Here is a 54,426-nt window from a genome sequence, read left to right on the forward strand (position 1 = left end):
CATATCTGGCGTTGACTTTTGGCACGCTGTTGAGTTCTCAAGGAACGGAAGCTTCCTTCAGACCGTTTCACCGGCCCTCCGGGCTTTCCCTTCGTGTTTCCAACCCTACCAGATCCGCTGTGCGTTTCCGGCCCCTGATTGGATCGGGGTTTGTTTCCCGCCTTTCGGCGTGTCCACTACGTTAGCCCATTTCCCGGGCGACTCATAATCGAGTCCATCGAATTGGATTTTGGCGCACCAAAATACAGCCCGATGACCGGGAAGACGTAGGTAGTGGGAGGCCGCCCGGTGCGGTAGGGGCTGATGTGAACCATCCCCACCGTTTTGGCGGCTTGGACTACGTTACGCACGAGCGGCGACCGAGTCAAGCTCGGCCGCCGCTCAAACGTAGATTTCCAGCCGTGTCAAGCGAGTTCGACCGCTCCGAGGTTCTTCTTGCCCCGGCGCAGCACCAGCCAACGACCGTGGATCAGATCGGAGTCGGCGGGAACCGCGTCCTCGCTGGTCACCTTGGTGTTGTTGAGGTACGCGCCGCCCTCCTTGATGGTGCGGCGGGCGGCGGACTTGCTCGGGACCAGCTCGATCAGGGCCAACAGGTCGGCCACCGGGGCCAGTTCACTGACCTGCGCCTTCGGGAGTTCGCTGAGCGCGGCGGCCAGGGTGGCCTCATCCAGGTCGGCGAGTTCGCCCTGGCCGAAAAGTGCCTTGGAAGCGGCGATCACGGCGGCGCACTGGTCGGCGCCGTGCACCAGCGTCGTCAGCTCCTCGGCGAGGGCGCGCTGGGCCGCGCGGGCCTGCGGGCGTTCCTCGGTCGAGCGCTCCAGCTCCTCGATCTCCGCCCGCGAGGCGAAGCTGAAGATGCGCAGGAAGGTGGCGATGTCACGGTCGTCGGCGTTCAGCCAGAACTGGTAGAAGGCGTACGGCGTGGTCATCTCCGCGTCGAGCCAGATGGCGCCGCCCTCGGTCTTGCCGAACTTGGTGCCGTCCGCCTTGGTGATCAGCGGGGTGGCCAGCGCGTGCACCGAGGCGCCCTCGACGCGGTGGATGAGGTCGATGCCCGCCGTGAGGTTGCCCCACTGGTCGCTGCCGCCGGTCTGGAGCGTGCAGCCGTACCGCCGGTACAGCTCCAGGAAGTCCATGCCCTGGAGGATCTGGTAGCTGAACTCCGTGTAGCTGATGCCCTGGTCGGAGTTGAGGCGGCGGGCCACGGCCTCCTTGCTGATCATCTTGTTCACCCGGAAGTGCTTGCCGATGTCGCGCAGGAACTCGATGGCCGACAGGCCCGACGTCCAGTCCAGGTTGTTCACCATGGTCGCGGCGTTGGGCCCCTCGAAGGAGAGGTAGGGCTCGATCTGGGCGCGTACCCGCTCGACCCACTCCGCGACGACCTCGGGCGCGTTCAGCGTGCGCTCGGCCGACGGCTTGGGGTCGCCGATCAGACCGGTGGCGCCGCCGACCAGTCCGAGCGGGCGGTGGCCGGCGAGCTGAAGGCGGCGGATGGTCAGGATCTGGACCAGGTTGCCGAGGTGCAGGCTGGGCGCGGTCGGGTCGAAGCCGCAATAGACCGTGACAGGGCCGTCCGCGAACGCCTTGCGCAGTGCGTCCTCGTCAGTGGAAACGGCGATCAGCCCTCGCCACCGCAGCTCGTCGACGATGTCCGTCACGGGTCTCGTGTCTCCCTCTTGTGGGTGCTGGGGGTCGGATACGGCTTCGCGTACCCGGTGCGTGAAGCGTGTCCGAGGGTACGCGGTTCCGGCCAGTCGTTTATCGACGCTTGCGCGGGGCGTGGGCGCGGTAGGGGCTGACGGTGGGGTCGCCGTCGATCCAGTAGCGCCAGGGGTGGTCGGCGCCCGCGCCGCCGACGCCGGTGCGCGGGCCGGTGCGGACGAGGGCGGGCGGGGGCGGGGTCCCGGTGAGGACGCGCAGCGGTCCGCCGGGGCCGCAGGCGTCGGCTCCGTTGAGCGAGCGGTCGACGGACAGTGCGGTGGCGAGCCGGGCGGGGCCCTGGGCGAGGTCGCTGTCCTTGCGGGAGGTGGGGCGGTGGGCGCGGGCGAGGTCGGCGCCGGTGGTGATCTCGCCGCCGCGCAGCAGGACTCCGCTGGGGGTGCCTTCGGGGCCGCAGACCAGGTTGAGGCAGAACCACATGCCGTAGGTGAAGTAGACGTAGGTGTGTCCGGGCGGGCCGAACATCACGGCGTTGCGGTCGGTGCGGCCCCGGTAGGCGTGGGAGCCGGGGTCGTTGGGGCCGTCGTACGCCTCGACTTCGGTGAGGCGCAGGGTGACCGGTCCTTGGTCGGTGGTGCGGACCAGGGTGCGGCCGAGCAGGTCGGGGGCGATGTCCAGGACCGGCCGGTCGAAGAACGCCCGGTCGAGCGGGACCTGTTCGGGTGGCGTGATCACGGTTCAGGAGCGTAGTGGAACCGGACGGGGCGTCCCGGCGTTCGTAGAGTTCGCACAGCGTGAGCCAGTGGATGCGGTCAGGGAGAGTGCGTATGGGGTTCAGGAAGATGATGGCGAGTCTCGGGGCCGGCGGGGCGTCGGTGGAGACGGAGCTGCACCAGGCCGATGTGGTGCCCGGCGGGGTGGTCGAGGGTTCGGTGCGGGTGCAGGGCGGTTCGGTCGAGCAGCGGATACAGGGGCTGACGGTCGGGTTGCAGGCGCGCGTCGAGGTGGAGCGCAGGGACGCGCAGGGCAATGAGACGGAGTCCTTGCAGAACATCGAGTTCCATACGCAGCAGATCGCCGGCGAGTTCATGGTGCGGGCGGGGGCGGTGCACGATGTGCCGTTCTCGTTGGAGGTGCCGTGGGAGACGCCGGTGACGATGTTCATGGGGCGGCAGCTCACGGGGATGAACGTGGGGGTGACGACGGAGTTGCAGATCGCCCGCGCGGTGGACAAGGGGGATCTGGACCCGGTGAACGTCCACCCGCTGCCCGCGCAGGAGGCGCTGCTCGACGCGTTCGGGCGGCTGGGGTTCGCCTTCAAGAGCGCGGATCTGGAGAAGGGGACGATGCGGAACACGCGGCAGCGGCTGCCGTTCTACCAGGAGATCGAGTTCCGTACGCCGGAGCAGTACCGAGGGCTCAAGGAGGTCGAGCTGACGTTCGTCGCGGACGGCGAGGAGATGGATGTCGTCCTGGAGATGGACAAGAAGCCGGGGCTGTTCGGCGGCGGCAGTGACACGTACCGCTCCTTCACGATGAGCATGCACTCCTTCGAGGAGACGGACTGGGCGGCCTATCTGCACCAGTGGCTCGCCGAGGTGGGCGGCAAGCGGAACTGGTTCTGACGGGGGCCCTAGGCTCGGGGCGGAATCAATCGTGTGCGATCAGGAGGTGTCGAGGTGACCGAGCAAGCGCGACGGCCGCTCCCCCATGACTTCCACCCGCAGGTGCCGGAGTTCACCGTGGTGAGCGACGACGTGGAACCGGGCGGGGTACTCAAGGACGATCAGGTGTACGCGGCGGGCAATGTCTCGCCGCAGCTTCGGTGGGAGGGGTTCCCGGCCGGGACGAAGAGCTTCGCCGTCACGTGCTACGACCCGGACGCGCCGACCGGCAGCGGTTTCTGGCACTGGGTGCTGTTCGACATCCCCGCGTCGGTGACGGAGCTGCCGCGCGGTGCGGGTTCCAGTGCTTTCCCGGGGCTGCCCGCGGGCGCGACGCACGCGCGGAACGACTACGGGACGCGGGATTTCGGTGGCGCGGCGCCGCCGCCCGGTGACGGGTCGCACCGGTATGTGTTCACGGTCTACGCGGTGGACACCGAGAAGCTGGGCCCGGACGCGGACGCCTCGCCCGCGTTCGTCGGGTTCAATCTGCGCTTCCACACGCTGGGCAGGGCGCAGTTGATCGGTGAGTACGAGGTGCGGGCCGGAGGCTGAGCCCGCCGGGTCTGTCGCGCTGAGCGCTCGGGATATTACGTTGCGCTCCGCCGTTCCCCGTCGCACAGTGGTGCGTGCCTGACGACGTGACCACCGTCCTCAGGCTGTCGGCACCGCGGTGGCGGGGGCGGCCGGGCGTCTGCGTCCGCCGTCTGCCGGAGTTCGGTCTGCGGGCCGGGCGTCCACGCCGACGGACGCGCTCCGGGTGCCCGTTCGACACGGGGGACGGCACCCGGAGCGCAGACCTTTCCCCGGGACGAGCCCCCGGCCGAGCCCGGAGGGACGCGGGGACGTGCCCCGGCGCGGAATCCGGGATGAACAGGACCTTTCCACCTGTCGATCTTCCGGTTGCGGCCGTGAAATTGCGTTGTCGGCGGCCGTGTCCCGGGGCCACAGTGGATCCACTTCGCCATGGGGGCGGGGCAGGGCCCGGGAGGTGGGCGGGATGCGTGAGACGCTGGTGCTGAATGCGAGCTTCGAGCCGCTGTCGACGGTGTCGCTGCGGCGTGCTGTCGTGCTGGTGATGCAGGACAAGGCCGTCGTGGAGCAGGCGCATCCCGGGCTGCGCATCCGTGCCGCCGCGGTGGAGGTTCCGGTGCCGCAGGTGATCAGGCTCTGCCGGTACGTGCGGGTGCCGTTCCGACAACGGGCCCCGTGGTCGCGGCGCGGTGTGCTGGTACGTGACCGGCACCGGTGCGCGTACTGCGGGCGCAGGGCCACCACGGTCGACCACGTGCAGCCGAAGTCGCGCGGGGGCGGTGACACCTGGCTGAACACGGTGGCCGCGTGCGGCGAGGACAATCAGCGCAAGGCGGACCGTACTCCCGAGCAGGCGGGGATGCGGCTGCTGGTCCGGCCGTTCGAGCCGACGCCGGCGGACACGCTGCTTTTGGCGCTGGGGGTGCGGGACGGGTTCGGGCTGCCGGAGTGGCTGCCCGTTCCGGCGTCGGCCTGAGCGCCCCTTCGCGTGCGGGGAATCGAGGTCGTGGGGCCGTGAGGTCCCGACGGGGCGGGGCCCTTCCCTTCGGGGAGGGGCCCTATTTCAGCAGGAGTTGGACGATCGCGGCGGTGCCGACGACCACGATGAGTCCGCGCAGGGCGGCGGGCGGGAGGCGGCGGCCGACGCGGGCGCCGATCAGGCCGCCGATGACGGCGCCGCCCGCGATGAGGCCGACGGCGGTCCAGTTCATGTGGGCGACGATGATGAAGAAGAGGGCCGCCACGCCGTTGACGACGGCGGCGAGGACGTTCTTCATGCCGTTGACGCGTTGCAGGGACTCGTTGAGCACCAGGCCCATCAGGGAGAGGTACAGCACGCCCTGGGCGGCGCCGAAGTAGCCGCCGTACATGCTGGCGAGCAGCATGCCGACGACGAGGGCGGTGCCGCCGTGGGCGGGGGCCTGGGTGCCGGTACGGTCGCGGCGGGCCTGGACGGCGCGGGCCAGGCGGGGTTGCAGCACGACCAGGACGAGCGCGATGGCGATGAGGACGGGGACGATCGCCTTGAACGCCGTGGACGGCAGGGTGACGAGCAGGACGGCGCCGATGAGTCCGCCGACGAGGGCGACGGCGCCGAGCCGCAGCAGGCGCGGTCGCTGGCCCTGGAGTTCACCGCGGTAGCCGATGGCGCCGGTGATCGAACCGGGCACAAGGCCCAGTGAGTTGGACACGTTGGCCGTGACGGGCGGCAGTCCGACGGCGAGCAGGACGGGGAAGGTGATCAGCGTCCCCGAGCCGACGATGGTGTTGATGGTGCCCGCGCCGATTCCGGCCGCGAACACGGCGAGGGCTTCCGGCAGAGTCATGCGTCGTCTCCATGATCTTCGCGCGTCCTCCCCGCCGTCGAGGTCGAGGGGTGCGCGGCGATCATGTCATAGGGGGCTGCGGCGGGCTTCCGGGCCGGGGCGGTCCTCGTCAGTGCTGGTCAGTGCTGGTCAGCGCTCGTCAGTCCTTGTCGAAGGGCGGGGACTCGCGGCGCGGGGCGGGCGCGGTGGCGGGCTCGCGTGAGCCGTTGCCGGGAGCGCCGGGGGCGCCCGGGAGGTTGACGATGCCGCCGAGGCCCTTGAGCGCGTCGTTCAGCTCGCTGGGGATGATCCACAGCTTGTTGGCGTCGCCCTCGGCTATCTTCGGCAGCATCTGGAGGTACTGGTAGGCGAGGAGCTTCTGGTCGGGGTCGCCCGCGTGGATCGACTCGAAGACCGTGCGGATCGCCTGGGCCTCACCTTCGGCGCGCAGCGCGGCGGCCTTGGCGTCACCTTCCGCGCGCAGGATCGAGGACTGCTTCTCGCCCTCCGCGGTGAGGATCTGGGACTGCCGGATGCCCTCCGCGGTGAGGATCGCGGCGCGCTTGTCACGGTCGGCGCGCATCTGCTTCTCCATCGAGTCCTGGATGGAGGTGGGCGGTTCGATCGCCTTCAGCTCGACGCGGTTGACGCGGATGCCCCACTTGCCGGTGGCCTCGTCCAGGACGCCGCGCAGTGCCGCGTTGATCTCCTCGCGGGAGGTCAGGGTCCGCTCCAGGTCCATGCCGCCGATGATGTTGCGGAGCGTGGTGACGGTGAGCTGCTCGATGGCCTGGATGTAGCTGGCGACCTCGTACGTCGCGGCGCGGGCGTCGGTCACCTGGTAGTAGATGACGGTGTCGATGTTGACCACCAGGTTGTCCTGGGTGATCACCGGCTGCGGCGGGAACGGCACGACCTGCTCGCGCAGGTCGATGCGGTTGCGGATGGTGTCGATGAACGGCACCACGATGTTGAGGCCGGCGCTGAGGGTCCGGGTGTAGCGGCCGAAGCGCTCGACGATGGCGGCGCTGGCCTGCGGAATCACCTGGACCGTCTTGATCAGCGCGATGAAGACGAGCACCACCAGGATGATCAGGACGATGATGATGGGCTGCATGTCCACTCCCCGCGCGGGTCGGCTGCGGGAGTACGACGTACTCCGGCATGATCAATTCTGGCAGAACGGCCGCCTGTCGCGGGCGGGTTCGGTGATTTCCCGGCCCTCGTCGGCGACGTTCGGATGTCGGGTGTTCGGATGTCGGGTGTTCGGATGTCGGGTGTTCGGATGTCGGGTGTTCGGATGTCGGGTGTTCGGATGTCGGGTGTTCGGATGTCGGGTGTTCAGGTGTCCGAAGGCCGGGTGTTCAGATGACGACGGCGGTCGCTCCGTCGATCTCCACCACGTCCACCTGCTGCCCCGGGTCGTAGACCCGGCCGTGCTCCAGGGCGCGGGCCGACCAGACCTCTCCGCCGAGTTTGATCCGTCCGTTGGCACCGCCGTCGACACGTTCCAGGACGACGGCCTGCTTGCCCTTGAGGGCGTCGACACCGCTGCGCTGTTCCGGGCGTTGCCGGTTGCGGTACGCGATGGGCCGTACGAAGACCAGCAGCGCGACCGAGACGACGACGAAGACGATCACCTGGGCGACGATCCCGCCGCCCATTCCGGCCGTGACCGACCCGGCCACCGCTCCGACCGCGAACATCCCGAATTCGGGCATCGCCGTGATCACCAGCGGTATCCCGAGACCCACTGCCGCTATCAGCCACCACACCCATGCGTCCACGTCGCCAATCGTAGGCGTGCGGAGGGCAGTTGCGGCAGTACGCAATGGAAACCCGGACGAAAACCCTTCAGGACAGCGGCAGTCCGGCGGCCGTCCAGCGGTCGCCGCGGCGCTCGACGACCAGCGGGAGGCCGAAGCAGCGGGACAGGTTGCGGGAGGTGAGTTCGAGGTCGATCGGTCCCGCGGCGACGACCTTGCCCTGCTGGATCATCAGGACGTGGGTGAAGCCGGGGGCGATCTCCTCGACGTGGTGGGTGACCATGATCATCGAAGGGGCGATGGGGTCGCGGGCCAGCCGGCCGAGGCGGCGGACCAGGTCCTCGCGTCCGCCGAGGTCGAGACCGGCGGCGGGCTCGTCGAGCAGCAGCAGCTCGGGGTCGGTCATCATCGCGCGGGCGATCAGGGTGCGCTTGCGCTCGCCCTCGGACAGGGTGCCGAACTTGCGGCCGAGGTACTCGCTCATCCCGAGCCGGTCGAGGAACGCGCGGGCGCGGTCCTCGTCGACCTGCTCGTACCCCTCGTTCCAGGTGGCGGTCATGCCGTACGCGGCGGTGAGGACGGTCTCCAGGACCGTCTGCCTGCGCGGCATCTTCTCGGCCATGGCGGCGCCCGCCATGCCGATCCGCGGCCGGAGTTCGAACACGTCCACGTTGCCGAGCTTGTCGCCGAGGATCTGGACGGTGCCGGTGGTGGGGAAGAGATAGCTGGACGCGACATTGAGCAGGGTGGTCTTGCCCGCCCCGTTGGGTCCGAGGATGACCCAGCGTTCCCCCTCGGCGACCGACCACGACACGTGGTCCACCAGAGCCCGTCCGTCGCGGACCACGGATACGTCCACCAGCTCCAGCACATCGCTCATGAGCGCGTTGTCTCCCATTGCAGTCTCGGCTGTCTGCCGTGTGCGCGGGTAGGCACCGGCAGAAGGATCCCCCGGGGAAAACTTACGCCACCGCGCGACGGGTCCGTTCCATAGGCTGGGGGCATGCTTGATGAACCTCGCTCAGGGCGGCTGACCGCGTGGGGAAATGCCCTGCTTGCCGGACTTGCCGCCCCCGATGACGTCGCACAGGAGATCACGGCGGACGACGCCGTGCACCGGATCTCGGGGCTGCCGGGTGAGCATGTCCCGGTGGGGCTGACGCTGGGGCTCGGCAGGCTGCGCGCGCTGGGCGTGACGGGGCTGCGGCTCGCGCTGCCGGTGGCCGGGCATCCGCTGGGGCTGAGCGGGCCGCCGGAGTTCAACGCGCGGGCGCTGGCCGCGGGCGAGGCGGTGGTCACCGTCGGCGGCGCGGCGCTCGGTCTGGTGCCCGAGGTCCGCGAGGCGGGCCCGGCCGGCGATGTGCACGTCGAGGTCGAGTGGCGGTGCCTGCCGGTACGGGACGCGCCGCCCGCCGATGTACCGTCGCTGAGCGAGGCCGAGCGGGAGCTGGCCGAGGCGCTGCGGGACGCCACGAACGCGCTGGCGCGGCTGGACGTGGCGGGCGCGGGTCCGTCCGCGCACGCGGCGCTCGAGGCGTACCGGGCGCGCGCCGAGCGCGGCGGCGAGGTGCTCGCGCCGGGGTATCCGCCGCGCGCGGTGCGGGTGCTGGCGCTGGCGCAGCGGGTCGCGGCGCTGGTGGAGATCGCCTCCGACGGGCACGGCGCGGCGGTGAGCGCGTCGCAGATCGCGGCGCGGGCGGAGCTGCTGCGGCCGGTGGAGCGTACGGCGCGCAGGGCGCAGGTGGCGGCGTACAACGCGTATGTCGAGGAGGCGGAGCGGCGCAGGACCTGACATCCCACGCGGGGCGCGGCACGGGACCTGACGTCCCCGCGCGGGGCGCGGCGCGGGACCTGACATCCCACGGCGCGGCGGCGCGTGGGGAGGCCCCGCGGCTACGGGGAGGGATCCCGTGCCGCGGGGCCTTCGGCGAGGCGGGCCGGAAGTCCGCGTCGTCCGTGGTTACTTGTTGACGGCGACGTTGCCGAACGCCGGGTTCAGCAGGCCGATCACGTTCACCGAGTTGCCGCTGAGGTTGACCGGGATGTGCACCGGAACCTGCACCAGGTTGCCGGAGCCCACGCCCGGGGACTTCACGGCGGTGCCGCACGCGTCGGCGCCGCTGGCGGCGGAGGCCACACCGGTACCGGCGACGGCCAGGCCGCCCGCCACGAGGGTGACGGTCGCGGCCTTCTTGAGGTTCATCACTTCGAACTTCCTCTTTGCTGGGGGCACCTCCCAGCCGTGGCTGGGGGTGCACCGCGGCAATCCGCCGCGGTACGCCCTGCAGAACGGGTCAGCGTGGATCAGGTTGCGCCGTTCGGACGACATACACCCGACAGTATGAATCTCACTCCGCCGAACGGATGCCCGCACGGACAGGTGGACGGTGGCCCGCACGGGCACGCGGTGGTCGGCCCGCACGGCCACGTGGTGGTCGGCCCGCACGGACAGGTGGACACGGTGGCGCCGCGAGCGGTCCCGTCAGTTCCCCACGCCGTTGCGCACCGCCCACAGCGCGGCCTGGGTGCGGTCGGCGAGGTCGAGCTTCATCAGGATGTTGGAGACGTGGGTCTTGACCGTCTTCTCGGAGAGCACCAGCGCGCGGGCGATCTCCCGGTTCGAGCGGCCGTCGGCGATCAGGCCGAGGACTTCGCGCTCCCGCTCGGTCAGCGCGTTGCCCCGGCCCTGGCCGGTGCCGCCCTGCTCCTGGGAGAGCAGCGCGCCCGCGACCTCGGGCTGGAGCAGGACGTGCCCGGCGTGCACGGAGCGGATGGCGTCGGCGAGCGCGACCGGGTCCACGTCCTTGTAGACGTATCCGGCGGCGCCCGCCCGCAGCGCGGGCACGACGGTGCGCTGTTCGGTGAAGCTGGTCACGATCAGCACCCGTGCCGGGTTCTCGGCGTCGCGCAGCAGCCGCAGCGCCTCGATGCCGTCGACACCGGGCATCTTGACGTCCATGAGGATCACGTCGGGCCGCAGTTCCTGGGCGCGGGCCACGCCTTCCTCGCCGTCGCCCGCCTCGCCGACCACCTCGATGTCGCCCTGCACCTCGAGGAAGGTGCGCAGCCCCCTGCGGACGACCTGGTGGTCGTCGACCAGCAGCACGCGGATGGTGTTCTCAGCCACCGGGCACCTCCATCTCGATGACGGTGCCCTTGCCGGGCTCCGATTGCACGGTGAGCCGGCCGCCGACGCCGCCGGCCCGGTCCCGCATGGAGACCAGTCCGAGGTGCCGTCCGGCCCGGCGGACCGCGGTGGGGTCGAAGCCGCGGCCGTCGTCGCGGATCCGCAGCAGCGCGCCCTTGCCGTGGCCTTCCAGGATGACGTCCACGGCGTCGGCGTGCGCGTGCCGCAGGGCGTTGTGCATCGCTTCCTGGGCGACCCGCAGCAGCGCCTCCTCCTGCGCGGCGGGCAGCGCCCGCACCCGGACGGCGTGGAAGGTGACGTCGGCGGAGTGGACGCGGTCCAGGACGTCGGCCTGGGTGCGCAGGGTGGCGACGAGGCCGTCCTCGTCCAGGGCGGCCGGGCGCAGTTCCACCACGACGGCGCGCAGTTCGTCGGCGGCCTCGGCGGCGAGCGCCGCGACCTGCTTCAGCTCGCCCTTGGCGCGCGCCGGGTCGCAGTCGACCAGCGCGGCGGCGGCCTGGGCGGTCAGCCGCAGCGAGAAGAGTTTCTGCGAGACGGCGTCGTGCAGTTCGTGCGCGATCCTGGCCCGCTCCCCCGCCAGCGTCAGCTCGCGGCTGCGCTCGTAGAGCCGGGCGTTGGTCAGGGCGATCGCGGCGTGGTCGGCGAGGATCCGCAGCAGGTCCTCGTCGTCCTCGGTGAAGCCGCAGGTGCCGTCGGCGCCGCGGGTCCCGCCGGGGCCGCACTTCTTGTTGGCGAGGAAGAGCGCGCCGAGGATCTCGTCGCCGTCGACCACCGGCATGCCGATGAAGTCGCGCATGTCGGGGTGGTGCTTGGGCCAGCCCTGGAAGTCCTCGAAGGTGCGGACGTCGGCGAGCCGCAGCGGGGTCGCCTCGTGCAGGATCGCGGCGAGGATGCCGTGCTGCCGGGGCAGCGGGCCGATGGCCTTCCACTCCTCGTCGCTGACGCCGTCGACCACGAACTGCGCGAAGCCGCCGTGGTCGTCGGGCACGCCCAGGGCCGCGTATTCGGCGTCGAGCAGCTCGCGGGCGGACGCGACGATCGTCTGGAGGACGTCGCGCACCTCCACCTGGCGGCTCATCGCCAGGACCGCGGCGCTGACCGCTTCGATTCCGCCTCGTGGCGGCCGGATGGGCATGTCTCCACCGTACCGGCGCCGGGTGACGGTCCGTATGCGCCGCCGGACCGACCGTCCTCGGTCGTGTGGCCTAGTTCCAAGTGACCGTGAGGCGTGCGGCGGCCGGCCGAGGCGTGTGCGGCCGGGGCGTTCCTACGGTGAGGGCACGAGGTGGTCCGGCGGACGGCCGGGCCCCGGTGCGGAGGGCTGGATCATGCCGGTAGCGATCATCACGGGAGCGTCGCGCGGACTGGGGCGGGCGCTGGCCGCCGAGCTGGCGGGGCGCGGCTGGGACCTCGTACTGGACGGGCGGAACGCGGACGCGCTGCGGTCGGCCGCGGCGGACCTGGAACGGTACGGCCCGGATCACGCCGGGGGCGCGGCGGTACGGCCACGGGTGCGGGCGGTGCCGGGCGACGTGACCGCGGCGGGGCACCGGGCGGAGCTGGTGGCGGCGGCGCGCGAGCTGGGCGGGGTGGACCTGCTGGTGAACAACGCGAGCGCGCTGGGCGCTGAGCCGCTGGTGCCGCTGGCCGAGCTGCCGGTGGCGGGGCTGCGGGAGGCGCTGGAGACGAATGTGACGGCGCCCTTCGCGCTGGTGCGGGAGGCGCTGCCGCTGCTGCGGGCTGCGGGCGGCGCGGTGCTGAACGTCAGCTCGGACGCGGCGGTGGAGGCGTATCCGACCTGGGGCGGGTACGGGGCGAGCAAGGCGGCGCTCGACCATTTGTCGGCGGTGCTGGCCGAGGAGGAGCCGGGGCTGCGGGTGTGGTGGGTGGACCCGGGCGATCTGCGGACCGGGCTGTACGCGGCGGCCGTGCCCGACGACGCGGACTTCGCCGCCCGGCCGCTGCCGGAGTCGGTGGTCCCGGCCTTCCTGCGGCTGCTCGACGAGGCCGCGCCCAGCGGGCGCTACACCGCCCCGGTCCTGCTGGAGGCGCGATGAGTTCGGTACGGGAGGGCGCGCAGGCGGCGCGGTCCGCGAAGGACCCCGGGCGGGGGTCCGCGAAGGACCCCTATATAAAGAGGACAGGAGCGGACAATAAGGACATCGGGCAGGGCAGGGGCCCGGCCGGGGCTCCGCGGGCCGGGCTGGCGGGGCTGCGCGTCCCGGACTCGCTGCTCGCGACGGCCCCGGCCGCCCGCCGGGACGCGGTACGGCTGCTGGTCGGCGAGCAGCGCACCGGCGCGGTCACCCACCACGGCTTCCGCGACCTGCCGAAGCTGCTGCGGGCCGGTGACGTCCTGGTGGTGAACACCTCGCGGACGCTGCCCGCGGCCGTGGACGGGCGGCTCGACGGACGGCCGGTGGTGGTGCACTGGTCCACCCGCCGGGACGACGGCCGCTGGGTGGTGGAGGTCCGCGACCCGGACGGGCACGGCTCGACGGTCCGCAGGGCCGGCGGCCCCGCGGGCGCGGTGGTCGAGTTGCGCGCCGGGGCCCGGCTGGTGCTGGAGGAGCCGCTCGACCCGGCCGGGGACCGGCTGTGGGTGGCCGCGCCCTCGCTGCCGGACCCGGTCGCGTACATGCGGCGGTACGGGCGGCCGATCCGGTACGGCTACACCGACCGGGACCAGCCGCTGGCGGCGTACCAGACGGTGTTCTCCGCCCGGTCGACGGACGGCCTCGGCTCCGCGGAGATGCCGAGCGCCGGGCGGCCCTTCACCACGGCGCTGGTGACGGAGCTGGTCTGCCGGGGCGTGCAGGTCGCGCCGATCACGCTGCACACCGGGGTGGCGTCGGTCGAGGCGCACGAGCCGCCGTACGCCGAGCCGTACACCGTGTCGGCGGCGACGGCCTGGCAGGTGAACGCGGCGCGCGCGGCGGGCGGCCGGGTGGTGGCGGTGGGGACGACGGCGGTACGGGCGCTGGAGTCGGTGGCGGACGAGCGCGGTGTGGTGCGGCCGGGCGGCGGCTGGACGGAGCTGGTGGTCACCCCGGAGCGCGGGGTGCGCGCGGTGGACGGGCTGCTGACCGGACTGCACGAGCCGGAGGCCACGCACCTGTTGATGCTGCGGGCGCTGTCGGGCGACCGGCTGCTGGAGCGGGTCTACGCCGAGGCGCTGCGCGGCGGTTACCTCTGGCACGAATTCGGCGACGTCAATCTCCTGCTGCCATAAACGTCACATAAAGCACCCCCTCCGTCACCTTGGGCGACGGAGGGGGCGACGGCGTGTGAGGTGACCTATAGGACGTACGTCACATACTAAGTCGCCTAGTGGAAAGGGCGCCTCACGCCACTGTCCGGGGGAATGCCGATTCCGATTTGTCCCTCGACCGTCTACGAAAGGAGTTCGTAGGAAGGCTCGTTGACCTCCGTTTTCCGACCCTCTAAGAATTCTCGGGTCCGCAAACGGAAGAGGTTAATTCCTATGCAGCTCCCCACGATCCCGAAGATCGGCCGGCTTACCAAGACCCACAAGATCACGGCGGCCGGCGCCGTCGCCGCGACCGCTGTCGTCCTGGCCGTCACCGGTCTCCAGGGGACCGGCGGGACTGCCTCCGCCGCGGTCGGTGACCCCACCGGCTTCCAGGTCTCCACCGGCGACCAGGTCAAGAGCATCGAAGCGCAGGCCGGCATCGCCTCGGAGCGCGCGATCACCGAGGCCGCGGCGAAGAAGAAGGCCGCGGACGAGGCGGCCAAGAAGAAGGCGGCCGACGAGGCCGCCGCGAAGAAGAAGGCCGCGGCCGACGCCGCGGCGCGGAAGAAGGCGGCAGCGGACGCCGCCGCCAAGAAGGCCGCCGCCGACGCGGCCGCCAAGAAGAAGGCCGCGGCCGACGCCGCCGCGCAGCGCGCCAAGGACACGGCCGCCGCGAACCGTTCCACGACGCGTACCGCCGTGCAGGCCGCCCCGCAGGCCAGCACCGCCGCCACGACCACGTACACCAACGACCTGGACGGCTGGATCAAGCAGTCGCTGGCGATCATGGCCCAGAAGGGCATCCCCGGCAGCTACGACGGCATCTACCGCAACATCATGCGCGAGTCGAGCGGCAACCCGCAGGCGATCAACCTGTACGACTCCAACGCCGCCGCCGGCATTCCGTCCAAGGGCCTGCTCCAGGTCATCGACCCGACCTTCCAGGCGTACCACGTCGACGGAACCTCGTGGGACATCTACGACCCGGTCGCGAACATCACCGCCGCCTGCAACTACGCCGCGGCGAACTACGGCTCCATGGACAACGTGAACTCCGCGTACTGATCCGCGCGTTCGGCTCCCACAGCCGCAGCGCGAAAGGGCGGCGGGACCTTTCGGTCCCGCCGCCCTTTCGGCGTATTCGGATTCGCTACTTCCGTTTCACTACTTCCGCATGACTTCCGGCTCGTGGCGGCGCAGCAGCCGCGAGACCACGATGCCGCACACGACGCCGAGCAGCACCAGGACGACCATGTCGATCGTCCACTGGCTCGCGGTGTGCTTCCACAGCGCGTCGGGGTTGCCCGGGTCCCACGGCATGATCACGTTGAGATTCGCCGTCGTGCCGAGCGCGGCCACCGCCCACCTGGCGGGCATCAGCCAGGCGAACTGCTCGATGCCGGGCGAGTCGTAGAGCTGGAAGAGCACGCCGGTGAACACCACCTGGACGATGGCGAACATGACCAGCAGCGGCATCGTCTTCTCCGCGGTCTTCACCAGCGAGGAGATGATCAGGCCGAACATCATCGAGGTGAAGCCGAGGCCGATGATGGCCAGGGTCATCTCGACCGCGGGCTGGCTCTTCATGATGACGCCCTCGGTGGGCATCGCGCGCGGCGCGAACCCGATGCCGCAGATGACGGCGCCCTGCACCGCGGTGATCAGGCCGAGCACGATGACCTTGGACATCAGATACGCCGAACGCGACAGGCCGGTGGCCCGTTCCCGTTCGTAGATGACCCGTTCCTTGATCAGCTCGCGGACGGAGTTGGCGGCGCCGGAGAAGCAGGCGCCCACCGCGAGGATCAGCAGGATCGTGCCCGCGTCCTTGTTGACGCCGTGCGCCTTGACCGGTCCTGGGCCCAGGCCGCTGGCCGCCGGGATGACGATGCTGACCACACCGAGCACCGCGGGCAGGATGAACATCAGGGCGATGAAGCCCCGGTCGGAGGCGATCACCGACATGTAGCGGCGGATCAGGGTGACGAGCTGCGGCAGCCACGCCTGCGGCTTGGGCGGCCTGGCCACCTGGTGCGGGATGACCGGCGCCTGCTGCGGGGCCGCCTGGTCCAGGTCCGCGGCGTACATCTGGTAGTGCTGCGAGCCGTGCCAGCGGCCCGACCAGTCGTAGTCGCGGTAGTTCTCGAAGGCGGAGAAGACATCGGCCCAGGTTTCGTAGCCGAAGAAGTTCAGCGCCTCGTCCGGCGGGCCGAAGTAGGCGACCGAGCCGCCGGGGGCCATCACCAGCAGCTTGTCGCAGAGCGCCAGTTCGGCGACGGAGTGGGTGACGACCAGTACCGTACGGCCGTCGTCGGCCAGGCCGCGCAGCAGCTTCATGACGTCGCGGTCCATGCCCGGGTCGAGGCCGGAGGTCGGCTCGTCCAGGAATATCAGCGAGGGTTTGGTGAGCAGTTCGAGGGCGACCGAGACGCGCTTGCGCTGGCCGCCGGAGAGCGAGGTGATGCGCTTGTCGGCGTGGATGTCGAGCTTCAGCTCGCGCAGTACCTCGTTGATCCGCGCCTCGCGCTCCGCGGACGCGGTGTCACCGGGGAAGCGGAGCTTGGCCGCGTACCGCAGTGCCGTCCTGACCTGGAGTTCCTTGTGCAGGATGTCGTCCTGCGGGACCAGGCCGATGCGCTGCCGCAGCTCGGCGAACTGCTTGTACAGATTGCGGTTGTCGTACAGCACCTCGCCCTGGTCGGCGGGGCGGTAGCCGGTGAGCGCGCGCAGCAGCGTGGACTTGCCGGAGCCGGACGGGCCGATCACGCCGATCAGCGACTTCTCCGGTACGCCGAAGGAGACGTCCTTGAGGATCTGCTTGGTCACCTTGCCGTGCGGCACGGTGACGGTCAGGCGGCGGGCGGAGAAGGAGACCTCGCCGGTGTCGACGAACTCCTCGAGGCGGTCGCCGACCAGCCGGAAGGTGGAGTGGCCGACGCCGACGATGTCGTTGGGGCCGAGCAGATGGCGCTGGATCGGCTGGCCGTTGACATACGTGCCGTTGTGGCTGCCGAGGTCGACGATCTCGTAGCGGCCGTCGGGGTGCGCGCGGAACTCCGCGTGGTACCGGGAGACCTGGAGGTCGGAGACGACCAGTTCGTTCTCCAGCGCGCGGCCGATCTTCATGACCCGGCCGAGGGCGAGCTGGTGGAAGGTGGTGGGGCTGCGGACGCCCTGCGGGTGTCCGCCCGCGGGCTGCTGGGGCTGCGCGCGCGGGGCGGGCGGCTGCTGGACCGGCGGCTGACCCCAGCCGCCCTGGCCGCCCTGGCCCTGCTGGGGAGGCTGCGGCTGCCGCGCGTACTGCTGCGGCGGCACCTGCGCGGGCGGCTGTCCCCAGCCGCCGGGCTGCTGCTGACGCGGCGGGGCGGCGGGCGCCTGCGCGTGCATCTGCGCCTGCGGCTGGGCCTGGGCGGGCGGCTGGGCGTGCTGCGGGGTCGGGGCCTGCGGGGCCCCGGCCTGTCCGACGGGTGCCGCGGGGGCCGCGGCCCGCGCCTGCGGGTAGCGCTGCTGCGGCGTCGCGTGCGCGGTCTCCGCGCTGTACACATCGGCGCCGGCCTGCGCGCCCGCGGTGAAATTCAGCCGGGGTCCGTCCGTGGCGTTGCCGAGGTGGACGGTCGAACCGGCCCCCACCTCGGTCTGCTGGACCCGCTGCCCCTGTACATAGGTGCCGTTGGTGCTGCCGAGGTCCTCGATCACCCAACCGCGTTCCGCACGGCGGATGGTGGCGTGCCGCCACGACACCCTGGCGTCGTCGAGTACCAGATCCCCCGACGGATCGCGCCCCAGGCTGTACGAGCGGGACGCGTCCAGCGTCCAGGTCCGTCCGTTCAATTCGAGTACGAGTTCAGGCACCCCAAGCCCCATGTGTTGTCCCCCGAGTAGTCCCCCATGGGGGGAGTCTAGAGATAGCGAAGTTCGGGAGGAACTATTGCAGGCTCCTGTCTCGTAACAGAAAACAAGCCCGATGTACGTGTTCCGCAACGGACGTTGACGCGGCACCCGTCCGCGCCCGAGAGTGGGGCGCATTGGGTGCATGGGGGGACGAACGGCCTCGGGGGTCGGGATGAGTGCACGGACCACGCCCTGGACGAGCGTCATGCTCGCCGCTGTGGCGTCGGTGAGTTGGGCGTTCCTGGCGATGGCGGGCACCGCCGCTCTCGCCTTACATCTATTGGGCGCGGACACCGCCGGATCACTGGGGCCGATGACGGCAGCCGTGGTCGCGATGGCGGTGGGCGGCAAGGTGCGGCCGGGCGGTGACGTCGGCGCGTTCGGACTGAGCGGATCGCAGACCCAGGGCGCGATCGGTATCGCGCCGCTGGGTGTGGCACTCGTCGGCGCGCTGCTGCTGTCGTGGGTGTTCCTGCGCTCGCTGCGCAGGGCCGGTCCGACGGTCGGTGTCGGCGAACTGGCGGCGCGGGTCGTGACGACCGCCGTGCTGTTCCTGGCGGTCCTCGGCGGTCTCGCCTGGGCGGGGCAGGACACGGTGGCCATCGACGGCGCCGCGCTCGGCCCGTCCAAGGGCACCACGGACGACCTGCTGAGCAAGCTGCCCGGCGTGGGCAAGATCAGCGGCGGCCTCACCGACGGGTTGCAGGGGCTGATCCAGACCAAGGCGTCGATCACCTTCCAGGTCGCCACCGGGCGGACCCTGGCGGGCGGCCTGGTGTGGGTGCTCGGCGTGCTGCTGATCGCGCTGCTCGCCTCGCGCAGGACACCGCTGCCGGCCGGATGGGAGGGCGTGCACCGCGCGGTGCGGCCCGCCGTGTCCGCGCTGACCGTCGTCATGGTGGTCGCGGTGCTCGCGGGTGACGCGGCGGCCTGTTACGCGGCGCTGACCGGCGACGAGCCGGGCCGGATCATGGGCGCGGCGCTGATCGGCGCGCCCAACGGCGTATGGCTCGCGGTACCGCTCGGCCTGTTCGTGCCGTGGAAGGGGCAGGCGTCGGGGCCGCTGACGTCGTTCCTGCCCGATCCCGTCGACAAGCTGCTGGCGGGCGGTTCCGGCAGGACGATCACACCGGGCGCGCTGGCCGAACTCGACGGCCGGGTCTGGCTGCTGCCGGTCGCCATCGCGGTGATGATGCTGCTCGCGGGCGCGCTCACCGCCACCCGCACTCCGCTCGACGGCGCCGCCAAGGGCGGTTTCGTCGGACGGTGCGCGGTGCGGCTCGGCCTGGTCACGGCCGTGGCGCTGCCGCTGCTGTCGCATCTGAGCAAGGTGAAGGTCAACGCGAATCTGTCGGTCTTCGGCTTCGACGCCGTCGGCGCCGGGGTCGACCTGCACGGCAGCCTCCCGCTGGGACTGCTGCTCGGCGCCGTCTGGGGCGCGGGCATGGGCGCGGTGGGCGCGCTGCTCGCGCTGGCCACCGGGGCGGCGGGACAGCAGGTCGCGGCGCTGGCCCGGCCGGGCGGGGGCGCGCTTCCCGATACGGGGGACGGCGCCTACGACAGCGGCGGTCCGGCGCCGGGCACCGAGGAGGGCGTGCACGTGTCCGGCTCCGCCGGGGGCGACGACGCGGGCCGTACGTATCCGGAGCTGGCCTATCGGGCGGGACCGTATCTGCCGAGCCCGGTCTACCGTCCGGAGGACGGTGAGGAGCCCAACCCGTACGCCGGGGGCGGCGGCGAGCCCAATCCCTACGCGGGCGGCGGTGCCGAGCCCAATCCTTACGCAGGGGGCGGCGGCGAGCCCAGTCCTTACGCCGGGCCGCGGCCCGGTGACGAGCCGAATCCGTACAAGGCCCCGCAGGCTGGCGGGGTGGACGCCGCGCCGACCATCGCGGGGCCGCCGCCGCCCGGTTTCCGTCGGCCGCGAGGCGGCTCCGGCGGGGCCGGGGCTTCGGGTCGGCCGGAGGAGAAGTGGCCGGAGCCGCCGCCTCCCCCGCCGCCTGCCGCGCCGCGCGGGCCCCGCTGAGCCGGCGTCCGCCGCGGGTGCGGGGATCTGCGGGCCCCGCACCCCTCGGGCTCACGGCCCGACAGCGAACATCGTCTGCCCCATGAGGGCGGTGTTCACAGCTCGCCACCGCGAGCGCTGGTCGCGCAGTTCCCCGCGCCCCTGAAAAACCTGGTCCCGCGCAGCCGCACCGCGCCGCCTGAAAAACCTGGTCCCGCGCAGTCGCACCGCGCCGCACCTCCGCTCCTGAAGGCGAGGCCCGCGCCCCCCGGAAAACCTGGTCCCGCGCAGCCGCGCCGCGCCGCATCTCCGCTCCTGAAGGCGAGGCCCGCGGTCTTGGGGGCGGTCCGCCAACCGAGACGGCCGATCATCGGGCCGGGCGGGGCGGCTACGGTGGGAGCACCATGAACGACGTCTCGCAGACCGCGCCTGTCGCCGCCGTTCCGCCGGCGGACGCGCCCACCATTCTGGTCAAGATCTTCGGCAAGGACCGTCCCGGCATCACCGCGGGGCTCTTCGACACGCTCGCCGCCTTCCGGGTGGACGTGGTGGACATCGAGCAGGTCGTCACGCGGGGCCGGATAGTGCTGTGCGCCCTGGTGACGGCGCCCTCCCCCGGCCTCGAAGGCGAACTGCGCTCCACCGTGCACAGTTGGGCCGAGTCCATCGGCATGGAGGCGGAGATCATCTCCGGCACCGGCGACAACCGGCCGCGCGGCGAGGGCCGTTCGCATGTCACCGTGCTCGGCCGCCCGCTGACCGCCGAGTCGACCGCGGCCACCGCCGCCCTGATCACCAACGCGGGCGGCAACATCGACCGCATCTTCCGGCTGGCCAAGTACCCGGTGACGGCGGTGGAGTTCGCCGTCTCCGGCGCCGAGCCCGGTGTGCTGCGCTCGGTGCTCTCGGTCGAGGCGGCGGCGCTCGGCATCGACGTGGCCGTGGTCCCCGCCGGTCTCCAGCGCAGGGCGCAGCGGCTGGTCGTGATGGACGTGGACTCCACCGTCATCCAGGACGAGGTGATCGAGCTCTTCGCCGCGCACGCGGGCTGCGAGGCCGAGGTCGCCGCGGTGACGGCCGCCGCGATGCGCGGCGAGCTGGACTTCGAACAGTCGCTGCACGCGCGGGTGGCGCTGCTGGCCGGTCTCGACGCGTCCGTGGTCGACAAGGTCCGCTCCGAGGTGCGGCTCACGCCCGGCGCGCGCACCCTGATCCGTACGCTCAAGCGGCTCGGCTACCAGGTCGGCGTGGTCTCCGGCGGCTTCACCCAGGTCACCGACGACCTGAAGGTGCGGCTCGGCCTGGACTTCGCGGCGGCCAACACCCTCGAAGTGGTGGACGGCCGCTTCACCGGCAAGGTCGTCGGCCCGATCGTGGACCGGGCGGGCAAGGCGCGCCTGCTGCGCAGCTTCGCCGAGCAGGCCGGGGTGCCGCTCAGCCAGACCGTCGCGATCGGCGACGGCGCGAACGACCTGGACATGCTGAACGCGGCCGGGCTCGGCGTCGCCTTCAACGCCAAGCCCGTCGTACGCCAGGCGGCCGACACCGCCGTGACCGTACCTTTCCTCGACACCGTGCTGTATCTGCTGGGCATCACCCGCGAGGAGATCGAGGCCGCCGACGCGCTGGACGGCGTACCGACGCTCTGACCGCGACAATTCCCGCGCCGGGCCGGGCGCCGATACGTATCCGTACGCACGCGCACCGGTTCGCGCCGTCCCGTAGTGGCTACGGCGCTCGTACCGGCCGCGCGGGCCTCGTACCGGTCAGTCGTGCGGCGCCCAGAAGGCGGTCAGGCGGCCGACGCCGTGTTCGACGGACTTCCAGGAGCCCGAGAAGGTGACGACGGCGAAGGCGGCGGTGGGGAAGCCGCGGGTCATCCGGGCCGCGGTGTCGCCTTCGGCGGTACCCGCGAGCGCGTCGGCGAGGGCGTGCATGCCGGGGTTGTGGCCGATCAGCAGCAGCGAGCCGACCTCGTCCGAGGTCTCGGTGAGCAGCGCGAGCAGATCGCCGAGCGAGGCTTCGTAGAGCCGCTCCTCGTAGACGGTCTTGGGGCGGTGCGGCATTTCGTGGGCGGCGAGCTTCCAGGTCTCGCGGGTGCGGACCGAGGTGGAGCACAGCGCCACGTCGGGGGTGATGCCGTCGTCGGCGAAACGGAGGCCCGCCGCAGCGGCGTCCAGCCGGCCGCGGTCGGCCAGTGGCCGCTCGTGGTCGGCGACCGACGGCCAGTCGGCCTTGGCGTGGCGGAGAAGGACGATCGTGCGGGTCGAATCGACGGTCATGTCCTTCAGCTTTCCAGAAAACCCGCTGTCAGGCGCGGAATGGCGCATCTCCACCGCCGCGGGGGCCGCCGGGGGCGCAGGTCAGAGGCCGTACGGGGGGCGGCGGGGCGGGGGCGGCGGAAGGTCAGGGGTGAGGCTCACAGCAAGCGCTGGACGAGGTCCGGCAGCGAGGAGGCGATGTGGCCGAGCAGGTCGCCGGAGGAGGCCGCGGTCGAGGCGTCCGCGGTGCCGCCGCTGAGGAGGGCGAGCAGCGCGGCGAAGGCGAGCGCGGGCAGGGCGACGGCCCACCACGGCAGGCTCGTCTGCACGTTCCCGGACGACGCGTTCGCGGACGACGCGTTCCCGGACGACGCGTTTCCGCGTCCGGGCTTCTCGGCCCCGGCGGACCCCGCGGCCGTGGCGGACTCGACGGTGGGCCGGGACTGCCGGGACTGCCGGGAGTAGAGGTGCGGGGACTGCGTGGTCACGGTGACCGCCTCCGTGGAAAACCGTCGAAGTGCCGTTGTCTGCTTGCACTTCGACGCTACGGGCGGGCGCCGTGCGGTCCCATCCGGCCGTCCACCCACTTGACCCTGACCCTGGCCCCCTAGGGAAGGTGGGGTTGTCCCCACCTCCGGACTCGGGGTCGTGGCCCGAACGGGCCGGTGGGCGGGGGCGGTCAGCCCATCCGGGCGGCGAAGGTGGCGACGATGGCGACCAGTGCGGGCACGCCGAGCATGAGGCCGAAGACGATCAGCAGGCGCCGCTGGCTCTGCGGGGGATTCGGTTCGAGTACGGGCATGCGTTCAGTCTCGCACCGGGCCACCGTGCCGCCGCACCGGGGTCACAGTTCGTCCTCGATGTGTCGCCGCCGCCCGGCGAGCACCCCGCAGACGATCTGCGGCACCATCAGCGCGATCATGAAGGCGATCGGCAGCCCCCAGCCGCCGCTGGCCTGGTTGAGGGTGCCGACGAGGATCGGTCCGGGGATCGAGATCAGATAGCCGGTGCTCTGCGCGAAGGCGGACAGCCGGACGACTCCCGCGCCGGTCCGCGACCGCATCCCGATCATCGTCAGGGCCAGCGGGAAGGCGCAGTTGGCGATGCCGAGCAGCAGCGCCCACACCCACGGCGCGGCGGCCGGGGCGGCCCACAGGCCCGCGTAACCGACCAGTCCGAAGGCGCCGAGCAGGACGACCAGCGGGCCCTGCGCCCGCATCCGGGCGGCGAGCGGCGGCAGCACGAAGGACAGCGGCACGCCCATCACCATGGTGACCGCGAGCAGCAGCCCCGCCTTGCCCGCGGACAGTCCGGCGTCCCGGAAGATCTGCGGCATCCAGCCCATGGTGATGTACGCGGCGGTGGCCTGGAGTCCGAAGAAGCAGGCGAGCGCCCAGGCGGTACGGCTGCCGGTGATACGGCCGTGGCCGCCGTCCGCGGCGCGCGCCGCGTCACTCTTCCGGGCCGCGTCGGTGTTGACGGCCGCGGCGTCCTTCCGGGCGCCGGTGGCGGGCGGTGCGCCCGTACGGTCGCGGACCAGCGCGAGCCAGGGCACCACGGCGACGGCGGCCAGCGCGGCCCACACGCCGAGGCCGAGCCGCCAGCCGTGGCCCATGGCGTGGGTCATGGGGACGGTGACGGCGGCGGCGAGGGCGGTGCCGAGGGAGAGGGCCATGGAGTACAGGCCGGTCATCGCGCCGACCCGGTCGGGGAAGTAGCGCTTGACGATCACCGGCATCAGCACGTTGGAGACGGCGATGCCGCCGAGGGCGAGGGCGCTGAGGGCCAGGAAGATCGCGGTGTTCCCGGCCAGCGGGCGCAGCGCGAGCCCGGCGGTGATGGCGGCCATGCCGACGCAGATCACGGCGCCGGGGCCGTGGCGGCGGGCCAGCCTCGGGGCGGCGAAGCCGAAGAGCGCGAAGCACGCGGAGGGTACGGAGGTGAGCAGGCCCGCCATGGTGCCGCTCATGCCGAGGCCGTCGCGGACCTCCTTGAGCAGGGCGCCGAGGCTGGTGATGCCGGGGCGGAGGTTGAGCGCGGCCAGGACGAGACCGGCGACGACGAGGCGGCGCAGCCAGGGGTTCCCGGCGAGACCGGCGGCGGGCGCGGCGGCGGATGCGGCGGCGGATGCGGTGCCGGTACGGTCCCGGGCCGGGGCGGCGGTCGGGCCGGTGGCCGGGACCGGGCCGGAGCCCGTGTCCGGTACGGGTTCCGCGGCCGTCACGGAGGCCGTCGTTCGTGCCGTCGGCGGGGCCGTCTGCGGCGTCCGGGCGGGGTCGAGGGCGAGGGATTCGTCGTCACGCATTTCCCCATCATAGAATGATGGGATGAATCTCGGTCCAGTGCCCAGGCACACCACGCTCGCCGACCGTACGATCGGCAGCCTCCGCGCCCAGATCACCTCGGGCGCCTGGCCGGTCGGCTCCCGTATCCCCACCGAACCGGAGCTGGTGGAGCAACTGGGGGTGGCGCGCAACACCGTCCGCGAGGCGGTGCGGGCGCTCGCCCACAACGGTCTGCTCGACATCCGGCAGGGCTCCGGCACCTATGTGGTGGCCACCAGCGAACTGGCCGGAGTGATGCGGGCGCGCTTCGCCGACTCCGACCCCCTGCACGTGGCCGAGCTGCGCGGCTCGCTGGAGGGGACGGCCGCGGGTCTGGCGGCGCAGCGCCGTACCGACGCCGACCTGGCGCAGCTCGACGCGGCGCTCGACCGGCGCGAACGGGCCTGGGAGTCGGGCGACGCGGAGTCCTTCGTCGAGGCCGACGCGACCATGCACCTGGCGGTGGTGGCCGCCTCGCACAATGACGTGCTCACCGCGCTCTACGCCGACCTCGGCGAGGTGCTGCGGGACTTCCTGCGGGCCGACGTCGGCACCGACCTGCGGCCCGAGGACCATCTCGACCACGCGCGGCTGGTCGACGCGATCCGCGCGGCCGACCCGGAGCGCGCCGCGGCCGAGGCCCGCGACCACGCCTTCCACTGCCGCTTCGGCACGACGCTGGCCTGACCCGCCCTGACCCGCCCTGACCCGCATGGCCTTCCTGACCCGCCTCACCCGCCTGACCTGGCGGGGCCGTACACGGCGGAGCCCCCGCACCGGTCGGTACGGGGGCCCTGCCACAGTCCTCGGGGTGGTCAGCCGCCGACGGCGTGCAGGCCGCCGTCCACGTGGATGATCTCGCCGGTCGTCTTCGGGAACCAGTCGGAGAGCAGCGCCACGACACCGCGCCCGGCGGGCTCGGGGTCGGCGGTGTTCCACTCCAGCGGGGAGAGGTGGTTCCAGGTGTCCGACAGCTCGCCGAAGCTCGGGATGGACTTGGCGGCCATCGAGCCGATCGGCCCGGCCGAGACCAGATTGCAGCGCACATTGCGCGGGCCGAGGTCACGGGCGAGGTAGCGGGAGGTGGCCTCGAGTGCCGCCTTGGCCGGGCCCATCCAGTCGTAACCGGTCCAGGTGTACTGCGCGTCGAAGGTGAGGCCGACGACCGAGCCGCCGCCCGCGCCGGTGGCGCTGTCGTACGCGGGCATGAGCGGCATGCACGCCATGGTGAGCGACTTCAGCGAGAACGCGGAGACGTGCATGGCCGTCGCGACGGACTCGAACGACGTGTTGAGGAAGTTGCCGCCCATGGCGTCCTGGGGGGCGAACCCGATGGAGTGCACGACACCGTCGAGGCCGCCCAGCTCCTCGCGGACCACCTTCTCAAGACGCTCCAGGTGCTCGGTGTTGGTCACGTCCAGCTCGATGACCTTGACCGGCTTGGGCAGCTTCTTGGCGACGCGCTCGGTGAGGGTGGGCCGGGGGAAGGCGGTCAGGATGATCTCGGCACCCTGCTCCTGGGCCAGCTTGGCGGCGTGGAAGGCGATGGAGGACTCCATCAGCACACCCGTGATGAGGATGCGCTTACCGTCGAGGATTCCGCTCATGTTCTCAGTGACCCATGCCCAATCCGCCGTCAACGGGGATGACGGCTCCAGTGATGTACGAGGCGTCGTCCGAGGTGAGGAACCGCACCGTCGCGGCGATCTCCTCGGGCTTCGCGTAGCGGCCGAGGGGCACCTGCGCCACGATGCCCTCGCGCTGCTCGTCGGTGAGCGCCTGGGTCATGTCGGTGTCGACGAAACCGGGCGCCACGACGTTGAAGGTGATGTTGCGCGAGCCCAGTTCACGGGCGAGCGAGCGGGCGAAGCCGACCAGCCCCGCCTTGGAGGCCGCGTAGTTGGCCTGTCCCGCGGAGCCCAGCAGCCCGACCACGGAGGAGATCAGGACGACGCGGCCCTTCTTGGCCCGCAGCATGCCGCGGTTCGCGCGCTTCACGACCCGGAAGGTTCCGGTGAGGTTGGTGTCGAGGACGGACGTGAAGTCCTCCTCCGACATCCGCATGAGGAGCTGGTCCTTGGTGATGCCGGCGTTGGCGACCAGCACCTCCACGTTCCCGTGCTTCTCCTCGATCTCCTTGTAAGCCTGTTCCACCTGCTCGGGGTCGGTGATGTCGCAGCGGACGGCCAGGCAGCCGAGCGCCACCAGTTCGGCGGGCGGCTCACCCGAGCGGTAGGTGATGGCGACCTTGTCGCCCGCGTCGGCGAAGGCACGCGCGATGGCGAGGCCGATGCCCCGGTTGCCTCCGGTGACGAGAACCGAGCGGCTCAACGGATCACTCCCTCAGTCGTGAGTTTCTCCGTGAAAAGCTATCGGTCCTCGCACCGATCCGGGGAATCGGCCCCGACAGGCTGCTCCCGTGGTCCCTGTGGGTTTCCTACAGAACCATGGGTCAGCCGTTCGCGCGGGCGGCGGCCCTGCGGCGGCTCCAGAGCAGCAGTCCCACGGCGCCCGACGCCAGAACGGCGCTGCCGGACAGGGCGGTCTCCAGGGTGCCGGTGGCCGCGCGGTTGTCGGTCACGTCGCTGGTCGCGAGCTTCGCCGTGGTGGATGTCACGGCGACGTCGCCGCCGTGACCGTGGTGGCTGACGGTGGACTTGGACGCGCCGGCCGCGATCTGCCGGTCGGTCGGCGCCTGGGGCGCGGCGACCGCCGCCGCTTGTACCCCCTGGCCGAAGACGACATCGGAGCAGCCGTAGAAGGCCTCGGGGCTGTCACTGCGCTGCCACACCTGGTAGATGAGCTGCCTGCCGGTGCGGCTGGGCAGGGTGGCGTTGAAGGTGTAGTAGCCGTTCGTCGCGGAGGCGACGGTGTTGTAGACGGCGATCGGGGTGGCGTCCAGGTCGGACCACTTGAGCGGCTTGGTCGGGTCGTATCCGGCCTTGGTGATGTAGAGCGTCATCGTGCCCTTGTGCGGCGCGGTGACACGGAAGTTGACGGTGGTGGTGCCCGCCGAGACCGCGGTGGCGGGCCAGTCGGTGCGGGCCCAGTCCAGCGCCCGGTACTTGTCGCGGTTGGCCGAGCAGAGGTGGCCGTCGGGGATGATCGTGCGGCTCTGGCCGTTGGCGTTGGCGATGTTCACCTCGTTCCAGTCGTACAGCGGCTGGGTGCCGCTGTCGGCGACCAGGTCCTTGCAGACCTGCGACTGGGGGTGTTCGGGGCCTTCGGCGAAGCAGCCGGAGATCCGGCTGACCGGTGCGCTGAGCGCGCCGTGGGCGCTGGCGGTCACCGGCGTGAGCGCGGCAATCGTCAAGGCGGCGGCGCCGACCGCGCCGACCGCGGCGGCATTACGGCGTACTGACATGTGGGGGGCTCCTCGTCGTGCGGAGTGTGGTGCAGCGGACAGGAGTGAGGGCGGCGTCATGAGCATAGAGATTGGTCTGGACCAACCTCAAGGTCTCGGCACGGATTGGCATCTGACGATTCGCCGGCCGCCCGCCCCGGCACACGCCGCGTCCTGCGGAAAAGCACGCGCTGGCGGTCGGGGGGACATGATTCACTGCGGATACCTGTCGAACGGTCGAAGGGGAAGTTCGTCGTGCCTCATGAGGTCGATCAGTCATTCCTGGCGCTGCCCCTGCGGGCACTCGCCGACGCCGCACTGGCCCGCGCCCGCGCGCTGGGCGCGGACCACGCCGATTTCCGGCTGGAGCGGGTGCGCGGCGCGACCTGGCGGCTGCGCGACGCGCGCCCGTCGGGCACCTCCGACACCACCGATCTGGGGTACGCGGTACGGGTGGTGCACGGCGGCGCCTGGGGCTTCGCCTCCGGGGTCGACCTGACGATGGACGCGGCGGCCAAGGTCGCCTCGCAGGCGGTCGCGATGGCCAAGCTGTCCGCGAAGGTGATCGCGGCGGCGGGGTCGCGGGAGCGGGTGGAGCTGGCCGACGAGCCGGTGCACGCGGACCGGGTGTGGGTGTCGGCGTACGACATCAACCCGTTCGACGTGCCGGACGCGGAGAAGACGGCGCTGCTCGCGGAGTGGAGCGCCCGGCTGCTGGCGGCCGACGGGGTCGACCACGCGGACGCCTCGCTGATGACCGTGCAGGAGAACAAGTTCTACGCGGACACCGCGGGCACCACGACCACGCAGCAGCGCGTCCGCCTCCATTCGCAGCTCACCGCTGTCGCCGTCGACGGCGACAGCGGCGACTTCGACTCGATGCGCACGCTCGCGCCGCCGGTCGGCCGCGGCTGGGAGTATCTGACCGGCGCGGACCACGGCTGGGACTGGGACGCGGAGCTGGCCCGTATCCCGGAGCTGCTGGCCGAGAAGATGCGCGCGCCCTCGGTCGAGGCGGGCGCGTACGACCTGGTGGTCGACCCGTCCAACCTGTGGCTGACGATCCACGAATCGATCGGCCACGCCACGGAGTTGGACCGCGCGCTGGGGTACGAGGCGGCGTACGCGGGCACCTCCTTCGCCACCTTCGACCAGCTCGGCACGCTCAAGTACGGCTCGCCGCTGATGAATGTGACCGGTGACCGTACGGCGGAGCACGGCCTGGCCACCGTCGGCTTCGACGACGAGGGCGTGGCGGGACAGTCCTGGGACCTGATCAAGGACGGCACGCTCGTCGGCTACCAGCTCGACCGGCGGATCGCGAAGCTCACCGGCTTCGAGCGGTCCAACGGCTGCGCGTACGCCGACTCCCCCGGCCATGTCCCGGTGCAGCGGATGGCGAACGTCTCGCTGCGGCCCGCGCCCGACGGCCCTTCGACCGAAGAGCTGATCGGCGGCGTCGAACGTGGCATCTACGTGGTCGGCGACCGCTCGTGGTCCATCGACATGCAGCGCTACAACTTCCAGTTCACCGGGCAGCGGTTCTTCCGGATCGAGAACGGGCGGCTCGCGGGCCAGCTCAAGGACGTCGCCTACCAGGCCACCACCACCGACTTCTGGGGCTCGATGGACGCCGTCGGCGGCCCGCAGACGTATGTGCTCGGCGGTGCCTTCAACTGCGGCAAGGCCCAGCCGGGCCAGGTCGCGGCCGTCAGCCACGGCTGCCCGGCCGCCCTCTTCCGGGGCGTCAGCATTCTCAACACCACCCAGGAGGCCGGACGATGAGCAGCGTGACGACCAAGCCGCACGAGATCGTCGAACGGGCGCTTGAGCTGTCGAACGCGGACGGCTGCGTGGTGATCGCCCAGGAGGAGTCCAGCGCGAATCTGCGCTGGGCGGCCAACTCCCTGACCACCAACGGCGTCACGCGCGGCCGTACCCTCACCGTGATCGCCACCGTGGACGGCGCCGAGGGCACCGCGTCCGGTGTGGTGTCCCGCTCGGCCGTGACCGCCGACGAGCTGGAGCCGCTGGTACGGGCGGCCGAGGCGGCGGCCCGCGAGGCCGGTCCCGCCGAGGACGCGCAGCCGCTGGTGACGGGCGTGCCGCACTCGGCGGCCTTCACCGACGGGCCCGCCGAGACCAACTCCGACGTCTTCGCGTCCTTCGCGCCCGCGCTCGGCGAGGCGTTCGCGACGGCGCGGGCGGGCGGCCGTGAGCTGTACGGCTTCGCCTTCCACTCGGTGACGTCGACGTATCTGGGCACCTCGGCCGGGCTGCGGCTGCGGCACGACCAGCCGACCGGCACCCTTGAGGTGAACGCGAAGTCCCCCGACCGCAGGCGCTCGGCGTGGGCGGGCGCGGCCACCCGCGACTTCACCGACGTGGACCCGCTGGCGATGGACGCCGACCTGGCCCGCCGGCTGGTCTGGGCCGAGCGCCGGATCGACCTGCCCGCGGGCCGGTACGAGACGCTGCTGCCGCCGTCGGCCGTCGCGGACCTGATGATCTACCAGTTCTGGTCGGCCGCGGCCCGGGACGCCGCCGAGGGCCGTACGGTCTTCAGCAAGCCCGGCGGCGGGACCCGGGTCGGCGAGAAGCTGTCGCCGCTGCCGCTGACCCTGCGCAGCGACCCGGCGGAGCCCGGCCTGGAGGCGGCGCCGTTCGTGATCGCGCACTCCTCGGGCGACGACACCTCGGTGTTCGACAACGGGCTGCCGGTGGAGCCGGTGAACTGGATCCACGAGGGCTCGCTCGCCCGGCTCACCACCACCCGGCACAGCGCCGGGCTGACCGGCCTGCCGGTCGCGCCCGCCGCCGACAACCTGGTGCTGGACGGCGGCGGCGAGCGGTCGCTGGACGAGATGGTCGCGGCCACCGAGCGCGGTCTGCTGCTGACCTGCCTGTGGTACATCCGCGAGGTCGACCCGGCCACGCTGCTGCTGACCGGCCTCACCCGCGACGGCGTCTATCTGGTGGAGAACGGCGAGGTGACCGGCGAGGTCAACAACTTCCGTTTCAACGAGTCCCCGGTGGACCTGCTCGGCCGCGCCGCCGAGGCGGGCCGCACCGAGCGGACGCTGCCGCGCGAGTGGAGCGACTACTTCACCAGGGCCGCCGCCCCGGCCCTGCGGATTCCGGACTTCAACATGAGTTCGGTCAGCCAGGGGGTCTGACGCCCGTGCCCGACGAGAAGAAGACGGTCAGGATCTCCAGGTTCCTGTCGATGGTGCTGCGGCACCGGCCCGACAGCGTCGGCCTCACTCTCGACGAGGCCGGATGGGTGGACGGGACGTGGAGACGGCCGTGCGCGTGGGATCACGGCACGGCCGTCCTGTGGTGCTCGCGGTGGACGCCAGGGGGCTGGCCGCCGAGGGCCATGTCTTCCGGATCAGCGCCAACGGCGTGTGGCTGACCGACCGGGTGCCGCCGCGGTGGCTGCGGCGGCACCCCACGGGCTGAGCGTCACCGCGGTGCGGGCGTCACCGCGGTGCGGCGGTCTTGCGCGTGCCCTTGAACATCGACCACAGGGCGTCGCCGATCGCCACGACGACGACGGCGCCGATGAGTTGCAGCACGTGCCGGGTCCAGTCGATGCCCTTGGTGTCGTTGACGCCGATCCAGGTCGACACGGCGTTGCCGAGAATGCTGCCGCCCATACCGCAGATCACGGTGAGCCACAGCGGCAGGGACTGCTTGCCGGGGAGGATCGCCTTGGCGATCAGACCCAGCACCAGACCGACGATGATCGCCCACAACCAACCCATGTCACTCGCCTCCTCGCGTCCGGACGGCGTACGCCCGGAACTCGTCCGGCCAGTCTGTGCCCGCTCCGGCTACGCCGCATGTCGAGTGGGCCGTCCGCCGTACGGCCCGACAGCGGCGCCGCACGGATGGTGCCCCCGCTATCGAAGGCGGGCGGTACGCGGCGTACCGTGGTGAGGCCGGGCCGGGCGCCGACCCGTGCTCAGGAGAGTCCGGCGGAGCGAGCGGGTGGTGGAGCGCGATGCGGAAGCAGGGCGGGCCTGAGGTCTTCCAGATCACGGGAGCGCGTACCGGTCTGACCGAGGACGTGGCCGGACGGCAGCGCAGGTACATCATCTCGATGTCGATCCGTACTCTCTCGGTGATCCTCACCGTGGTGCTCTGGGACGTGGAGCGGGTACTGGCCTGGGGGATGCTCGTGGTCGGGCTGCTCCTGCCGTACGTGGCGGTGGTGTTCGCGAACGCGGGCCGGGAGAACGTGCCCTCACTGCCGTCGTCGTTCGTCCTTCCGCAGGCCAGGCCGATGCTCGAAATGGGCGATCCGTCCGATCCTGAGGGCTACGGCGAGCCGGTGCCGGTACCCGTGCCGCCGAACCTCAAGAAAAGCTCAGATCAATCGTGAAGTTCCACTCCACGGACGGTTGAGCGCGTGACATACTTCGTACGCGCTCCGCATCCCCCGTCGGAGCGACGGACCGACGCCGGGCGGCTCCCCCCGTGGCTGCCCGGCGTCGCCATGTCCAGCGGCGGTTCTGTTTACTGGGCGTCGTGAGCGATGCCGGGAACGCTGTGAACGAGAACGAGAAGCCGATCTGCTCGGCCAAGGACTGCCGTACCCCCGCCGTGTGGGTGCTGGCCTGGAACAACCCCAAGATCCACACGCCGGAGCGGCGCAAGACGTGGCTGGCGTGCGACGAGCACCGCGAGCACCTGTCGCAGTTCCTGGGGATGCGCGGGTTCCTGAAGGACGTCGTGCCGCTGGCGGAGTGGGAGCGGGGAGAGCGGGAGCGGTAGCGGCGCGACGGGGCTCTGGGGGCTCCGGGTGCGGCGGTTCTCCGAGCGGCCTCAGGGTGCGGCGGTTCTCCGAGCGGCCTCAGGGTGCGGCGGTTCAGCCGCCGATGGCCGACATGGGGCGGTCGGGCTGGAGGAAGGCCGGGTCGTCGAGGCCCGAGCCCGCCTTCTTGCCCCACATCGCCGCCCGCCACAGCTCCGCCATCCGCTCGTCGTCGGCGCCGGAGCGCAGCGGGCCGCGCAGGTCGGACTCCTCGCGGGCGAACAGGCAGTTGCGGACCTGGCCGTCGGCGGTGAGCCGGGTGCGGTCGCAGGCGCGGCAGAACGGCCGGGTGACCGAGCCGATGACGCCGACCGTGGCCGGGCCGCCGTCGACCAGCCAGCGCTCGGCGGGCGCGGAGCCGCGGACCGTCTCGCCCTCGGGGGTCAGGGTGAAGCGGGTCCGCAGGCGGTCGAGTATCTCGTCGGCGGTGACCATGTCGGTGCGCTGCCAGCCGTGCTGCGCGTCCAGCGGCATCTGCTCGATGAACCGCAGCTCGTATCCCCGCTCGACGGCCCAGGCCAGCAGGTCGGGGGCCTCGTCGTCGTTGACACCGCGCATCAGCACCGTGTTGATCTTCACCGGGGTCAGGCCCGCGTCGGCCGCCGCCGCCATGCCCGCGACGACGTCGTGGTGCCGGTCGCGGCGGGTGAGGGTGTGGAAGACCTCGGGGCGCAGGGTGTCGAGGGAGACATTGACCCGGTCGAGACCCGCGGCGCGCAGCGCGTCGGCGGTGCGGCGCAGGCCGATGCCGTTGGTGGTCAGCGACAGCCGGGGGCGCGGCTCCAGGGCGGCGCAGCGCTCGACGATGCCGACCAGGCCGGGCCGCAGCAGCGGCTCGCCGCCGGTGAAGCGGACATCGGTGACGCCCAGCTCGTGGACCGCGATCCCGACCATCCGGACGATCTCGTCGTCCGTGAGCAGGTCGGGCTTGGCCAGCCACTGGAGGCCCTCTTCCGGCATGCAGTAGGTGCAGCGCAGATTGCAGCGGTCGGTGAGGGAGACGCGCAGGTCGGTCGCCACTCGGCCGTAGGTGTCGATCAGCACGGGCTCCGCCTCCCTCCTGGACGCTCGCGCGCCGTCGCTCCTGCGGCGGGCGCTCGGCGCGCCGCCGTTCCTCCACCCTATGACGTCACACGGACAACCCGGCGGGGCCGCCGGGCGGGTGGGGGCCTGTCGGTGCAGCGTACGCGACGGGCGCCAAATTACAACAGTTTGTTGAAACGGCTGCTCGGCGTCCCGTCCCGTTGGCTCGGCGTCCGGTCCCGTCGGCTCGCCGTCCGGCCCGGCGTCTCCGCACGCCCGGCCGGGCCGCCCGGCCGGGCCGCCCGTGTCCCGCGACCAGGTCACCGGGCGCCGCACACCGACACCGCGGCGCGGCCGGTTCGTTGGACAGCCCGGCGGCGCCCACCACGCCGTCACCGTCCCCCGCCGCTCCGCGGGCCGGGGACCGCCGCCCAGGACCGCCGAGGACTCGCCGCGATGACCCCACCTCCGCCCCCGCCCCCTCCTCCCCCGTCGCACCGGCCGCAGCTCCCGGCCCGCAGGCCGTACGGGAGCGTACGGCTGCCCGCCGACCTGCCCGCCGACCTGTTCACGGGACCTGCCGCCGCCCGGCAGGGAACCGGCGCCGCCGCGCCCACCGGCTGGTACGCGCGGCGGGTCCGACTGCCGCCGCTGAGCATCGCCGCGCTGCGATCCGGCCGCCGGTATGGCTGAACCGCCGTCGGCCACGGGGAAATTCCGACCGATCCATGGAATTGCGCTTCTTTGACCGGCCGTTGGGCACTAGTTTCCTTCGTCATGCACACGTCGGACGGCAGACCCTGCCGTCCCACGGCTGATGGACGATTGGAGATCCCATGGTTCCGCTTCCCGGCCTCCCCCGGCGCCGCCGCGCGCTCGCGGCCGGTCTCGGTCTGGTGACGGCAGCCGCCCTCGCCGTACTCCCCGGAGCCGCCCCGGCCTCCGCTTCCTCCGCTTCCTCCGCCCCCGGCGCCTCCGCCGCCGCGCACGGCTCTCAACCGCCGCGCACGGACGGCCCGTTGCTGTCGTACGTCGTCAACATCGACGGCGGGCGCGGCACGCAGCGGTCGGTGGAGCACGCGATAGAGCGGGCGGGCGGCCAGGTGGTGATCGCGTACGACCGGATAGGCGTCATCGTCGTGCACTCGGCCAACCCGGACTTCGGCGCGACGCTGCGGCGCGTCCACGGCGTACGGAGCGCGGGCGCGACCAGGACCGCCGCCATCGAGCCGTCCGCGACGACGCAGGCGGGCGGGGTACGGACGCTGACCGCGGCCGAGGTGGCCGCCGCCTCGGCGCACCAGGCGCCCGGCCAGGAGCCGCTTGAGGCGGACCAGTGGGACCTGCGGGCGATCCGGGCCGACAAGGCGGCCGGGGTCAATCCGGGCAGTTCCAAGGTGACCGTCGGCATCATCGACACCGGCGTGGACGACACCCACCCCGACCTGGCGGCGAACTTCTCCGCCAAGCAGTCCGCGAGCTGTGTGGGCGGCGTCGCCGACACCTCACCGGGCGCCTGGCACCCCTGGGACCCGGCGGCCGACTACCACGGCACCCACGTGGCCGGTGAGATCGCCGCCGCGCGCAACGGGATCGGCGTGGCCGGGGTCGCGCCCGGCGTGAAGATCGCGGCGATCAAGGTCAGCGAGCCGGGCACCGCGCTGTTCTACCCGGAGAGCGTGGTCTGCGCCTTCGTCTTCGCCGCCGACCACGGCATCGCGGTCACCAACAACAGCTATTACATCGACCCGTGGCTCTACAACTGCCCGAGCGACCCCGACCAGCGGGCCATCGTGGACGCCGTGCGACGCGCCGCCGCGTACTCCGAGCGCAAGGGCGTACTGAACGTCGCCGCCGCGGGCAACAGCGACGACGACCTCAACTCCCACGCCCTGACCGACACATCGAGCCCGGACGACTCCACCGCGGTCACCCGCACCGTCGACCCGCACGTGTGCCTCGACCTCCCGACCCAACTGCCCGGCGTCGTGACGGTCTCCGCGACCGGCGCCCAGAACCTCAAGTCGTACTACTCCAGTTACGGCCTGACCGTGATCGACGTGGCCGCGCCCGGCGGCGACAGCAGGCAGATCCCCGACACCCCGTCCGGCAACGGCCGCATCCTGTCGACGCTGCCCGGCGGCACGTACGGCTACCTCCAAGGCACTTCGATGGCCAGCCCGCACGTGGCGGCGGTCGCGGCGCTGATCAAGAGCCGTCACCCGCACGCCTCGCCCGCGCAGCTCCAGGCGCTGCTCAAGATCGAGGCGAACAACCCCGGCTGCCCGACCGGGCCCGCGCAGGACGCCACCTGCACCGGGCCGAAGGCGTACAACAGCTTCTACGGTCACGGCATCGTGGACGCGCTGAACGCCGTCACCCGGTAGCGCCCGCCAAGACGCCCCGCACGCACGGCCGTTACCGGCCGCGTACCGCCCTCAGGGCTTCACCAGCACCTTGAGGGCGGTGCGCTCGTCCATCGCGCGGTAGCCCTTCGGCACGTCCTCGAGACCGACCGTCAGGTCGAAGACCGGGGACGGGTCGACGGTGCCGTCCAGCACGTCGGGGAGCAGTTCCGGGATGTACGTGCGGACGGGCGCGACGCCGCCGCGCAGGGTGATGTTGCGGTCGAACATCTCGCCGAGGTCGAGACCGGTGCCGCTGCCGTGCGGGACGCCGACGTAGCCGATCGCGCCGCCGTCGCGGGTGATGCCGACGGCGGTGCGCATCGACTGCTCGGTGCCGACCGCCTCGATCACCGCGTGCGCGCCCTGGCCGCCGGTCAGTTGACGTACCGCCGCCACGGCCTCGTCGCCGCGCTCGGCGACCACGTCGGTGGCGCCGAAGTCCCGCGCGATGTCGGTGCGCGACGTGTGCCGTCCGAGCGCGATGATCCGCTCGGCGCCCAGCCGCTTCGCGGCCAGGACCCCGCACAGGCCGACCGCGCCGTCCCCGACCACCGCCACCGTCGCGCCGGGCCGCACGCCCGCGCCGACCGCCGCGTGGTGGCCGGTGCCCAGCACGTCGGACAGCGACAGCAGGGCGGTCAGCAGCCGCTCGTCGCTGAGCGCCGCCGCGGGCAGCTTCACCAGCGTGGCGTCGGCGTACGGCACCCGGACGGCCTCGCCCTGGCCGCCGTCGGACTGCCCCTCCTCGCCGATCGAGCCCCAGAAGCCGCCGTGCGCGCACGACGTGGTCAGGCCCTCGACGCAGTACGCGCACACGCCGTCCGACCACACGAAGGGCGCCACCACCAGGTCGCCGGGGCGCAGCCCCGCCACCTCGGCGCCGGTCTCCTCGACCACCCCGAGGAATTCGTGGCCGATCCGCTGGCCGGGCTTGCGCGCCGACTCGCCGCGGTACGCCCACAGGTCGCTTCCGCAGATGCAGGCGCGCACCACGCGGACCACCGCGTCGCCGGGCCGCCGGATCCTCGCGTCCGGCACCTCCTCCACCCTGAGGTCGTGGGGTGCCTGGATCACGGTGGCGCGCATGGCGGTGTCCTCGCTGGTCAGCTCGTTGTCGGTGGGGCGTCTCCACGGTACGCCAGAGGGCCCGCGGTCCTCACATCCCGGACGGGCTGGACGCGAGGTCGGGCGCGGCGCGCGTCAGGGCCGGCCCGGCCGCGTCCGCGGGGCGCCAGCCGGGGCCGCGGAAGAGGTAGCCGGCGCGGGCGCGCCAGGTGGGGGCGGCGCGGAGGTCGCGGGCGAGGGCGGCGTACTCGTGGGTGGCGACCCGCAGCGGGTTGTAGGTGGCGATGTTCTTGGTGAGGCCGTAGACGGGGGCGTCGGTCTCGGGGGTGAAGGAGCGGAAGAGGCGGTCCCAGACGATGAGGATGCCGCCGAAGTTGCGGTCGAGGTAGCCGCCCTGCGAGGCGTGGTGGACGCGGTGGTGCGAGGGGGTGTTGAGGGTGAACTCCAGCGGGGCGGGCAGCTTGCCGACGCGTTCGGTGTGGATCCAGAACTGGTAGACGAGACTGACGGCGGTGCAGAACGCGAGGGCGGCCGGGTGCACGCCGAGGGCGATCAGCGGGAGGTAGAACGGCCAGGAGGTGAGGCTGGTCCAGGGCTGCCGCAGCGCCGTGGAGAGGTTGAACTTCCGGCTGGAGTGGTGCACGACGTGGCAGGCCCACAGGACGCGGATCATGTGGTGGCCGCGGTGCGACCAGTAGTAGAAGAAGTCCTGCGCGAGCAGTATCAGCGGCAGCGTCCACCACTCGACGGGCACCCGCAGCGGGGTCACCGCGTAGAGCCCGGAGTAGACCGCCACGATCGGGATCTTCCACAGCGCGTCGGTGACCAGACTGCCGAGACCCATCGACAGGCTCGCGGCGGTGTCCTTGGTGCCGTATCCGGCGGAGTCCTCGTCGGGGTGAAAGCGGTAGCTCACCATCTCGACGACGGTGAGCAGTACGAAGGCGGGTATCGACCACAGCACGACATCGGGGAGTTGGGGCATGAGCGCACCATAAAGGCGCGTACAGGGCACCCGCCAGACCTTGTTACCGACAAGTAAGGAAAGCGGGTGGCGGTAGCTGTCAGTGGCGAGCCGTATTCTCTGTGACCATGCTCGACAACCTGGCCGCCCAGACACCGCCGCCGTCCCCGTGGCCTCCCGCCTATCCGGACGGTTACGCCGTGGTCGACGTCGAGACCACGGGGCTCGGCCGGGACGACCGGATAGTGTCCGCGGCGGTGTACCGGCTGGACGCCCGCGGCGAGGTGCAGGACCACTGGTATTCGCCCGTCAACCCGCTGCGCGACCCCGGCCCGGTGTGGATCCACGGACTCACCAGCGCGATGCTCGCCGACGCCCCGCTCTTCCCCGAGATCGCCGACCAGCTCGCCGAACGCCTCGCGGGGCGCGTCCTGGTGGCGCACAACGCGGTCTTCGACTGGTCGATGCTCGCCCGCGAGTACGCGCGCGCCCGGTCCGTCGCACCCGTCGAGCAGCGGCTGTGCACCATCGTCCTGGCCAAGGAGCTGCGGCTGCCCCTGGCCAACCACAAGCTGGAGTCGCTGGCCGCGCACTACGGGGTCGAGCAGCGGCGCGCCCACCACGCCCTCGACGACGCGCGCGTCCTGGCCGAGGCGTTCCGCCCGAGCCTGCACCTGGCCGCAGCGGCCGGTCTCCCCCTGCCGCTGCACACCTGCCGCCCGCTGACCGAGTGGGTCGACGGCTCCGACACGGTCCCCTCGCCGCGCCCCGGCGCCTCCTACGGGCCCGGCTCGTACCGCGCCACCGGCTGGCGCCCGGCCCGCAAACGGCCCTCGTGCCCGTATCCCAACCCCGGCCGCCTCGCTCCCGACGGGCCCCTGGTCCAGGGGATGCGGGTCGCCTTCTCCGGTGACACCGGCATCGACCGCGAGCTGCTGGAGGACCGCGCCACCGACGCCGGGCTCCACGTCGCCTCCAGCGTCAGCCGCCTCACCAGCGTCCTGGTCACGAACGACCCGGACTCCCCCACCTCGAAGGCCGTCAAGGCCCGCCAGTTCGCCACCCCGGTCATCGACGAGGCCCGCTTCACCGAACTCCTGAAGGCCGTCACCCCCGCGGCGGGCGTGCACGGCTAGGGCATCGGACCGGGCGGGCACGGCTAGCGGGCCGGGCGGACCGGGCGAGCGCGTCGAGCGCGGCGAGCGGGCACGGTTAGCGCGTCGGGCGGGCCGTGCGGGGCTCCATCCAGGTGACTCTCGCGCGACGCGGGGCCTCCCGCGTTGCCCCGGCGCGCTCACGGCAGCAGCCTGGGCACATGGCCCGATGCGAGGTTTGCGGAAACGACTACGTCATGAGCTTCGAGGTGCACGCCCAAGGCGCGGTGCACGTCTTCGACAGCTTCGAGTGCGCCATCCACCGTATGGCGCCGATCTGCGAGCACTGCCGGGTGCGGATCGTCGGCCACGGCGTGGAGGTGGACGGCCACTGGTACTGCGGCGGGCACTGCGCGAAGGCGGAGGGCGCGGCCGGGATCGTGGACAAGGTCGGCTCGATCGCCTGAGCCCGGCCGGCCGCTCCGCACCCCGTCCGACCACGGCCGCCCCCGCCTGAGGCCCCCCTCCGGAAGCCCCGCCCCGACCGAGTTGTACCGTCGTGGGGTGTACCGCTTCCTCTGGTCCCGCCAATGGGTGATCCTCACCCTCCTCGGTCTGGTCATGATGCCCACCATGGTCAGACTGGGCTTCTGGCAGCTCCATCGGCACGAGCACCGGGTGGCGAACAACAAGATCATCGCGGCGAGCCTGAAGGCCGCCCCGGTCGAGGTCGAGTCGGTGACGCATCCGGGTGCCGTGCTGCCGAAGACCGATCTGTACAAGTCGGTGACGGCGACCGGGCACTTCGACACGGCGCACGAGGTGGTGGCCCGGCACCGGACGGCGGGCAACGACGGCTCGGACGACACGTCGGGCGGCGGCCAGGAGGTCGGCTACCACGTGATCACCCCGCTGGTGCTGGCCGACGGCCGCGCGGTGCTGGTGAACCGGGGCTGGATCTCGCCGGGCAACGATCCGACCGCGTTCCCGAAGATCACGCCGCCGCCGTCCGGCGAAGTGACGGTCACCGGGCGGCTGCGCCCCGACGAGACGACGTCGTCGACGGGCATCCGCAACCGCTCGGGCCTGCCGGACCGGCAGATCATGCTGATCAGCAGCACCGTGGACGCGAAGTACATGCCGCAGACGCTGCTTTCGGGCTACATGGAGCTGGTGTCCATCACGCCGAAGCCCGGTCCGCACCAGCCCGCGCTCATCCCCGAGCCCGACCACAGCAGCATCGGCCCGCACATGGCGTACGCGATCCAGTGGTGGCTGTTCACGGGCATGGTGCCGGTCGGCTGGGTGGTGCTGCTGCGCCGCGAGCGCGCCGAACGGCTCGCGGCCCGCGAGAAGCAGGACAATCCGGAGAGCCCGCAGGAACCCGAGGGCAGCGTTCCGGTAGCGGTCTGACGCCCCGCCCGCGCACGCTACGGAGACGAGGGCCCGGCGCACACCGTGTCCGGGCGAGGCGAGGACCACCGGAAGGCGGCGAGGCGGCACCGTGCCAGGACGTATCGAGGATTACGCGCTCATCGGCGATCTCCAGACCGCCGCGCTGGTGGGCAGGGACGGTTCCATCGACTGGCTGTGCCTGCCCCGCTTCGACTCGGCCGCCTGCTTCGCCGCGCTGCTCGGCGACGAGGGCAACGGCCGCTGGCTGCTGGCGCCGACGGGCGCGCGGACGTGTTCGCACCGCTCGTACCGGGGCGACACGCTGGTGCTCGACACCTTCTGGGAGACCCCGACCGGGACCGTCAAGGTCACCGACTTCATGCCGCAGCGCGACCGGGCGCCCGATGTGATCAGGATCGTCGAGGGCGTGTCGGGCCAGGTCGACATGCGGGCCGAGCTGACGCTGCGGTTCGACTACGGCGCGGTCGTGCCGTGGATGCGGCGCGCCGACGGGCACCGGGTGGCCGTCGCGGGCCCCGACTCGGTCTGGCTGCGCAGCGACCCGCCGGTCCGGGCGTACGGCAAGGACATGCGCACGTACTCCGACTTCACCGTCGCCGAGGGCGACCGGGTCGCGTTCATACTGACCTGGCACCCCTCGCACGAGAAGCGCCCGCGCCGGTTCGACCCGTACGAGGCGCTGGACCACAGCCTGGCCGACTGGGACGAGTGGTCGGCCCGCTGCCGTTACGAGGGGCCGTGGCGGTCGGCCGTGGTGCGGTCGCTGATCACGCTCAAGGCGCTGACGTACGCGCCCACCGGTGGCATCGCCGCCGCCGCGACCACGTCGCTGCCCGAGGAGATCGGCGGGGTCCGCAACTGGGACTACCGCTACTGCTGGCTGCGTGACGCGGCGCTGACCCTCAACGCCCTGGTGGAGGGCGGCTATCTCCAGGAGGCGGGCGCCTGGCGCGACTGGCTGCTGCGCGCGGTGGCGGGCAACCCGGCCGACCTCCAGATCATGTACGGCATCGGCGGCGAGCGGCGGCTGACGGAGTACGAGGTGCCGTGGCTGCGCGGCTACGAGGGCTCGGCGCCGGTCCGGATCGGCAACGCCGCTGCGGGACAGCTCCAACTCGACGTGTACGGCGAGGTGTTGGACTCGCTGTTCCTGGCACGGGCGGCCGGGATGCGCGACGAGCCGCACGCCTGGAATCTGCAACGCGCCCTGATGGACTTCCTGGAGTCCGCGTGGCACCAGCCGGACGAGGGCATCTGGGAAGTCCGCGGCCCGCGCCGCCACTTCGTGCACTCCAAGGTGATGGCCTGGGTCGCCGCCGACCGCGCGGTGCGGACCGTGGAGGCGCTGCCGCGGCTCAAGGGCGATGTGGGGCTGTGGCGTTCGATGCGCGCCCAGGTGCACGCGGAGGTCTGCGAGAAGGGCTACGACGCGCGGCGCAACACCTTCACGCAGTCCTACGGCTCCGAGGAGCTGGACGCGGCGACGCTGCTCATCCCGCAGGTGGGATTCCTGCCGCCCACCGACCGCCGCGTGATCGGCACGGTGGAGGCGGTCCGCCGCGAACTGGACCTCGGCGGCTTCGTCCGCCGCTACACCCCGGACGCGGTCGGCGTGGACGGGCTGCCCGGCTCCGAAGGGGCCTTCCTGGCCTGCTCGTTCTGGCTCGCGGACGCGCTGTACGCGATCGGCCGCCAGGACGAGGCGACCGAACTGTTCGAGCGGCTGCTGACGTTGCGCAACGACGTCGGGCTGCTCGCCGAGGAGTGGGACCCGGTCGCCGGGCGGCTGCTGGGCAACTTCCCGCAGGCGTTCAGCCACGTCGGGCTCGTCAACACCGCGCTCGCCCTGTCGGGCGTGCCTGCCATAAGGGACTGCTGACCATGGATCTCGGACTCGACGGACGGGTGTACGTCCTCACCGGCGCCAGCCGCGGCCTGGGCTTCGCCACGGCCCGCGAACTGGTCGCCGACGGCGCGAAGGTGGTGGTCTCCGGGCGCACCGCCGAGGCGGTGGCCGCCGCGGCCGGGCAACTGGGCGGCCAGGACACGGCGTTGGGCGTCGCCGCAGACAACTCCGCCCCGGACACGGCGCAGCGGCTGCTGACGGCGGCCCGCGAGCGCTTCGGCCGGGTCGACGGGGTGCTGATCAGCGTCGGCGGACCGCCGGCCGGCGCCGCCGCCGACAGCACCGACGAGCAGTGGCTGCGGTCCTTCGAGACGGTGTTCCTGGGCGCGGTGCGGCTGGCCCGCGCCGCCGCGGCCGAGCTGTCGGACGGCGGTGTCATCGGCTTCGTGCTCTCCGGCTCGGTCCGCGAGCCGATCCCCGGCCTCGCCATGTCGAACGGTCTGCGGCCCGGCCTCGCGGGCTTCGCCAAGACCCTCGCCGCCGAGCTGGGGCCGCGCGGCATCCGGGTGGTCGGCCTGCTGCCGTCGCGGATCGACACCGACCGGGTACGGGAGCTGGACGCGCTCGGCGGCGACGAGGCGGCGGCCAGGGCCAGGGCGAGCGCGACGATCCCGCTGCGGCGCTACGGCACGCCCGAGGAGTTCGGCCGGGCCGCGGCCTTCCTGCTCTCGCCCGCCGCGTCGTATCTGACCGGTGTGCTGCTGCCGGTGGACGGCGGCGCCCAGCGCGCCCTGTGACGGGACGCGAAAAGCCCCCACCGACGGCCCGGTGGGGGCTCCGCGAGAGCGGGGCGGGCGGCCGGGTCAGCTGACCCGCGCCGCGCGGTGCCTGACCGCGCGCAGCCGCGCCTCGGCGGGCAGCTTGTCCAGACCGGCCGACGTACGGGCGCGGTGGAGCACCGCGCTGTCGAGACCGGCGACCACCTCGTCCGGGGTGGCGTCGGCCGCCAGGCCCAGCACTATCCGGGCGACCGGTGCGCCGCGCTTGCCGCGCAGCGCCGCTCTGGCCCACTCCACGCCGTCGTACGCCTCGGTCTCCGAGGTCAGCACGTTCTCCACGGCCCGGCCGCGCAGCAGCGCGCCCTGTCCGTCGCCGCTGTCGACCCGGAGCTGGCGCAGCCGCCGGGTGCGGGCCTGGGCGAGCAGCCACCACAGGGCGGCGAGCACGAGCACGCCGAGCACGGCGATGACCACCGGCCACCACCAGCCGTCGGAGCGGTAGCGGGTCCTGTCGTGCGCGGTGAGCAGCACGTCCTTGGGGCCGGTGAAGGGCCACCAGTGCGGCATCGTGAAATTCCACCGGCGTTGCAGGTCGAGGCCGCCGAGCAGCACGGACAGGCCCACGACCAGCAGGACGAGTCCGGTCAGCGCGAGCAGGACCCGGTTCAGTACGGTACGCATCCGCCCGGTCACCCCTTCTTCTCTGCGCGCTGGACATGAACGTGGAGCTGCGGCGGTTTGGCGAGGCCGAGCTGGCGTACGGCGTTGCCCAGCGCGGTCGTCAGGTCCGTGCGCACCGCGTCGAGTTCGCGGAAGTGCGAGGAGCCGTGCGCCGTGATCCGGCGGCGGCCGACCTTGACCCGTACCCAGCGGATGCCCGGTACCTCCATCGCCCGGTCGCGCAGCACCAGTTCGGCCGCGTGCCGGTCGAGTCCGGCGCGGACGCCGTTCTCGCCGCGCCGGGTCATCGGCAGCAGTCCGCGCTCGCCCGGCGTGAGGGCCAGCAGGATCAGCCAGAGGCCGAGCACGGCGGCCACGGCGGCGCCGACGATCACCCAGACGTTGTCCAGGTGGCGGGTGGCCAGCTCGTCGGCGAGCCGGGTCCGCCAGGCCATCGCGCGCCGGTCGGCGCGGACGGCGGCGATGTCGTACAGGAAGAGACCGGCGATCCCGAGGAGCACCGCGGCGGTGATCGCCGCGGGCACCCGGCGTCCGGCCCAGAACCGGCGCGCCTTGACCGGGGTCTGATCCGCGGTCAGGGCGTACGGCTCAAGGGTGCGGGTGGCGGGGTCCGTGAGCGTGTCGCCTCCGGCGAGGACGCCGGGGGTACCACCCGCGGAGGACGATCCCGGACCGGACGCCGGGCCGTACCCCGCGCCCGGGCCCTGCTCGGCCGCCGCGTATCCGGACTCCGAGCCGTGTTCGGCGCCGCCGTCGTCCCCTTCGGAAGCCTGCCCGGAAGCCTGCCCGTAAGCCTGCCCGTAAGCCTGCCCGGAGCCGTACTCGGAGGCCCCGTATTCCTGGTCCTGAGCGTATTCCGAGCCGTGCTCGGGAGTCCGCCGGGAGCGGTCGTCGTCGGGACCCTGCTCGGGGCCCCGCCGCTCCCCCTGCCCCGGCTCAGCGCCGTCGTTCGGGTTCTTCCAGGGACTCTCGCTGTCGCTCACTGGACCCTTCCCTCGTCCTTGCGGCGGTCGGCGGCCGAGTGCAACCGCTCCACCTCGACCGCGACCTCGGGAACCGACATGCCGGTCAACGCCTCGACGCGGGAGGTGACATGGCTGCGCACCGAGCCGCACACCGAGCCGATGTCGGTGGGGTAGCCCAGTTCAAGGGTGAGCCGCAGCCGCGCGCTGTCCTTGCGGACCGAGACCGAGGCGTGCGGGGAGTGGTCCTTCGGCACCAGTGCGGCGCCCGGCGCGTCCGTCAGGACCTCGCCGGCCGCCTGGGCGGCGATCTTCGCGACCACCCGGTCCGCGATCCGCAGTGCCCCGCGGTCGGCCGCGGGCAGCGGTGCGGGGACGGCTGTCCCCATCAGCGCCGCCGGTCGCGGTCGCGGCCACGGTCACGCGAGCGGAAGAACTCCCCAGGTTCCAGATCGCCGTCGAGGAATTTGCCCGCCACGAAACCGACCGCGCCGAGCGCCGCCACCAGCAGAAAAGCACCGAACCCGCCGAAATACCCGGCGAATCCGAGCGCCATTCCGACGGCCAGGCCGATCACCGCCATGCTCATCGTCCGCACTCCGTCCCATTGGTCGTGTTGACCATCTCCGTCTGCACTGGCTTGGACCCTTACTGGACCCGTTGCTCACGCTCGTCGTCGTCATCTTCGTCGGGAAGTTTCACGTCGCCCACGGCGACGTTGACCTCGACGACCTCGAGACCGGTCATCCGCTCCACGGCGTTGACCACGTTCTCCCGGACGGCGCGGGCCACTTCGACGATCGACACGCCGTATTCGACGACGATGTCCAGGTCGAGCGCGGTCTGCACCTCGCCGACCTCGGCCTTCACGCCGCGCGACACCGACTTGGTGCCGCCGGGCACGCGGTCGCGGACCGCGCCGAAGGTGCGCGACAGGCCGGTGCCCATCGCGTGCACGCCGACCACGTCACGGGCGGCGAGTCCGGCGATCTTCTCCACCACGCCGTCGGCGATCGTCGTGCGTCCGCGCGTGGCCGGGTCGCCGAGCGCTTTGCGCCCGCCCGCGCTGCCCTTGTCCAGGGTCCTGCCCTCGGCCGCTGACGAGCCCTCGGGCTCCGGCCGGTCGTACTGTGCGGTGTCCGTCATCGCGAGTCGTCCCTTCGTATGGGCTGCTCCGTGCCCCACACTATGTGCGCATGCCCCCGCGCGCTGCGGGGAACCGGCGAGAGGGCTGTTCCGACCCCCCAAGAGAGTGGTCGGCCTGCGGAAGGCGATATCTGGTGACCATGGACCGACTGGCCCGGACCGTACGGGAGCAGGTCGCGCTGGGCCGCCTGCTCCCGCTCGGCACCCCCGACGACAACGCCTGGATGACCGAGCGCGCGGCCGTACGCGCGCTGCGGTGGACGACCGCGGGGCTGTCCGGGGTACGGCTGGGCGGGGTGTCCCTGACGCTGGCCGAAAGCGGGGGCGAGGCGCCGGAGTCCGGTCCGGTGGGCGCGCTGCCGCACCTGCCGGTACGGATCGAGGCGTCGTTCGAGGCGACCGCCGACGAGCCGCTGCCGCAGGCCGCCGACCGGCTGCGCGACGTGCTGTGGACGACCGCGCGCGACGGGCTCGGCATCGCCGTGACGGAGGTGGACCTCCAGGTCACGGGGTTGCTGGACGGTGACGACGCGCCCGTGAGCGAGCTGGCGGGCGCCGAGGACGCGGAGCCGGACGGCGACGAGGCTCCCGTACCGCTCGACCCCAGCGGCCTCGCGGAAGCCGTGGCAACCGCGGCGCTGACCGTGCCCGGTGTCGTACGGCTGAGCAGGCGGCCGGTCGGCCTCGGCTCCGGTGTGCGGATCCAGGACACGGCGGCGGACCCGGCCGGGGATTCGGCGGGCTCCGACGAGGCGCCGGGCCGTCGCGTCCAGGTGCAGATCGCGGTGTCGCCGGGCCACCGGCCGCTGGAGGTGGCCCGGTCGGTGGCCGCCGCCGTCGCGGTCGCGGCGGCCGAGGGCGCGCCCGGTCCGGTGCGTACCGCCATTGTGGTGACGGACGCGGGCTGATCCCTCCCGCGCCCCGTGAAACGTCCGGCGCGGACGGGCGGCTACTCGCCCACGCCCGCCAGATCGCGCAGGCGGCGGCCCTGGGCGGCGCGTTCGGCCGCGTACTGCTCCTTCTCGGTGTGGGCGGCGGCGCCGCGCAGCAGGCCCTTGGTCTCGACGACCGCGTCGCGCGGCGGCGCGAGCAGGGCGCCGACCAGGTCGGTGACGGCGGCGTCGAGTTCCGCGGCGGGCACGACGAGGTTGGCCAGGCCGGTGCGCTCGGCCTCGTCGGCGTGCACGAAGCGGCCGGTGGCGCAGATCTCCAGGGCGCGGCCGTATCCGACCAGTTCGACCAGCGGCTTGGTGCCGGTGAGGTCGGGGACCAGGCCCAGACCGGTCTCGCGCATGGCGAACTGCGCGTCGTCCGCGCAGACGCGCAGATCGCAGGCGAGGGCGAGCTGGAAGCCCGCGCCGATGGCGTGGCCCTGGACCGCGGCGACCGTGATCACGTCGGTCCGCCGCCACCAGGTGAAGGCGTCCTGGTACGTGGCGATGGCAGCGTCGAGTCCGGCCTCCGAGCCACGCGCGAGGTCGAGGAACGACGGCTCACCGTCGAAGCCCTCGGGCGTGAACGCCTGGCGGTCGAGGCCCGCGGAGAAGGACACGCCCTCACCGCGCAGCACGACGACGCGTACCTGTCCCGGCAGCAACTGGCCCGCCTCGGTCAGGGCACGCCACAGGGCGGGCGACTGAGCGTTGCGCTTGGCCGGATTGCACAGGGTGATGTGCGCGACGGAGTCGTCGACGGCTAGCCGGACTCCGTCACGTTCGAGCAGGATCTTGGCGTCGGGCACTGGGCACCTCCGAGCGGACCGGACTGGATTACCGAAGAGTAACCAACCGGACCCGCCGGACCGCCCCCGGCCCTTGATACTCGCGGAGCCCTCAGGCCGTGGCGGCCTTCTTGCCCCGTGTGGCACCGCCGCGACCGCGCAGGGTCACGCCGGACTCGCTGAGCATCCGGTGCACGAATCCATAGGAGCGGCCGGTCTCTTCGGCCAGCGCCCGGATGCTCGCACCGGAGTCGTACTTCTTCTTCAGGTCTGCCGCGAGCTTCTCGCGCGCGGCGCCGGTCACCCGGCTGCCCTTCTTCAGAGTCTCGGCCACCCGTGCCTCCTCCAGGGAAGTGCGCTATGGACTCTCATGATCACCCCTAAGGGCGTTCCTGGCCACCCATTCGACAAGGTCCATCACGGGACATTCACCGGAGGAATGCCTGGATACGCCGGTGCGAAGGGGCCGGGAGCGGCTTTTCCGGGGCGGCAATTCCGTACGGAGAAGGGTGTGCGGGCAATAGCGGCAGGTCAGCCGTGGTCGGTAAGGAGTTCTCCGACGTCACACCACTGATCACGGCGGCGGTCGCCCGTACCGCGCCCCGTGGGCGCGCGGTACGAGCCGGACTCACGCAGATGAAGGATGATCAGTGGGCCGAATGATCGAATCGACATGATCACTTCGTGCGGGTGCGGGCCTCTGAGCCGCCCGCGCCCCGCGCGGGGCGGCGCCCGGCCGGGCGCCGCCGGGGCTCAGGCCAGCGAGACCAGGTCCTTGTAGTCCTGGCCCCACAGGTCCTCCACGCCGTCCGGCAGCAGGATGATCCGCTCCGGCTGGAGCGCGTCCACGGCGCCCTCGTCGTGGGTGACCAGGACGACCGCGCCGGTGAAGGTGTGCAGCGCGCCCAGGATCTCCTCGCGGCTGGCGGGGTCGAGGTTGTTGGTGGGCTCGTCGAGCAGCAGCACATTGGCGCTGGAGACGACGAGCGAGGCGAGCGCGAGCCGGGTCTTCTCGCCGCCGGAGAGCACCCCGGCGGGCTTGTCGACGTCGTCGCCGGAGAAGAGGAACGAGCCGAGGATCTTGCGGATCTCCACCAGATCGGTGTCGGGCGCGGCCGACCGCATGTTCTCCAGCACGGTGCGGTCCGGGTCGAGCGTCTCGTGCTCCTGCGCGTAGTAGCCGAGCTTGAGGCCGTGTCCGGGCGTCACCTGGCCGGTGTCGGCCTGCTCGACACCGGCCAGCAGGCGCAGCAGCGTGGTCTTGCCCGCGCCGTTCAGACCGAGGATGACGACCCGCGAGCCGCGGTCGATCGCGAGGTCGACGTCGGTGAAGATCTCCAGCGACCCGTACGACTTGGACAGGCCCTCGGCCATCAGCGGGGTCTTGCCGCACGGGGCGGGGTCGGGGAAGCGCAGCTTGGCGACCTTGTCGGAGGCGCGTACCGCCTCCAGGCCGGACAGCAGCTTCTCCGCGCGGCGCGCCATGTTCTGCGCGGCGACCGTCTTGGTGGCCTTGGCACGCATCTTGTCGGCCTGTGAATTCAGGGCGGCGGCTTTCTTCTCCGCATTGGCCCGCTCGCGCTTACGGCGCTTCTCGTCGGCCTCGCGCTGTTGCTGGTAGAGCTTCCAGCCCATGTTGTACACATCGATTTGCGACCGGTTGGCGTCCAGGTAGAAGACCTTGTTCACCACGGTCTCGATGAGGGTGGCATCGTGCGAGATCACGATGAATCCACCGCGGTACGTCTTCAGGTAGTCGCGCAGCCAGGCGATGGAGTCGGCGTCGAGGTGGTTGGTGGGCTCGTCCAGGAGCAGGGTGTCGGCGTCCGAGAAGAGGATCCTGGCCAGTTCGACGCGGCGGCGCTGACCGCCGGAGAGGGTGTGGAGCTGCTGCCCGAGGATGCGGTCGGGCAGTCCGAGCGCGGCGGCGATGGTGGCGGCCTCGGCCTCGGCGGCGTATCCGCCCTTGGTGAGGAATTCCGTCTCCAGACGCGAGTACTTCTTCATCGCGTTCTCGCGGGTGGCGCCCTTTCCGTTGGCCATCCGCTCCTCGTTCTCCCGCATCTTGCGCAGGACGGTGTCGAGGTCGCGGGCGGACAGGATGCGGTCGCTGGCGAGGGTGTCCAGGTCCCCGGTGCGCGGGTCCTGCGGGAGATAGCCGACCTCGCCGCTGCGGGTGACGGTGCCTGCGGCGGGCTGGCCCTCCCCCGCGAGCACCTTGGTCAGGGTGGTCTTGCCCGCTCCGTTGCGGCCGACCAGGCCGATGCGGTCGCCCTTGGCGACACGGAAGGAGGCGGACTCGATGAGGATGCGGGCGCCGGCGCGCAGCTCAAGGCCGGTGGCAGTGATCACGGGAAAAGCTCCAGGACAGGGACGGACGACGGAAACGGGCGCGAGGTCGTACGCCGTGGCTAATCGAGGAATAGAACTGCCATGGGGCTCAGTCTACCGGCGGCCGGCAAACGGTTTACCGCGCCGGGGGGCACGGGCATTGCGGGGCCGACTGCCCCCGCCCCCGGTCAGGGGCGCGCCGGTACCCGGCCACCGGTGCGCCGAAGTGGGGCACATCACACATAATCGGCACATGCGGTTCGACGACGACACTCCGCTCGACACCTCGCAGGTCCAGGACCGGCGGGGCGGTTCGGGCGGCGGCCCCAGCGGGAAGATGGTGGGCGGCGGAATCGCCGGGCTGCTCGCGGTCGTGATCGGCCTGGTGCTGGGCATCAGCCCCGACCAACTCGGCCTCAGCGGCGGCTCCGACACCGTCTCGGACACGCGCGCGGCCGGCGCCGGTCTGGCGCGGAGCTGTTCGACCGGGCGGGACGCCAACGCGCAGGAGCAGTGCCGGATCGTGGCCGTGGTCAACAGCGTGCAGGCGTACTGGACCGCCGAGTTCAGCCGCCGCGGCGCCGCGTACCGGACCGCGCCGACGGTGTTCTTCGACGCTCCGGTGAGCACCGGCTGCGGTCCGGCCGACCCGCGGACCGGGCCGTTCTACTGCCCGGCGGACCGCAAGGTCTATATCGACTTGAATTTCTTCCAGACGTTGCAGACCCAATTCGGCGCCAAAGGCGGGCCGTTCGCAGAAAGCTATGTCGTCGCGCACGAATACGGCCACCATGTGCAGAATCTGACGGGTGTTCTGAGCGCGGCCCAGGACGGCCGCAGCGGGGCCGACAGCGCGTCCGTACGCGTGGAGTTGCAGGCCGACTGCTATGCCGGGCTGTGGGCGAAGAACGCCACCAGGACCCTCAATCCGGCCACCGGCACCTCGTTGATCACGGCGGTGACGCCCGACGACATCGCGCGCGGTCTCGACGCGGCGGCGGCCGTCGGCGACGACACGATCCAGTCGCGGGCGCAGGGGCGGGTGACGCCGGACGCCTGGACGCACGGGTCCGCGGCGCAGCGTCAGCAGTGGTTCACCACCGGGCTGAGGACCGGGGACCTGGCGGCCTGCGACACCTTCGGCTGAGGACCGGCGGGCGGTACGGGTCCCCGCGCGCTGTACGGCGCGGGGGTCGCGTACCGCTCGCGGCGGCTCAGGTCTCGCCGGTGTGGACCTGGAAGGCGGCCCTGCGCATCGCCTTGGCCAGGGCGGGGTCCGGGTGCGCGGCGGCGAGCGCCACGAGCACCTGGACGGTCCTGGGGTGGCCGACATTGCGGACCTCTTCGAGCAGCCCGGGCACCGAGCCCTGGACGGCGGTCTCCAGGTGGCTGACGAGCAGGTGGTCCTCGCCGTGGTCGGCGACGGCCGCGGCCGTGTCGATCCACAGCCAGGTGGCCTCCTCGCGGGTCAGCAGGCCGGTCGCGGTGTCCGGGTCGCCGCCGTCCAACTCCGCCAGCCACAGCACCGCGTAGGGGCGCAGCGTCGGCTCCTCGACCACGCCGCGGACGGCCGGCTCCGCGGGGTCGCCGACCACGCGCAGTGCCTCGAAGGCGAGGCCGCGCAGCAGGGCGTCGTCGCCGCGCGCGGTGTCCAGCAACTCGCCGACGGCCAGCGCGACCGGGCGGGCGGCCAGCCAGGCGCGGTACTCGGCGCGGGCCGGACCCGGCGAGAGGCGGGCGCTGGCCCGCAGCATGGTCTCGGCGGACTGCTCCATGTGTCCCGCGGGGCCCTGCGCGGCCACGCAGATCTGCTCCAGCTTGACCCACACCGCCCAGGAACCGATCGCGGTGAGCGTGACCTCGTCGGGACGCTTGGGGTCGCGGGGGCACAGCGCGCCGACCCGGGCGACGGCGTCCAGCGTCCAGTCGAGCAGCGCGGGCAGCGGATCGGGGGCGTCGCCCGCGCCGTCGGCGGGCGGTTCGTGCCGCTCGGCGCGCAGCTCCGCGACGCGCTGCCGCAGCAGGTCGAGCAGGGTGTCGATCGGCACCGGCTCGTTGGACAGGTGCAGGAAGGACAGCAACTGCGGTGCGGCCTCGATGACTTCGGCGACCAGCGCCGGGTCGGGACCGGCCTGCGGGCCCGGCAGGAAGGGGTGGGCCAGCGACCAGGCGTCGAAGAGCGCGACCCAGCCGCGCAGCACGGCGGTGTCGTCGGTGTCCCAGGCCCGCAGCCGCCAGCCGGGCCGTGCGGTGCCGCCGTGCAGTTCGATCAGCCCCGACAGCCGCGCCCGGTCCCATGCGGTACGGATCTGCGGCCGGGTCAGGTCGAGCGCCGCTGCGGCCTGCGCGGCGGCGTCGTCGGGCAGTATGCCGGTCGGTCCCGCGGTGCCGGGGCCGGTGCCGGCCCAGCGCGCGAGCCGTGCGGCGTCGGCCAGTTCGGCGCGGGCCAGCCGGGCGAGCTGCGGCAGCGGCGGCGTGCCCTCGGGCGGCCGCGGGGGTCTGGACCGGCGCGTCGTTGCGGTCCGGCGGGCGGCGGTGAGCGGCCGTCGGGGGACAAGGCGGAGCGGAGTGTCTCGCGGGCTACGGGACGTCACTGGAGAAGTCTCTCCGGTGAGCGCCCATAATCCCAAACGGAACCCGGCCCGATGATCTACAAGGGTGCCCCGGGGGCGCTCTTCCGGGCCCCTTCGGGCGCGCGTCGTCGCAGCTCAGCTGGGGTTTCCGGGGCGGCTCTCACCCTGATGGGGCGGTCTTGACACCGGTCACATCAGTGGTGTGAGGAATCGTCGCAATGTCTCCTCGTAGTCCGCCGGGTTGACGTTCCACATCGCCGCGTGCGGCGCGTCGGGCACGGTGTGGAGGGTCACCAAGTCGGCTCGGAGGGCCGCGAGTTCGCGGGAGGCGGCCCACGGGGCGAGGGTGTCGCCCGGTCCGTGCACGAGCAGGGTGGGGACGGTCAGCCGCGCCGGGTCCGCCGCGGCGGCGACCGGCTCGGGGAGCAGGCCGGTACGGCCCTCGGCGGCGCGGACGGCGAGCGGCATCAGCGCGTCGGGGACGCCGTTGGACTCGGCGGCGGCGCGGACGGTGGCCTCCCAGTCGAGCACCGGCGAGTCCAGCACCAGGCCGCTGACCCGGTCGCGTACCGGGGACCCGGCCAGCGCGTGCAGGGCCATCGTGGCGCCGGTGGACCAGCCGAAGAGCACCAGCCGCTGGGCGCCGTACTCGACCGCGTACCGCATCGCCGCGTCGAGGTCGCGCCATTCGGTGGCGCCGAGGTGGCCGATGCCGTCGGGGGACGCGGGGGCGCCGGGGTCGTTGCGGTAGGCGAGCAGGAGCTGCGGGAGGCCGTGGGCGTGCAGGGCGGTCGCCACGTTCAGCGGGTGCTCGCGGGTGGCGCCGAGGCCGTGCACCGCGATCACCCAGGTGTCGCGGGCGCCGGGCACGAACCAGGCGGGCAGCGGGCCGAGTTCGCCGCGCAGCAGGACCTCGGTGTGGTCCAGGCCGAGGGCGCTGCCGGGGTCGCCCGCGCACGCCTGCGGGGTCAGCCGGACCCGGGCGCCGGGGGTGAGGGCGCCGCGCTGGACGCTCAGCAGCCGCCGGGTCACCGAGTACGGGGTCAGGTCGAGCACGTCGCCGACGGCGGCGTGCAGATCGTCGCCGGTCAGGCCCCAGACGCCGGGGCGGGCCGAGGACAGGGTGCGGGTGAGCACCACCTGGTCCGCGGTCACGCTGTGCAGCGTCACGTCGCCCTCGGGCACCGGGCCTCTCAGCGACGGCCTCAGGGCGAAGCGGGATCCGTACCGGCCGGCCGCCAGCGCGGCCGTTCCGGCACCCAGCACGGTGGTGGCTGCCATGGCCACCGCGGTTCGGGTACGCATCTCTTCCAGTGTGAGCGCGTCGGCCGAAAGCGGCCAGGCGACGGCGGCGGCCGGGTGACGTACGGGGGCCGGGTGGCGTACGGGGGCGGACGGCGTGTGCGGGGCGGCCGGGCGCGGCGGGCGCGGCGGGCGCGTGGAGAGGCGTGTGTGGAGACGGTGGAGAAGCGGCGGCCCGAGTCGTCTAGTCGGCGGGCTCCGGCGCGCCCTGCCCGTAGCCGCGCAGCTTTTCCGCGACTTTGGCCAGCTCGCGGCCGGGGAGCGTACGGGGCTCGTGGCCGTTGGCCGATCCGGCCAGCAGCCAGACGCGGCACATCCACTCCAGCTGGGCGGTGTTGTCGTACGCCTTGTCGAGGGTGTCGGCGTACACGAGGGTGCCGTGGTTGCGCATCAGGCAGCCGGTGCGGTCGCGGAGCGCCTTGAGGACGGCGGCGGCCAGCCTCTCACTGCCGTAGGTGGCGTAGTCCGCGACCCTGACCTGGCCGCCGAGGGCCGCCGCCATGTAGTGGATGACGGGCAGCTTGTCGACGAGGGTGGAGACGGCGGTGGCGTGCGCGGCGTGGGTGTGCACGATCGCGCGGGCGTCGGTGGCGCGGTAGACGGCCAGGTGCATGGGCAGTTCGCTGGTCGGCCGCAGC

The 54,426-nt window shown here is 72.3% G+C and carries 55 protein-coding genes and 2 pseudogenes (1 of these 57 only partly in view); 25 read left to right on the top strand and 32 right to left on the bottom strand.

From position 1 onward, the window contains the following. Positions 1–404: 404 nt before the first annotated feature. Positions 405–1,664: a tyrosine--tRNA ligase gene (gene tyrS, locus ACIP4Z_RS29310; RefSeq protein ID WP_355333623.1), complete on the bottom strand. Its 1,260-nt coding sequence runs from the start codon at positions 1,662–1,664 to the stop codon at positions 405–407. Between the two features lie 100 nt (positions 1,665–1,764). After that, positions 1,765–2,400 (bottom strand): DNA-3-methyladenine glycosylase, encoded by a 636-nt coding sequence (locus ACIP4Z_RS29315; protein ID WP_391044243.1) that lies wholly within the window; start codon positions 2,398–2,400, stop codon positions 1,765–1,767. A gap of 92 nt (positions 2,401–2,492) precedes the next feature. On the opposite strand from ACIP4Z_RS29315, the gene ACIP4Z_RS29320 reads away from it, so the two are divergent. From ACIP4Z_RS29320 to ACIP4Z_RS29330, 3 genes are all read left to right on the top strand, one after another. Then, positions 2,493–3,290 (top strand): sporulation protein, encoded by a 798-nt coding sequence (locus ACIP4Z_RS29320; RefSeq protein WP_401313153.1) that lies wholly within the window; start codon positions 2,493–2,495, stop codon positions 3,288–3,290. Positions 3,291–3,344: 54 nt separating this feature from the next. After that, on the top strand, positions 3,345–3,884 hold the full coding sequence (locus ACIP4Z_RS29325; protein ID WP_401313156.1) for a YbhB/YbcL family Raf kinase inhibitor-like protein: 540 nt from the start codon (positions 3,345–3,347) through the stop codon (positions 3,882–3,884). 445 nt (positions 3,885–4,329) lie between these two features. After that, positions 4,330–4,839, top strand: a complete 510-nt coding sequence (locus ACIP4Z_RS29330; RefSeq protein ID WP_188279862.1) for an HNH endonuclease — start codon at positions 4,330–4,332, stop codon at positions 4,837–4,839. 82 nt (positions 4,840–4,921) lie between these two features. Here the strand turns inward: ACIP4Z_RS29330 and ACIP4Z_RS29335 are convergent, their stop codons facing one another. Beyond that, entirely contained in the window at positions 4,922–5,689 is a 768-nt protein-coding gene (locus ACIP4Z_RS29335) for a sulfite exporter TauE/SafE family protein (RefSeq protein ID WP_355333633.1), read from the bottom strand. 139 nt (positions 5,690–5,828) lie between these two features. Continuing rightward, positions 5,829–6,785: an SPFH domain-containing protein gene (locus ACIP4Z_RS29340; protein ID WP_355333636.1), complete on the bottom strand. Its 957-nt coding sequence runs from the start codon at positions 6,783–6,785 to the stop codon at positions 5,829–5,831. A 123-nt stretch (positions 6,786–6,908) separates the two neighbouring features. On the opposite strand from ACIP4Z_RS29340, the gene ACIP4Z_RS29345 reads away from it, so the two are divergent. Then, complete coding sequence (locus ACIP4Z_RS29345; protein ID WP_401313161.1) at positions 6,909–7,040, top strand: pentapeptide repeat-containing protein; 132 nt, start codon at positions 6,909–6,911, stop codon at positions 7,038–7,040. Here the strand turns inward: ACIP4Z_RS29345 and ACIP4Z_RS29350 are convergent. Together ACIP4Z_RS29350 and ACIP4Z_RS29355 are read right to left on the bottom strand one after the other, a co-directional pair. Then, positions 7,033–7,464, bottom strand: a complete 432-nt coding sequence (locus ACIP4Z_RS29350; RefSeq protein WP_317452506.1) for an NfeD family protein — start codon at positions 7,462–7,464, stop codon at positions 7,033–7,035. The genes ACIP4Z_RS29345 and ACIP4Z_RS29350 overlap by 8 nt on opposite strands. Before the next feature lie 58 nt (positions 7,465–7,522). Continuing rightward, positions 7,523–8,314, bottom strand: coding sequence for an ABC transporter ATP-binding protein (locus ACIP4Z_RS29355; RefSeq protein WP_355333638.1), 792 nt, complete (start codon positions 8,312–8,314; stop codon positions 7,523–7,525). 123 nt (positions 8,315–8,437) lie between these two features. On the opposite strand from ACIP4Z_RS29355, the gene ACIP4Z_RS29360 reads away from it, so the two are divergent. Next, positions 8,438–9,226: a hypothetical protein gene (locus tag ACIP4Z_RS29360; protein ID WP_391044235.1), complete on the top strand. Its 789-nt coding sequence runs from the start codon at positions 8,438–8,440 to the stop codon at positions 9,224–9,226. A gap of 168 nt (positions 9,227–9,394) precedes the next feature. Here ACIP4Z_RS29360 and ACIP4Z_RS29365 read toward each other — a convergent pair whose 3' ends face one another. The 3 genes from ACIP4Z_RS29365 to ACIP4Z_RS29375 form a co-directional block, all read right to left on the bottom strand. Continuing rightward, positions 9,395–9,640 carry a chaplin gene (locus ACIP4Z_RS29365; protein ID WP_188279867.1) on the bottom strand — a complete coding sequence of 82 codons (246 nt, stop codon included), beginning with the start codon at positions 9,638–9,640 and terminating at the stop codon, positions 9,395–9,397. A gap of 276 nt (positions 9,641–9,916) precedes the next feature. After that, the gene (locus tag ACIP4Z_RS29370) at positions 9,917–10,561 is read right to left on the bottom strand and encodes a response regulator transcription factor (protein WP_093714340.1); all 645 of its coding nucleotides are present in this window, start codon (positions 10,559–10,561) and stop codon (positions 9,917–9,919) included. Then, positions 10,554–11,717: a GAF domain-containing sensor histidine kinase gene (locus ACIP4Z_RS29375; protein WP_355333645.1), complete on the bottom strand. Its 1,164-nt coding sequence runs from the start codon at positions 11,715–11,717 to the stop codon at positions 10,554–10,556. Before ACIP4Z_RS29375 ends, ACIP4Z_RS29370 begins: the two co-directional genes overlap by 8 nt. A gap of 193 nt (positions 11,718–11,910) precedes the next feature. Between ACIP4Z_RS29375 and ACIP4Z_RS29380 the strand changes: the two genes are divergently transcribed. The 3 genes from ACIP4Z_RS29380 to ACIP4Z_RS29390 all read left to right on the top strand — a co-directional run bounded on the left by ACIP4Z_RS29380 (position 11,911) and on the right by ACIP4Z_RS29390 (position 14,900). Next, entirely contained in the window at positions 11,911–12,639 is a 729-nt protein-coding gene (locus ACIP4Z_RS29380; RefSeq protein ID WP_391124676.1) for an SDR family NAD(P)-dependent oxidoreductase, read from the top strand. Further along, positions 12,636–13,814 (top strand): S-adenosylmethionine:tRNA ribosyltransferase-isomerase, encoded by a 1,179-nt coding sequence (locus ACIP4Z_RS29385; RefSeq protein WP_401313167.1) that lies wholly within the window; start codon positions 12,636–12,638, stop codon positions 13,812–13,814. Before ACIP4Z_RS29380 ends, ACIP4Z_RS29385 begins: the two co-directional genes overlap by 4 nt. A gap of 252 nt (positions 13,815–14,066) precedes the next feature. Further along, complete coding sequence (locus tag ACIP4Z_RS29390; protein WP_355333654.1) at positions 14,067–14,900, top strand: lytic transglycosylase; 834 nt, start codon at positions 14,067–14,069, stop codon at positions 14,898–14,900. Between the two features lie 99 nt (positions 14,901–14,999). Here ACIP4Z_RS29390 and ACIP4Z_RS29395 read toward each other — a convergent pair whose 3' ends face one another. Beyond that, on the bottom strand, positions 15,000–17,699 hold the full coding sequence (locus tag ACIP4Z_RS29395) for an FHA domain-containing protein (protein WP_401313170.1): 2,700 nt from the start codon (positions 17,697–17,699) through the stop codon (positions 15,000–15,002). Between the two features lie 199 nt (positions 17,700–17,898). Between ACIP4Z_RS29395 and ACIP4Z_RS29400 the strand changes: the two genes are divergently transcribed. After that, complete coding sequence (locus ACIP4Z_RS29400; RefSeq protein ID WP_401313172.1) at positions 17,899–19,752, top strand: streptophobe family protein; 1,854 nt, start codon at positions 17,899–17,901, stop codon at positions 19,750–19,752. 383 nt (positions 19,753–20,135) lie between these two features. Then, the gene (gene serB, locus ACIP4Z_RS29405) at positions 20,136–21,380 is read left to right on the top strand and encodes a phosphoserine phosphatase SerB (protein WP_355333662.1); all 1,245 of its coding nucleotides are present in this window, start codon (positions 20,136–20,138) and stop codon (positions 21,378–21,380) included. A gap of 117 nt (positions 21,381–21,497) precedes the next feature. Here serB and ACIP4Z_RS29410 read toward each other — a convergent pair whose 3' ends face one another. The 4 genes from ACIP4Z_RS29410 to ACIP4Z_RS29425 all read right to left on the bottom strand — a co-directional run bounded on the left by ACIP4Z_RS29410 (position 21,498) and on the right by ACIP4Z_RS29425 (position 24,297). After that, entirely contained in the window at positions 21,498–22,013 is a 516-nt protein-coding gene (locus tag ACIP4Z_RS29410; protein WP_355333665.1) for a histidine phosphatase family protein, read from the bottom strand. A 137-nt stretch (positions 22,014–22,150) separates the two neighbouring features. Beyond that, entirely contained in the window at positions 22,151–22,480 is a 330-nt protein-coding gene (locus ACIP4Z_RS29415) for a hypothetical protein (RefSeq protein ID WP_401313177.1), read from the bottom strand. A gap of 191 nt (positions 22,481–22,671) precedes the next feature. After that, complete coding sequence (locus ACIP4Z_RS29420; protein ID WP_262928365.1) at positions 22,672–22,794, bottom strand: SGM_5486 family transporter-associated protein; 123 nt, start codon at positions 22,792–22,794, stop codon at positions 22,672–22,674. 42 nt (positions 22,795–22,836) lie between these two features. Next, positions 22,837–24,297: a CynX/NimT family MFS transporter gene (locus ACIP4Z_RS29425; RefSeq protein ID WP_401313180.1), complete on the bottom strand. Its 1,461-nt coding sequence runs from the start codon at positions 24,295–24,297 to the stop codon at positions 22,837–22,839. Positions 24,298–24,319: 22 nt separating this feature from the next. On the opposite strand from ACIP4Z_RS29425, the gene ACIP4Z_RS29430 reads away from it, so the two are divergent. Then, positions 24,320–25,003: an FCD domain-containing protein gene (locus ACIP4Z_RS29430; RefSeq protein ID WP_391044216.1), complete on the top strand. Its 684-nt coding sequence runs from the start codon at positions 24,320–24,322 to the stop codon at positions 25,001–25,003. Positions 25,004–25,131: 128 nt separating this feature from the next. Here the strand turns inward: ACIP4Z_RS29430 and fabI are convergent, their stop codons facing one another. The 3 genes from fabI to ACIP4Z_RS29445 all read right to left on the bottom strand — a co-directional run bounded on the left by fabI (position 25,132) and on the right by ACIP4Z_RS29445 (position 27,680). Continuing rightward, on the bottom strand, positions 25,132–25,923 hold the full coding sequence (gene fabI / locus ACIP4Z_RS29435) for an enoyl-ACP reductase FabI (RefSeq protein WP_355333673.1): 792 nt from the start codon (positions 25,921–25,923) through the stop codon (positions 25,132–25,134). A 4-nt stretch (positions 25,924–25,927) separates the two neighbouring features. Then, positions 25,928–26,647 carry a 3-oxoacyl-[acyl-carrier-protein] reductase gene (gene fabG, locus ACIP4Z_RS29440; protein ID WP_188281889.1) on the bottom strand — a complete coding sequence of 240 codons (720 nt, stop codon included), beginning with the start codon at positions 26,645–26,647 and terminating at the stop codon, positions 25,928–25,930. 121 nt (positions 26,648–26,768) lie between these two features. Continuing rightward, a complete protein-coding gene (locus ACIP4Z_RS29445) occupies positions 26,769–27,680 on the bottom strand; it encodes a lytic polysaccharide monooxygenase (RefSeq protein WP_355333676.1) in 912 nt (303 codons plus the stop codon). A gap of 234 nt (positions 27,681–27,914) precedes the next feature. On the opposite strand from ACIP4Z_RS29445, the gene ACIP4Z_RS29450 reads away from it, so the two are divergent. The 3 genes and pseudogenes from ACIP4Z_RS29450 (at position 27,915) to ACIP4Z_RS29460 (ending at position 31,121) form a co-directional block, all read left to right on the top strand. Further along, positions 27,915–29,444 carry a TldD/PmbA family protein gene (locus ACIP4Z_RS29450; protein WP_355333678.1) on the top strand — a complete coding sequence of 510 codons (1,530 nt, stop codon included), beginning with the start codon at positions 27,915–27,917 and terminating at the stop codon, positions 29,442–29,444. Continuing rightward, a complete protein-coding gene (locus ACIP4Z_RS29455) occupies positions 29,441–30,835 on the top strand; it encodes a metallopeptidase TldD-related protein (protein WP_355333681.1) in 1,395 nt (464 codons plus the stop codon). Before ACIP4Z_RS29450 ends, ACIP4Z_RS29455 begins: the two co-directional genes overlap by 4 nt. Before the next feature lie 50 nt (positions 30,836–30,885). Continuing rightward, positions 30,886–31,121 (top strand): annotated as a pseudogene (locus ACIP4Z_RS29460) (RNA 2'-phosphotransferase). 20 nt (positions 31,122–31,141) lie between these two features. On the opposite strand, the gene ACIP4Z_RS29465 reads toward ACIP4Z_RS29460, so the two are convergent. Then, complete coding sequence (locus ACIP4Z_RS29465) at positions 31,142–31,426, bottom strand: GlsB/YeaQ/YmgE family stress response membrane protein (protein ID WP_355333683.1); 285 nt, start codon at positions 31,424–31,426, stop codon at positions 31,142–31,144. 239 nt (positions 31,427–31,665) lie between these two features. Here ACIP4Z_RS29465 and ACIP4Z_RS29470 point away from each other — a divergent pair, with 239 nt between their 5' ends. Both ACIP4Z_RS29470 and ACIP4Z_RS29475 read left to right on the top strand, forming a co-directional pair. Beyond that, entirely contained in the window at positions 31,666–32,046 is a 381-nt protein-coding gene (locus ACIP4Z_RS29470) for a DUF3099 domain-containing protein (protein ID WP_355333686.1), read from the top strand. Positions 32,047–32,192: 146 nt separating this feature from the next. Continuing rightward, positions 32,193–32,438, top strand: a complete 246-nt coding sequence (locus ACIP4Z_RS29475; RefSeq protein WP_401313189.1) for a hypothetical protein — start codon at positions 32,193–32,195, stop codon at positions 32,436–32,438. Positions 32,439–32,532: 94 nt separating this feature from the next. Here ACIP4Z_RS29475 and moaA read toward each other — a convergent pair whose 3' ends face one another. After that, positions 32,533–33,522: a GTP 3',8-cyclase MoaA gene (gene moaA, locus ACIP4Z_RS29480; protein WP_355333688.1), complete on the bottom strand. Its 990-nt coding sequence runs from the start codon at positions 33,520–33,522 to the stop codon at positions 32,533–32,535. A 435-nt stretch (positions 33,523–33,957) separates the two neighbouring features. On the opposite strand from moaA, the gene ACIP4Z_RS29485 reads away from it, so the two are divergent. Both ACIP4Z_RS29485 and ACIP4Z_RS29490 read left to right on the top strand, forming a co-directional pair. After that, the gene (locus ACIP4Z_RS29485; protein ID WP_401313192.1) at positions 33,958–34,194 is read left to right on the top strand and encodes a hypothetical protein; all 237 of its coding nucleotides are present in this window, start codon (positions 33,958–33,960) and stop codon (positions 34,192–34,194) included. Positions 34,195–34,337: 143 nt separating this feature from the next. Next, entirely contained in the window at positions 34,338–35,888 is a 1,551-nt protein-coding gene (locus ACIP4Z_RS29490; protein ID WP_401313195.1) for a S8 family peptidase, read from the top strand. 51 nt (positions 35,889–35,939) lie between these two features. Here ACIP4Z_RS29490 and ACIP4Z_RS29495 read toward each other — a convergent pair whose 3' ends face one another. Further along, a complete protein-coding gene (locus ACIP4Z_RS29495) occupies positions 35,940–36,995 on the bottom strand; it encodes a zinc-dependent alcohol dehydrogenase family protein (RefSeq protein ID WP_355333695.1) in 1,056 nt (351 codons plus the stop codon). 70 nt (positions 36,996–37,065) lie between these two features. After that, the gene (locus ACIP4Z_RS29500; RefSeq protein WP_401313198.1) at positions 37,066–37,959 is read right to left on the bottom strand and encodes a sterol desaturase family protein; all 894 of its coding nucleotides are present in this window, start codon (positions 37,957–37,959) and stop codon (positions 37,066–37,068) included. 107 nt (positions 37,960–38,066) lie between these two features. On the opposite strand from ACIP4Z_RS29500, the gene ACIP4Z_RS29505 reads away from it, so the two are divergent. The 5 genes from ACIP4Z_RS29505 (at position 38,067) to ACIP4Z_RS29525 (ending at position 43,091) form a co-directional block, all read left to right on the top strand. Continuing rightward, positions 38,067–39,074 carry a DEDDh family exonuclease gene (locus tag ACIP4Z_RS29505; protein ID WP_401313201.1) on the top strand — a complete coding sequence of 336 codons (1,008 nt, stop codon included), beginning with the start codon at positions 38,067–38,069 and terminating at the stop codon, positions 39,072–39,074. A gap of 179 nt (positions 39,075–39,253) precedes the next feature. Then, positions 39,254–39,499, top strand: coding sequence for a hypothetical protein (locus ACIP4Z_RS29510; RefSeq protein ID WP_188281880.1), 246 nt, complete (start codon positions 39,254–39,256; stop codon positions 39,497–39,499). A 97-nt stretch (positions 39,500–39,596) separates the two neighbouring features. Next, a complete protein-coding gene (locus ACIP4Z_RS29515; RefSeq protein ID WP_355333702.1) occupies positions 39,597–40,445 on the top strand; it encodes an SURF1 family protein in 849 nt (282 codons plus the stop codon). Between the two features lie 91 nt (positions 40,446–40,536). Further along, positions 40,537–42,327 carry a glycoside hydrolase family 15 protein gene (locus ACIP4Z_RS29520; protein ID WP_401313206.1) on the top strand — a complete coding sequence of 597 codons (1,791 nt, stop codon included), beginning with the start codon at positions 40,537–40,539 and terminating at the stop codon, positions 42,325–42,327. Between the two features lie 2 nt (positions 42,328–42,329). Further along, the gene (locus ACIP4Z_RS29525; protein ID WP_391044197.1) at positions 42,330–43,091 is read left to right on the top strand and encodes an SDR family oxidoreductase; all 762 of its coding nucleotides are present in this window, start codon (positions 42,330–42,332) and stop codon (positions 43,089–43,091) included. A gap of 66 nt (positions 43,092–43,157) precedes the next feature. Here the strand turns inward: ACIP4Z_RS29525 and amaP are convergent, their stop codons facing one another. The 5 genes and pseudogenes from amaP to ACIP4Z_RS29550 form a co-directional block, all read right to left on the bottom strand. Further along, positions 43,158–43,754 carry an alkaline shock response membrane anchor protein AmaP gene (gene amaP, locus ACIP4Z_RS29530; RefSeq protein WP_391159633.1) on the bottom strand — a complete coding sequence of 199 codons (597 nt, stop codon included), beginning with the start codon at positions 43,752–43,754 and terminating at the stop codon, positions 43,158–43,160. A gap of 8 nt (positions 43,755–43,762) precedes the next feature. Then, a pseudogene (locus tag ACIP4Z_RS29535) lies at positions 43,763–44,305 on the bottom strand (DUF6286 domain-containing protein); the annotation flags it as partial. A gap of 428 nt (positions 44,306–44,733) precedes the next feature. Continuing rightward, positions 44,734–45,105, bottom strand: a complete 372-nt coding sequence (locus ACIP4Z_RS29540) for an Asp23/Gls24 family envelope stress response protein (protein WP_355333713.1) — start codon at positions 45,103–45,105, stop codon at positions 44,734–44,736. Next, positions 45,105–45,305, bottom strand: coding sequence for a hypothetical protein (locus tag ACIP4Z_RS29545; protein WP_188281874.1), 201 nt, complete (start codon positions 45,303–45,305; stop codon positions 45,105–45,107). The genes ACIP4Z_RS29540 and ACIP4Z_RS29545 overlap by 1 nt, the downstream gene beginning before the upstream one ends. Before the next feature lie 59 nt (positions 45,306–45,364). Next, positions 45,365–45,862, bottom strand: coding sequence for an Asp23/Gls24 family envelope stress response protein (locus ACIP4Z_RS29550; RefSeq protein ID WP_355333717.1), 498 nt, complete (start codon positions 45,860–45,862; stop codon positions 45,365–45,367). A gap of 134 nt (positions 45,863–45,996) precedes the next feature. Between ACIP4Z_RS29550 and ACIP4Z_RS29555 the strand changes: the two genes are divergently transcribed. Next, positions 45,997–46,770, top strand: a complete 774-nt coding sequence (locus tag ACIP4Z_RS29555; protein WP_401313211.1) for a nucleopolyhedrovirus P10 family protein — start codon at positions 45,997–45,999, stop codon at positions 46,768–46,770. A gap of 41 nt (positions 46,771–46,811) precedes the next feature. Here the strand turns inward: ACIP4Z_RS29555 and ACIP4Z_RS29560 are convergent, their stop codons facing one another. The 3 genes from ACIP4Z_RS29560 to ACIP4Z_RS29570 form a co-directional block, all read right to left on the bottom strand. Continuing rightward, complete coding sequence (locus ACIP4Z_RS29560) at positions 46,812–47,603, bottom strand: enoyl-CoA hydratase/isomerase family protein (RefSeq protein WP_355333722.1); 792 nt, start codon at positions 47,601–47,603, stop codon at positions 46,812–46,814. A gap of 91 nt (positions 47,604–47,694) precedes the next feature. Continuing rightward, positions 47,695–47,916 (bottom strand): helix-turn-helix domain-containing protein, encoded by a 222-nt coding sequence (locus ACIP4Z_RS29565; protein ID WP_188281871.1) that lies wholly within the window; start codon positions 47,914–47,916, stop codon positions 47,695–47,697. A 419-nt stretch (positions 47,917–48,335) separates the two neighbouring features. Continuing rightward, positions 48,336–49,934 carry an ABC-F family ATP-binding cassette domain-containing protein gene (locus tag ACIP4Z_RS29570; RefSeq protein WP_355333726.1) on the bottom strand — a complete coding sequence of 533 codons (1,599 nt, stop codon included), beginning with the start codon at positions 49,932–49,934 and terminating at the stop codon, positions 48,336–48,338. A gap of 232 nt (positions 49,935–50,166) precedes the next feature. Between ACIP4Z_RS29570 and ACIP4Z_RS29575 the strand changes: the two genes are divergently transcribed. Beyond that, the gene (locus ACIP4Z_RS29575) at positions 50,167–51,060 is read left to right on the top strand and encodes a neutral zinc metallopeptidase (protein WP_401313216.1); all 894 of its coding nucleotides are present in this window, start codon (positions 50,167–50,169) and stop codon (positions 51,058–51,060) included. A gap of 67 nt (positions 51,061–51,127) precedes the next feature. Here ACIP4Z_RS29575 and ACIP4Z_RS29580 read toward each other — a convergent pair whose 3' ends face one another. The 3 genes from ACIP4Z_RS29580 to ACIP4Z_RS29590 all read right to left on the bottom strand — a co-directional run. Further along, positions 51,128–52,507, bottom strand: coding sequence for a hypothetical protein (locus tag ACIP4Z_RS29580; protein ID WP_401313219.1), 1,380 nt, complete (start codon positions 52,505–52,507; stop codon positions 51,128–51,130). A 168-nt stretch (positions 52,508–52,675) separates the two neighbouring features. Continuing rightward, a complete protein-coding gene (locus tag ACIP4Z_RS29585) occupies positions 52,676–53,791 on the bottom strand; it encodes an alpha/beta hydrolase (RefSeq protein WP_401313222.1) in 1,116 nt (371 codons plus the stop codon). Between the two features lie 181 nt (positions 53,792–53,972). Further along, positions 53,973–54,426 carry the 3' portion of a class II aldolase/adducin family protein gene (locus ACIP4Z_RS29590; RefSeq protein WP_401313225.1) on the bottom strand. The gene runs 209 nt beyond the window's last position, so only the last 454 of its 663 coding nucleotides appear in the window; its start codon lies off the right edge, out of view; its stop codon occupies positions 53,973–53,975.

Origin of the sequence: Streptomyces sp. NPDC088910 (genome assembly GCF_044749865.1) — a bacterium.
GTDB lineage: Bacteria > Actinomycetota > Actinomycetes > Streptomycetales > Streptomycetaceae > Actinacidiphila.

Excerpts from the sequence above, each read along its gene's own strand:
- ACIP4Z_RS29540 (WP_355333713.1), bottom strand. The coding sequence starts at position 45,105 with ATGGGGACAGCCGTCCCCGCACCGCTGCCCGCGGCCGACCGCGGGGCA.
- ACIP4Z_RS29430 (WP_391044216.1), top strand. The coding sequence starts at position 24,320 with ATGAATCTCGGTCCAGTGCCCAGGCACACCACGCTCGCCGACCGTACG.
- ACIP4Z_RS29495 (WP_355333695.1), bottom strand. The coding sequence starts at position 36,995 with ATGCGCGCCACCGTGATCCAGGCACCCCACGACCTCAGGGTGGAGGAG.
- ACIP4Z_RS29380 (WP_391124676.1), top strand. The coding sequence starts at position 11,911 with ATGCCGGTAGCGATCATCACGGGAGCGTCGCGCGGACTGGGGCGGGCG.
- ACIP4Z_RS29340 (WP_355333636.1), bottom strand. The coding sequence starts at position 6,785 with ATGCAGCCCATCATCATCGTCCTGATCATCCTGGTGGTGCTCGTCTTC.
- ACIP4Z_RS29485 (WP_401313192.1), top strand. The coding sequence starts at position 33,958 with ATGACCCCACCTCCGCCCCCGCCCCCTCCTCCCCCGTCGCACCGGCCG.
- ACIP4Z_RS29390 (WP_355333654.1), top strand. The coding sequence starts at position 14,067 with ATGCAGCTCCCCACGATCCCGAAGATCGGCCGGCTTACCAAGACCCAC.
- ACIP4Z_RS29420 (WP_262928365.1), bottom strand. The coding sequence starts at position 22,794 with ATGCCCGTACTCGAACCGAATCCCCCGCAGAGCCAGCGGCGCCTGCTG.
- fabI (WP_355333673.1), bottom strand. The coding sequence starts at position 25,923 with ATGAGCGGAATCCTCGACGGTAAGCGCATCCTCATCACGGGTGTGCTG.
- ACIP4Z_RS29330 (WP_188279862.1), top strand. The coding sequence starts at position 4,330 with ATGCGTGAGACGCTGGTGCTGAATGCGAGCTTCGAGCCGCTGTCGACG.
- ACIP4Z_RS29400 (WP_401313172.1), top strand. The coding sequence starts at position 17,899 with ATGAGTGCACGGACCACGCCCTGGACGAGCGTCATGCTCGCCGCTGTG.
- ACIP4Z_RS29585 (WP_401313222.1), bottom strand. The coding sequence starts at position 53,791 with ATGCGTACCCGAACCGCGGTGGCCATGGCAGCCACCACCGTGCTGGGT.
- ACIP4Z_RS29335 (WP_355333633.1), bottom strand. The coding sequence starts at position 5,689 with ATGACTCTGCCGGAAGCCCTCGCCGTGTTCGCGGCCGGAATCGGCGCG.
- ACIP4Z_RS29525 (WP_391044197.1), top strand. The coding sequence starts at position 42,330 with ATGGATCTCGGACTCGACGGACGGGTGTACGTCCTCACCGGCGCCAGC.
- ACIP4Z_RS29375 (WP_355333645.1), bottom strand. The coding sequence starts at position 11,717 with ATGCCCATCCGGCCGCCACGAGGCGGAATCGAAGCGGTCAGCGCCGCG.
- ACIP4Z_RS29575 (WP_401313216.1), top strand. The coding sequence starts at position 50,167 with ATGCGGTTCGACGACGACACTCCGCTCGACACCTCGCAGGTCCAGGAC.
- serB (WP_355333662.1), top strand. The coding sequence starts at position 20,136 with ATGAACGACGTCTCGCAGACCGCGCCTGTCGCCGCCGTTCCGCCGGCG.
- ACIP4Z_RS29465 (WP_355333683.1), bottom strand. The coding sequence starts at position 31,426 with ATGGGTTGGTTGTGGGCGATCATCGTCGGTCTGGTGCTGGGTCTGATC.
- ACIP4Z_RS29470 (WP_355333686.1), top strand. The coding sequence starts at position 31,666 with ATGCGGAAGCAGGGCGGGCCTGAGGTCTTCCAGATCACGGGAGCGCGT.
- ACIP4Z_RS29510 (WP_188281880.1), top strand. The coding sequence starts at position 39,254 with ATGGCCCGATGCGAGGTTTGCGGAAACGACTACGTCATGAGCTTCGAG.
- ACIP4Z_RS29505 (WP_401313201.1), top strand. The coding sequence starts at position 38,067 with ATGCTCGACAACCTGGCCGCCCAGACACCGCCGCCGTCCCCGTGGCCT.
- ACIP4Z_RS29360 (WP_391044235.1), top strand. The coding sequence starts at position 8,438 with ATGCTTGATGAACCTCGCTCAGGGCGGCTGACCGCGTGGGGAAATGCC.
- ACIP4Z_RS29455 (WP_355333681.1), top strand. The coding sequence starts at position 29,441 with ATGAGCAGCGTGACGACCAAGCCGCACGAGATCGTCGAACGGGCGCTT.
- ACIP4Z_RS29500 (WP_401313198.1), bottom strand. The coding sequence starts at position 37,959 with ATGCCCCAACTCCCCGATGTCGTGCTGTGGTCGATACCCGCCTTCGTA.
- ACIP4Z_RS29320 (WP_401313153.1), top strand. The coding sequence starts at position 2,493 with ATGGGGTTCAGGAAGATGATGGCGAGTCTCGGGGCCGGCGGGGCGTCG.
- ACIP4Z_RS29385 (WP_401313167.1), top strand. The coding sequence starts at position 12,636 with ATGAGTTCGGTACGGGAGGGCGCGCAGGCGGCGCGGTCCGCGAAGGAC.
- ACIP4Z_RS29410 (WP_355333665.1), bottom strand. The coding sequence starts at position 22,013 with ATGACCGTCGATTCGACCCGCACGATCGTCCTTCTCCGCCACGCCAAG.
- ACIP4Z_RS29445 (WP_355333676.1), bottom strand. The coding sequence starts at position 27,680 with ATGTCAGTACGCCGTAATGCCGCCGCGGTCGGCGCGGTCGGCGCCGCC.
- ACIP4Z_RS29355 (WP_355333638.1), bottom strand. The coding sequence starts at position 8,314 with ATGAGCGATGTGCTGGAGCTGGTGGACGTATCCGTGGTCCGCGACGGA.
- ACIP4Z_RS29425 (WP_401313180.1), bottom strand. The coding sequence starts at position 24,297 with ATGCGTGACGACGAATCCCTCGCCCTCGACCCCGCCCGGACGCCGCAG.
- ACIP4Z_RS29345 (WP_401313161.1), top strand. The coding sequence starts at position 6,909 with ATGTCGGGTGTTCGGATGTCGGGTGTTCGGATGTCGGGTGTTCGGATG.
- amaP (WP_391159633.1), bottom strand. The coding sequence starts at position 43,754 with ATGCGTACCGTACTGAACCGGGTCCTGCTCGCGCTGACCGGACTCGTC.
- ACIP4Z_RS29490 (WP_401313195.1), top strand. The coding sequence starts at position 34,338 with ATGGTTCCGCTTCCCGGCCTCCCCCGGCGCCGCCGCGCGCTCGCGGCC.
- ACIP4Z_RS29395 (WP_401313170.1), bottom strand. The coding sequence starts at position 17,699 with ATGGGGCTTGGGGTGCCTGAACTCGTACTCGAATTGAACGGACGGACC.
- ACIP4Z_RS29545 (WP_188281874.1), bottom strand. The coding sequence starts at position 45,305 with ATGAGCATGGCGGTGATCGGCCTGGCCGTCGGAATGGCGCTCGGATTC.
- ACIP4Z_RS29550 (WP_355333717.1), bottom strand. The coding sequence starts at position 45,862 with ATGACGGACACCGCACAGTACGACCGGCCGGAGCCCGAGGGCTCGTCA.